At 39.8% G+C, this 57,092-nt stretch carries 60 protein-coding genes and 2 pseudogenes (1 of these 62 running past the window's edge); 21 read left to right on the forward strand and 41 right to left on the reverse strand.

Features of this window, described 5'->3' with window-relative positions; all coding sequences use genetic code 11:
* The coding region (locus B4Z90_RS12980; RefSeq protein ID WP_286802420.1) for a hypothetical protein at positions 1-234 on the forward strand (234 nt) is incomplete at its 5' end.
* Positions 235-541: 307 nt separating this feature from the next.
* Here the strand turns inward: B4Z90_RS12980 and B4Z90_RS12985 are convergent.
* The gene (locus tag B4Z90_RS12985; RefSeq protein ID WP_286802422.1) at positions 542-1,507 is read right to left on the reverse strand and encodes an Abi family protein; all 966 of its coding nucleotides are present in this window, start codon (positions 1,505-1,507) and stop codon (positions 542-544) included.
* A gap of 126 nt (positions 1,508-1,633) precedes the next feature.
* On the opposite strand from B4Z90_RS12985, the gene B4Z90_RS12990 reads away from it, so the two are divergent.
* On the forward strand, positions 1,634-2,206 hold the full coding sequence (locus B4Z90_RS12990) for a hypothetical protein (protein ID WP_286802423.1): 573 nt from the start codon (positions 1,634-1,636) through the stop codon (positions 2,204-2,206).
* A gap of 190 nt (positions 2,207-2,396) precedes the next feature.
* On the opposite strand, the gene B4Z90_RS12995 is transcribed toward B4Z90_RS12990, so the two are convergent.
* Both B4Z90_RS12995 and B4Z90_RS13000 read right to left on the reverse strand, forming a co-directional pair.
* On the reverse strand, positions 2,397-4,661 hold the full coding sequence (locus B4Z90_RS12995; protein WP_286802424.1) for a hypothetical protein: 2,265 nt from the start codon (positions 4,659-4,661) through the stop codon (positions 2,397-2,399).
* Entirely contained in the window at positions 4,661-6,262 is a 1,602-nt protein-coding gene (locus tag B4Z90_RS13000; RefSeq protein WP_037438470.1) for a hypothetical protein, read from the reverse strand. The genes B4Z90_RS12995 and B4Z90_RS13000 overlap by 1 nt, the downstream gene beginning before the upstream one ends.
* A gap of 169 nt (positions 6,263-6,431) precedes the next feature.
* On the opposite strand from B4Z90_RS13000, the gene B4Z90_RS13005 reads away from it, so the two are divergent.
* The 3 genes from B4Z90_RS13005 (at position 6,432) to B4Z90_RS13015 (ending at position 7,685) form a co-directional block, all read left to right on the forward strand.
* Positions 6,432-6,710, forward strand: a complete 279-nt coding sequence (locus B4Z90_RS13005; protein ID WP_132777330.1) for a helix-turn-helix domain-containing protein — start codon at positions 6,432-6,434, stop codon at positions 6,708-6,710.
* A gap of 13 nt (positions 6,711-6,723) precedes the next feature.
* Complete coding sequence (locus B4Z90_RS13010; RefSeq protein WP_037438468.1) at positions 6,724-7,023, forward strand: helix-turn-helix domain-containing protein; 300 nt, start codon at positions 6,724-6,726, stop codon at positions 7,021-7,023.
* 272 nt (positions 7,024-7,295) lie between these two features.
* A complete protein-coding gene (locus B4Z90_RS13015; RefSeq protein ID WP_037438467.1) occupies positions 7,296-7,685 on the forward strand; it encodes a response regulator transcription factor in 390 nt (129 codons plus the stop codon).
* Positions 7,686-7,696: 11 nt separating this feature from the next.
* Here the strand turns inward: B4Z90_RS13015 and B4Z90_RS13020 are convergent, their stop codons facing one another.
* A complete protein-coding gene (locus B4Z90_RS13020) occupies positions 7,697-8,683 on the reverse strand; it encodes a hypothetical protein (protein ID WP_037438466.1) in 987 nt (328 codons plus the stop codon).
* 96 nt (positions 8,684-8,779) lie between these two features.
* A complete protein-coding gene (locus B4Z90_RS13025; protein ID WP_037438465.1) occupies positions 8,780-9,247 on the reverse strand; it encodes a DUF1905 domain-containing protein in 468 nt (155 codons plus the stop codon).
* A gap of 233 nt (positions 9,248-9,480) precedes the next feature.
* Between B4Z90_RS13025 and B4Z90_RS13030 the strand changes: the two are divergent.
* Positions 9,481-9,729, forward strand: a pseudogene (locus B4Z90_RS13030) (transposase); the annotation flags it as partial.
* Positions 9,730-9,950: 221 nt separating this feature from the next.
* Entirely contained in the window at positions 9,951-11,138 is a 1,188-nt protein-coding gene (nhaA, locus tag B4Z90_RS13035) for a Na+/H+ antiporter NhaA (protein WP_002978293.1), read from the forward strand.
* A gap of 2 nt (positions 11,139-11,140) precedes the next feature.
* Here nhaA and arsB read toward each other — a convergent pair whose 3' ends face one another.
* The 19 genes and pseudogenes from arsB to B4Z90_RS13130 form a co-directional block, all read right to left on the reverse strand.
* Positions 11,141-12,181: an ACR3 family arsenite efflux transporter gene (arsB, locus tag B4Z90_RS13040; RefSeq protein ID WP_132777329.1), complete on the reverse strand. Its 1,041-nt coding sequence runs from the start codon at positions 12,179-12,181 to the stop codon at positions 11,141-11,143.
* 2 nt (positions 12,182-12,183) lie between these two features.
* Positions 12,184-12,561 carry a glycine cleavage system protein GcvH gene (gene gcvH / locus B4Z90_RS13045; protein ID WP_002978297.1) on the reverse strand — a complete coding sequence of 126 codons (378 nt, stop codon included), beginning with the start codon at positions 12,559-12,561 and terminating at the stop codon, positions 12,184-12,186.
* Between the two features lie 16 nt (positions 12,562-12,577).
* The gene (locus B4Z90_RS13050) at positions 12,578-13,351 is read right to left on the reverse strand and encodes a metallophosphoesterase family protein (RefSeq protein ID WP_182984181.1); all 774 of its coding nucleotides are present in this window, start codon (positions 13,349-13,351) and stop codon (positions 12,578-12,580) included.
* A gap of 43 nt (positions 13,352-13,394) precedes the next feature.
* A complete protein-coding gene (gene chrA, locus B4Z90_RS13055) occupies positions 13,395-14,522 on the reverse strand; it encodes a chromate efflux transporter (protein ID WP_002978301.1) in 1,128 nt (375 codons plus the stop codon).
* On the reverse strand, positions 14,512-14,943 hold the full coding sequence (locus tag B4Z90_RS13060) for a DoxX family protein (protein WP_002978304.1): 432 nt from the start codon (positions 14,941-14,943) through the stop codon (positions 14,512-14,514). Before B4Z90_RS13060 ends, chrA begins: the two co-directional genes overlap by 11 nt.
* 12 nt (positions 14,944-14,955) lie before the next feature.
* Positions 14,956-15,429 (reverse strand): DUF6428 family protein, encoded by a 474-nt coding sequence (locus B4Z90_RS13065; RefSeq protein ID WP_002978305.1) that lies wholly within the window; start codon positions 15,427-15,429, stop codon positions 14,956-14,958.
* A 66-nt stretch (positions 15,430-15,495) separates the two neighbouring features.
* Entirely contained in the window at positions 15,496-15,825 is a 330-nt protein-coding gene (locus B4Z90_RS13070; protein WP_002978307.1) for an ArsR/SmtB family transcription factor, read from the reverse strand.
* Positions 15,826-15,936: 111 nt separating this feature from the next.
* Entirely contained in the window at positions 15,937-17,472 is a 1,536-nt protein-coding gene (locus B4Z90_RS13075; RefSeq protein ID WP_002978310.1) for a SulP family inorganic anion transporter, read from the reverse strand.
* Between the two features lie 476 nt (positions 17,473-17,948).
* A complete protein-coding gene (locus B4Z90_RS13080; RefSeq protein ID WP_132778939.1) occupies positions 17,949-18,755 on the reverse strand; it encodes a PRTRC system ThiF family protein in 807 nt (268 codons plus the stop codon).
* Positions 18,755-19,477, reverse strand: a complete 723-nt coding sequence (locus B4Z90_RS13085; protein WP_037438463.1) for a PRTRC system protein B — start codon at positions 19,475-19,477, stop codon at positions 18,755-18,757. The genes B4Z90_RS13080 and B4Z90_RS13085 overlap by 1 nt, the downstream gene beginning before the upstream one ends.
* On the reverse strand, positions 19,474-20,640 hold the full coding sequence (locus tag B4Z90_RS13090; protein ID WP_037438462.1) for a hypothetical protein: 1,167 nt from the start codon (positions 20,638-20,640) through the stop codon (positions 19,474-19,476). Before B4Z90_RS13090 ends, B4Z90_RS13085 begins: the two co-directional genes overlap by 4 nt.
* A gap of 15 nt (positions 20,641-20,655) precedes the next feature.
* Positions 20,656-20,874 (reverse strand): PRTRC system protein C, encoded by a 219-nt coding sequence (locus tag B4Z90_RS13095; RefSeq protein WP_037438461.1) that lies wholly within the window; start codon positions 20,872-20,874, stop codon positions 20,656-20,658.
* Between the two features lie 27 nt (positions 20,875-20,901).
* A complete protein-coding gene (locus tag B4Z90_RS13100) occupies positions 20,902-21,504 on the reverse strand; it encodes a PRTRC system protein E (protein ID WP_037438460.1) in 603 nt (200 codons plus the stop codon).
* A gap of 12 nt (positions 21,505-21,516) precedes the next feature.
* Entirely contained in the window at positions 21,517-21,699 is a 183-nt protein-coding gene (locus B4Z90_RS13105; protein WP_037438459.1) for a hypothetical protein, read from the reverse strand.
* An 18-nt stretch (positions 21,700-21,717) separates the two neighbouring features.
* Positions 21,718-22,056 (reverse strand): annotated as a pseudogene (locus tag B4Z90_RS25070) (molybdenum ABC transporter ATP-binding protein).
* An 11-nt stretch (positions 22,057-22,067) separates the two neighbouring features.
* Positions 22,068-22,550 (reverse strand): hypothetical protein, encoded by a 483-nt coding sequence (locus B4Z90_RS13115; protein ID WP_037438458.1) that lies wholly within the window; start codon positions 22,548-22,550, stop codon positions 22,068-22,070.
* 52 nt (positions 22,551-22,602) lie between these two features.
* Entirely contained in the window at positions 22,603-23,676 is a 1,074-nt protein-coding gene (locus B4Z90_RS13120; protein WP_037438457.1) for a DUF932 domain-containing protein, read from the reverse strand.
* A 43-nt stretch (positions 23,677-23,719) separates the two neighbouring features.
* Complete coding sequence (locus B4Z90_RS13125) at positions 23,720-24,097, reverse strand: single-stranded DNA-binding protein (RefSeq protein WP_037438456.1); 378 nt, start codon at positions 24,095-24,097, stop codon at positions 23,720-23,722.
* Between the two features lie 647 nt (positions 24,098-24,744).
* A complete protein-coding gene (locus B4Z90_RS13130) occupies positions 24,745-25,995 on the reverse strand; it encodes a site-specific integrase (RefSeq protein WP_037438455.1) in 1,251 nt (416 codons plus the stop codon).
* Between the two features lie 269 nt (positions 25,996-26,264).
* Here B4Z90_RS13130 and B4Z90_RS13135 point away from each other — a divergent pair, with 269 nt between their 5' ends.
* The 6 genes from B4Z90_RS13135 (at position 26,265) to B4Z90_RS13160 (ending at position 30,469) form a co-directional block, all read left to right on the forward strand.
* On the forward strand, positions 26,265-26,861 hold the full coding sequence (locus B4Z90_RS13135; protein WP_286802433.1) for a TetR/AcrR family transcriptional regulator: 597 nt from the start codon (positions 26,265-26,267) through the stop codon (positions 26,859-26,861).
* Positions 26,842-27,927 carry an adenylate/guanylate cyclase domain-containing protein gene (locus tag B4Z90_RS13140; protein ID WP_286802435.1) on the forward strand — a complete coding sequence of 362 codons (1,086 nt, stop codon included), beginning with the start codon at positions 26,842-26,844 and terminating at the stop codon, positions 27,925-27,927. Before B4Z90_RS13135 ends, B4Z90_RS13140 begins: the two co-directional genes overlap by 20 nt.
* Before the next feature lie 30 nt (positions 27,928-27,957).
* Complete coding sequence (locus B4Z90_RS13145) at positions 27,958-28,218, forward strand: FAD/NAD(P)-binding protein (RefSeq protein WP_286802437.1); 261 nt, start codon at positions 27,958-27,960, stop codon at positions 28,216-28,218.
* A gap of 221 nt (positions 28,219-28,439) precedes the next feature.
* Complete coding sequence (locus B4Z90_RS13150; RefSeq protein WP_286802438.1) at positions 28,440-29,075, forward strand: HdeD family acid-resistance protein; 636 nt, start codon at positions 28,440-28,442, stop codon at positions 29,073-29,075.
* 14 nt (positions 29,076-29,089) lie between these two features.
* On the forward strand, positions 29,090-30,052 hold the full coding sequence (locus B4Z90_RS13155; RefSeq protein ID WP_286802439.1) for an NAD(P)H-dependent flavin oxidoreductase: 963 nt from the start codon (positions 29,090-29,092) through the stop codon (positions 30,050-30,052).
* A 93-nt stretch (positions 30,053-30,145) separates the two neighbouring features.
* A complete protein-coding gene (locus tag B4Z90_RS13160) occupies positions 30,146-30,469 on the forward strand; it encodes a hypothetical protein (RefSeq protein WP_286802440.1) in 324 nt (107 codons plus the stop codon).
* 347 nt (positions 30,470-30,816) lie between these two features.
* Here B4Z90_RS13160 and B4Z90_RS13165 read toward each other — a convergent pair whose 3' ends face one another.
* Complete coding sequence (locus tag B4Z90_RS13165) at positions 30,817-31,305, reverse strand: JAB domain-containing protein (RefSeq protein WP_286802441.1); 489 nt, start codon at positions 31,303-31,305, stop codon at positions 30,817-30,819.
* A 97-nt stretch (positions 31,306-31,402) separates the two neighbouring features.
* Between B4Z90_RS13165 and B4Z90_RS13170 the strand changes: the two genes are divergently transcribed.
* The 3 genes from B4Z90_RS13170 to B4Z90_RS13180 all read left to right on the forward strand — a co-directional run bounded on the left by B4Z90_RS13170 (position 31,403) and on the right by B4Z90_RS13180 (position 33,255).
* A complete protein-coding gene (locus tag B4Z90_RS13170; RefSeq protein WP_286802443.1) occupies positions 31,403-31,564 on the forward strand; it encodes a hypothetical protein in 162 nt (53 codons plus the stop codon).
* 59 nt (positions 31,565-31,623) lie between these two features.
* A complete protein-coding gene (locus B4Z90_RS13175; protein ID WP_286802445.1) occupies positions 31,624-32,547 on the forward strand; it encodes an NAD-dependent epimerase/dehydratase family protein in 924 nt (307 codons plus the stop codon).
* A gap of 477 nt (positions 32,548-33,024) precedes the next feature.
* The gene (locus B4Z90_RS13180; RefSeq protein ID WP_286802446.1) at positions 33,025-33,255 is read left to right on the forward strand and encodes a hypothetical protein; all 231 of its coding nucleotides are present in this window, start codon (positions 33,025-33,027) and stop codon (positions 33,253-33,255) included.
* Between the two features lie 209 nt (positions 33,256-33,464).
* Here the strand turns inward: B4Z90_RS13180 and B4Z90_RS13185 are convergent, their stop codons facing one another.
* From B4Z90_RS13185 to B4Z90_RS13195, 3 genes are all read right to left on the reverse strand, one after another.
* Positions 33,465-33,731, reverse strand: a complete 267-nt coding sequence (locus B4Z90_RS13185) for a hypothetical protein (protein ID WP_286802447.1) — start codon at positions 33,729-33,731, stop codon at positions 33,465-33,467.
* A gap of 3 nt (positions 33,732-33,734) precedes the next feature.
* Positions 33,735-34,427, reverse strand: a complete 693-nt coding sequence (locus B4Z90_RS13190) for a type 1 glutamine amidotransferase domain-containing protein (protein ID WP_286802448.1) — start codon at positions 34,425-34,427, stop codon at positions 33,735-33,737.
* A 315-nt stretch (positions 34,428-34,742) separates the two neighbouring features.
* Complete coding sequence (locus B4Z90_RS13195) at positions 34,743-35,087, reverse strand: winged helix-turn-helix domain-containing protein (protein WP_286802449.1); 345 nt, start codon at positions 35,085-35,087, stop codon at positions 34,743-34,745.
* 260 nt (positions 35,088-35,347) lie between these two features.
* Between B4Z90_RS13195 and B4Z90_RS13200 the strand changes: the two genes are divergently transcribed.
* Positions 35,348-35,527 carry a histone H1 gene (locus B4Z90_RS13200; protein ID WP_286802450.1) on the forward strand — a complete coding sequence of 60 codons (180 nt, stop codon included), beginning with the start codon at positions 35,348-35,350 and terminating at the stop codon, positions 35,525-35,527.
* 142 nt (positions 35,528-35,669) lie between these two features.
* Here the strand turns inward: B4Z90_RS13200 and B4Z90_RS13205 are convergent, their stop codons facing one another.
* Together B4Z90_RS13205 and B4Z90_RS13210 are read right to left on the reverse strand one after the other, a co-directional pair.
* Positions 35,670-36,071, reverse strand: a complete 402-nt coding sequence (locus tag B4Z90_RS13205) for a helix-turn-helix transcriptional regulator (protein ID WP_286802451.1) — start codon at positions 36,069-36,071, stop codon at positions 35,670-35,672.
* A gap of 34 nt (positions 36,072-36,105) precedes the next feature.
* The gene (locus tag B4Z90_RS13210) at positions 36,106-36,498 is read right to left on the reverse strand and encodes a helix-turn-helix domain-containing protein (RefSeq protein ID WP_349681262.1); all 393 of its coding nucleotides are present in this window, start codon (positions 36,496-36,498) and stop codon (positions 36,106-36,108) included.
* Between the two features lie 134 nt (positions 36,499-36,632).
* Between B4Z90_RS13210 and B4Z90_RS13215 the strand changes: the two genes are divergently transcribed.
* The 4 genes from B4Z90_RS13215 to B4Z90_RS13230 all read left to right on the forward strand — a co-directional run bounded on the left by B4Z90_RS13215 (position 36,633) and on the right by B4Z90_RS13230 (position 42,821).
* Complete coding sequence (locus B4Z90_RS13215) at positions 36,633-36,917, forward strand: hypothetical protein (RefSeq protein WP_286802453.1); 285 nt, start codon at positions 36,633-36,635, stop codon at positions 36,915-36,917.
* Positions 36,918-37,026: 109 nt separating this feature from the next.
* Positions 37,027-40,056, forward strand: coding sequence for a SusC/RagA family TonB-linked outer membrane protein (locus B4Z90_RS13220; protein ID WP_286802455.1), 3,030 nt, complete (start codon positions 37,027-37,029; stop codon positions 40,054-40,056).
* A gap of 10 nt (positions 40,057-40,066) precedes the next feature.
* Positions 40,067-41,458, forward strand: coding sequence for a RagB/SusD family nutrient uptake outer membrane protein (locus B4Z90_RS13225; RefSeq protein ID WP_286802457.1), 1,392 nt, complete (start codon positions 40,067-40,069; stop codon positions 41,456-41,458).
* A 22-nt stretch (positions 41,459-41,480) separates the two neighbouring features.
* Positions 41,481-42,821: a redoxin domain-containing protein gene (locus B4Z90_RS13230; protein WP_286802458.1), complete on the forward strand. Its 1,341-nt coding sequence runs from the start codon at positions 41,481-41,483 to the stop codon at positions 42,819-42,821.
* Positions 42,822-42,914: 93 nt separating this feature from the next.
* Here the strand turns inward: B4Z90_RS13230 and B4Z90_RS13235 are convergent, their stop codons facing one another.
* The 11 genes from B4Z90_RS13235 to B4Z90_RS13285 form a co-directional block, all read right to left on the reverse strand.
* Positions 42,915-43,175, reverse strand: coding sequence for a hypothetical protein (locus B4Z90_RS13235; protein ID WP_286802459.1), 261 nt, complete (start codon positions 43,173-43,175; stop codon positions 42,915-42,917).
* A 38-nt stretch (positions 43,176-43,213) separates the two neighbouring features.
* On the reverse strand, positions 43,214-43,735 hold the full coding sequence (locus B4Z90_RS13240) for a MauE/DoxX family redox-associated membrane protein (protein ID WP_286802461.1): 522 nt from the start codon (positions 43,733-43,735) through the stop codon (positions 43,214-43,216).
* Positions 43,732-46,221, reverse strand: a complete 2,490-nt coding sequence (locus tag B4Z90_RS13245; RefSeq protein WP_286802463.1) for a serine/threonine protein kinase — start codon at positions 46,219-46,221, stop codon at positions 43,732-43,734. Before B4Z90_RS13245 ends, B4Z90_RS13240 begins: the two co-directional genes overlap by 4 nt.
* Before the next feature lie 171 nt (positions 46,222-46,392).
* Positions 46,393-46,959, reverse strand: coding sequence for a Crp/Fnr family transcriptional regulator (locus B4Z90_RS13250; protein ID WP_286802464.1), 567 nt, complete (start codon positions 46,957-46,959; stop codon positions 46,393-46,395).
* 13 nt (positions 46,960-46,972) lie between these two features.
* On the reverse strand, positions 46,973-47,854 hold the full coding sequence (locus B4Z90_RS13255; protein WP_286802465.1) for an RteC domain-containing protein: 882 nt from the start codon (positions 47,852-47,854) through the stop codon (positions 46,973-46,975).
* Positions 47,855-48,080: 226 nt separating this feature from the next.
* Positions 48,081-48,986 (reverse strand): helix-turn-helix transcriptional regulator, encoded by a 906-nt coding sequence (locus tag B4Z90_RS13260; protein WP_286802466.1) that lies wholly within the window; start codon positions 48,984-48,986, stop codon positions 48,081-48,083.
* 340 nt (positions 48,987-49,326) lie between these two features.
* Positions 49,327-50,061 carry a hypothetical protein gene (locus B4Z90_RS13265; RefSeq protein ID WP_286802467.1) on the reverse strand — a complete coding sequence of 245 codons (735 nt, stop codon included), beginning with the start codon at positions 50,059-50,061 and terminating at the stop codon, positions 49,327-49,329.
* Positions 50,062-50,219: 158 nt separating this feature from the next.
* Positions 50,220-51,020, reverse strand: coding sequence for a hypothetical protein (locus tag B4Z90_RS13270; RefSeq protein ID WP_286802468.1), 801 nt, complete (start codon positions 51,018-51,020; stop codon positions 50,220-50,222).
* A 79-nt stretch (positions 51,021-51,099) separates the two neighbouring features.
* Complete coding sequence (locus B4Z90_RS13275) at positions 51,100-52,623, reverse strand: hypothetical protein (protein WP_286802470.1); 1,524 nt, start codon at positions 52,621-52,623, stop codon at positions 51,100-51,102.
* A 154-nt stretch (positions 52,624-52,777) separates the two neighbouring features.
* Positions 52,778-56,146, reverse strand: a complete 3,369-nt coding sequence (locus tag B4Z90_RS13280; RefSeq protein WP_286802471.1) for a TonB-dependent receptor — start codon at positions 56,144-56,146, stop codon at positions 52,778-52,780.
* 118 nt (positions 56,147-56,264) lie between these two features.
* Positions 56,265-57,092: the 3' portion of a FecR family protein gene (locus B4Z90_RS13285; protein ID WP_286802472.1), read on the reverse strand. It continues 12 nt past the right edge of the window; only the last 828 of its 840 coding nucleotides appear in the window; its start codon lies off the right edge, out of view; its stop codon occupies positions 56,265-56,267.

A 57,092-nucleotide genomic window follows, 5' to 3' on the forward strand; every position in this document is an offset into this window, starting at 1 on the left:
GTCAACATCACCGGAATATGCACCAACAAACTATCAAATGATTTTCAGGAAATTGTGAGATTGAAAAAGCTTCCTATGGATTGGTTTATTGATATGAAGAAAATTAATGAACAGTACAATTTTAAAACAGGTATCATTAACTACTTGCCAGCAGGAGGAATTGATTGGATAGATACCACAGATATTAATGGGATTTCATCATTTGAAGAATTGACAGAATTATTGAAAATATAATGAATAGACTACTGCACACATATTTTTAAGCTTAATACTTGAAAATATGTGTGCAGTAGTCAACGTTTAATCAAATGAAAACTTAAGTAGTTGAGATGTAGAATTTAACTGTTAAAAATCAACTATCGTAATGACATCATTTTATATTTCAATTTCCCGCTATCAAAAGATTGATTGAGGGTGTAAAGTAAACTGTGTCTAATATAAAAATTCTTTTATTGACACAGTTTACTTTACACCCTCCTTATCCCCTTTTTTTGAAATATTTTTTCGACTAAATAATTCTACTATGGTGTTATATTGTGTTCTATTTCCATGCAGGATTTTCCATCCAATCATCTGGAAACCCCATGTGTCTTGTATTTATTTTAGGGTATTCTTTAATCAAATCTCTAAATTTTTTTTCTAGACTATTTGTGGAATTTATCTTACTCAATAATTTTATCATTATCGATAATGTTCCATAATATGTATAAACAAAATTGTCTGGTACACTACCCTTAAATTTTTGAAATTCTCTATTAGGTATTATAAATTTATCAGCAGTTGTTTTTCGATTCCAGAGTCTGCCGTGATGAGCACATATATTCCGAATGTTGGTGAGAAATACTAACCAAGATTGCAATACATTATATGATATCTCAAATGATTTTGCTATATCTTGTTTTTCTGTACAATTTGCAAGAGAATCATACATCTTTGAAATACATCCCATAGACACAACTTCAAGTGCCATATTACACGGAGGATAACTTTCATTTGTATATTTGTCTTTGAACTTAAGCGCAAACGTATCTTTAGATTCATCAAACCGTTCTTTTATCGTTTTGCAAATGTAATGATGCATATTGATGTATTTTCGCGGTAATTCCATTTTTCCGTTATTTACATCTTCTTCTATATTTTCAGGGGGTTTTACCGGTTTGACAAAATTATTGGAGTCTGTGTACCATAAAAATCCTTTTGATAAAGAATAGTTTTGTGTTATAAGCGCACGCATTGCTACTTCGATCCGCTCTAAATAATTTAGGGTGAGCATACGTAACTTTTTATCAAAATTGTATGTGTCAATGATATCATCAAATGAGATATCTGGTTTAAACTTATGTGTACCATCCCTTTCTTGTAGATGATACATATAACCTGTTAATCGGTAATATCCAACTGTTTTTAAATACTTCTCTGCTCTTTCATCTGAAGGAATCTTTAAATTTCTCTCTTTGAGTAAAGTAATTTGGTCTTGGATTGTATTAGGCTGTTTATCGTACCTCATTTTTTTGCAAAAAAAAGCCCCACAAGTGTGCATATTATAGAGGCCTGTGGGGAATTGTTAATGCAAATTTATACTTTTTATAAATTAAATTCAAATTTATTTTATTTTTATATATAATATATTGATATGAGCTTATCGGAATCCGAGGAATACTTAAATATAATTACGATCAAATATCGAAAAGATATAGAGCAACTTAATAAGATGCTTTTAAATATGTACGCACTGTCTTCTATTCGTTATTGGTATTCACGTTTGGACAGTTTCAACGATAAATCAAATTATCAAGAAAGCCTTTTAATGTTGGAAGGTCTTACAACAAGCATTGTCATTTCCTATGGTCGGATTTTTCAATCAGGTAATGGTGCAACAACTTTAAGTAGATCAATTATTCCTGCTGAACTACGCAAAGTGCATGATTATATACTCTTACTTCGGAACAAGAAGTACGCACATCACGAAAAGCACAACTCCATTGAAGCGAAAATTGAACTAAAGTATGTAGATAGTACAATCTCTGTTGATGCAAATATTCAGATGGTTTTTTGTTGGGGCGCACCTCGTGAGTGGAAACCTCTATTTAAATGGCTAGACGAATATTTTTATACAAATATTCATAAGCAACTAGATCGATTGACCAATATGACAGGTGTTCGATGGGATATACCTAATATAGAAAAGCCTTATTGGATAGATTAAACTTCGATAGGTAATATTTGTTTTTATCATATTTTACTAAACATAATCTTTCTTGATACATTTAATGATACCACCTAAACCGAAGAACACAAATAATCCAGAGACGATGTGACCCCAAAAAACATTACTGTATTGGAATACTAAAAATGTAAATACCATAGATGCGATTAAAAACACTATAACTGAATATCTAAAGTTTTTTTTGTTTTGCCATAGTAAAAAAGTAATGTAATTCATCATCTTTCCATCGATTGTTAATTAAGCAAACAATTGTATTTATGAGTGCCTCTTTTTTTAGTTCCTCGATTTTCTTTTTTGTATAGTCAAATTCATACGCTTTAAATCCGCTTCTTGCCAGCATCAAAAAGTCGCCAATTAAATTTAAACAACAATCCTTTACATTGTTATTGTCATAATCGTCTACAAATGGTAAATAACTGAAAAAATGGTGCGTGTCTTGTTCGTCATACTTTGCAGATTTCCCTCCGTATTCACTTATCAACTCAAGAGCGATTAAATATTTAGTCAAATCTGTAAGTGTAGGCCTATATGTTTTTGGTCGACTATTCCCATAGAGAATTTCTTGTTGGTAATTGTAAAGGTTATCAAAGTAGTTCATCAACTTTCTTTTTTCAGATTTAAGAATGACAAAAGAGAGGTTACGAACCGTTGCCACTTCTCCTTCCTCATTTCCATTTATGTTGCCTAAATCGTCTTCTTGCTCATCAATACTTATATCAGCTTGTTTATTTGTTGAATTTCCATTTAAATTGATGAACTTCAAAACATCTAAAACACGTAGGGAAAGAGAAGAGAGTAGAAGGTTTTTTTCAAATCCAGAATTTTCTATTGCTTTATAGGAAGAGAGATCGTAAAGTTTTTCAGGTTCTTTGTCATCATTCAGCTTTGTAAACGTGCTTCTCCTACTATCTAAAAAGCTGGCTCCTGTTTCATTTTCTGTTTCATCAAAGATTGCATAATGCAACAAGTCGAGAACTTTGCTCAGCTCTCCATTTTGGATTTCGCTATAAATTTTTTCAATTTCCTCTGTCTTTGGATTAGGATGCGTTTTTGCCAAGAGGAAATAATCTGAAATCAAAAGTTTATTAGAGATAATCTCTTCACTAATATTTGTCAATTGCACATATTGGAAAGTGCCTAATTCTAAATTGAGTTTTGTTTTTAGTTCTTTCTCATAATTTGAGAATGTTTTGGAATACAAAAATCGGTTTTGTTTATCGAAGAAAACAACCTTAAATTCATCGGTATAGGTGCCATTGGAATGAAGTATAAATTCATCATAAATCAACTCTGCCGATAGCAGTTGTAGTTTAAATTGATTATTCTCGATTATAGTTTCATAAATTGATTTACTTGTAGTCGTTGTAAATTCATCAAGGGTTTTACTATTGCTTGTTTTCAGTTTTATGCCTAATTGATTTAACAGTCCACCTTTTTCTGACTGAATAAGAAGTGAAACTTCTGCATTTGAATTTTTGCCCAATAATCCCAATCCTGCAGGTGTAATATTGGCACTACCGAACAAGCAAAACTCTTTTCCATTTTTTGTCTTGAAATGAATAATCTTCCCGTGAAGTTTTGATTTTGAGTTTCCAGATTTTGCATATTGGATTTTGCTTACGCCTGCATCACACCAATCGTAAAATGTAAACGCTTTGCTCACTTGCATTGCAGAAGGGATTAAACCACTTTCATCCAATATGACTTTTACTATGGCTGAAGGAAAAAGAGAATTAAGTTCTTGCAATACTTTCCCATTTTTGTCATAATATGGAGAAATGGTAGTTATTTCTACTACTTTCTCATTGCTAAGATGTTTTAAAAGTTCGTTCCAAATAGAAGTTGTTTCAGTATTAAACAGGAAAGCAACCTTCTCTTTTTGCGACGTTTCGAAAAATTGAAATGGTTTTGTCTTTGGCAATTCATTCAGCCATTTAGAATGTTCAAGTATCCATTTTGTAGTTTTTTCATTCATCTGTCCTTTAACTGACGATGAAAGAATTGATAGATAATCCCAAGCTGACGAAAAGACTGATGAATTTTCGGTTGAACGAATATCAAAATGAAATGCTCCCCAAATCTCATCATTGTTGCCATTTCCAGAATTTGTAAGGTTTCCAGAACCAACAATAAGCAATCCTTCTTTTTCACCAAACAACATCCAAATTTTTGGATGGAATACTGACTTTTGAAAAACAGGATAAAGTGAATAACCGGCAGAAAGTTGCATTTCTTCTCCTGTCGCTTGTTGCATTAACTCTGAATAATAATGTCCATCAATAAAAACGTTGATGTTTCTCACGCCACAAGAACGCAACCATTTCATTGCTTTCATTTCAAAAAAATAAAAGTCAAAGCTGAAGGTAGTAAGAATTGCAGAATGATATCTTCTGCTTCCTATCAATGTTAGTATGTTTTCTCTTTCTAGTATCATCAGTCAATCAAAAGTTTCTTATGTAATGGCGATAAAACCCTTTGGTCGTTGATTACCTGTAAATCAAACATTATGTTTTGCAAGGCGTTCATTCTTGGCGATGTGTTTCTTGGAGGAAATGTATCTATGAAACGGATGTATTGTTCCTCAATAAAAAATTTGTGAGTAGCCTGTGAGCCGTTGCCCATTTTTCTGAGTGCAACCATTGAGTGCCTGTAAATAATTTTGCGTAAAATAAATTGTTCAACAAAATCTTGAAGTGTATCGTTTTCTGCTGTGTGAACTGTCAAGATACCATCAACCATATTCCCATCCCTTTCTATCTTTTTTCTGCTCATAAATTCTTTCAATGGATGAAGTTGCTCTCTATTATTTTTGAATATTTGAAGCAAAAGAATAAAGCCATATTTTGCTACTATAACAGGGTCGTTTGTTCCATCAATTTCCTTTTTGATGTTTTCCTCATCTTCTGTGTCAGGGATTAACTCCAAAATTTCTGCAAGTGAACTTGTTGGCTCTGTAGCTTGCTTTAGCTCTTTGCATATTTCATTTGTAATACTGCTTGAAAATTTCTTTACAAACAATGGTAGATATTGGTCTTGTTGGAAATCGTAAAGATGTTGTAATACAGCCCAAAACATCGTGCCGCAACTGTACTGCCAATACTCATTTAATTGATAGCAGTACCAACCAATATTAGTTTCCGTTTCAGGATAACCATTTGTTCCCAATTTCTTTCGGTAACTTTCCAATAGAAATCTATACCAGTCGTAATTATTTTCATTTTTAACAGCTGTATTTAAGAGCGACAAAATTGTTTCCCTTCTGTGAAAAGTAAAACGTTCTTCCATTTCTTGACTTGGTTCGTCTTTGTCCAAAAGCATTTCCACATATAGTTGCCATTCGGCATTTTCTGTTTGTATCGTGTCAATCGCAAAATATTTTATCAGTTCTGAAATATCAGAGTGGTAAAGTTTTCCTTTTTTAATATTACTATAAAATAACTCTTTTATTTGTGGTGACAATGAAACTTCAAAAGCCTCGGCTAATTGTTCCCCAGAAACTTTTTGTCTTGGGTGTGGTTTACTAATGTTGTAAATAACATCTCCATCATCATTTATTGCTGTAATAATTAAGGAAAGTGCCTGCATTGCTCCGTAATAATATTGTCCGAATGCACCGGACGGATATTTCCAATAAACATTTTTATCGGTATTGTCCTTGTCTGCTCCTTCGGCTAAGTCAAAATAAGTTTCCTCAGCTGTATTTATTAGGTTTGAAGCAAAGTTACTTCCTGTTATCTGTTGAACTCCTTTACGCTCGCTTTGCATAATTATGGCAATCATCAATTCAGCTCTGCGGATAAAACGATATTGTTCTTTTGAGTTGCCTTTCTTCTCGGTCTTGAAATAGAAGTCTAAAAGCCAACAATAAAACCCATAATAACGGAGACGATTAGTCAAATTGGAAATTCCAGGCAACATAGTGGCGTAAGTCGCTTCTGAGGTTGTTTGAAGGCCTAACGGGTCAAGTCCAGTGATTAGATTTATTGATGCTCCCCAAAACGGATAATTTGAATTGCCTTTTTGTAATACTGCCATTTAAAATTAATTTATCAGTAACCTATATTCTTCAAATTTACAAAATAAACTATCTTGAAATTTATATCGTGGCGACAAATACTACCTTTCAACGACAATCAATACAACATTTTCCAAGCCTTTACAAATCCTTGATAAATTCGACTTCCACAGCAAAATTGAGCAAAAAATGGAAGTTATCGCAATACAAAAATCCGTATTGGACGGAATGAAAAATGAACTGAAAGCACTTTTGGAATTGACCGAAAATGCCACACTGAAATACACTTCAATTTTTAAAGAAGAAAAATGGCTCGATAACCAGGAAGTGTGCCTGATGATGGATATTACCAAACGGACTTTGCAGACCTACAAGGACAAAGGCTTATTGCCTTATTCCAAACTAAACTGGAAGAATTATTATAAACGCTCGGATGTACAGGCTTTGCTCGAAGCCCACCAACCTTAAAATACCAATGACAATGGATTTATTGACGAATGAGAATGAAGAAATCATTTCCCATCAAGAAATGATTTTGATGTTGAGAAACCGTATTGAAAGCATATTAAAAAACTATCGTCCTGTAATGAATGGAGAAATTTATTTGTCGGGCGAAGATGTATGCAAACTGTTACACATTAGCAAACGCACTTTACAGCAATATCGTGATGATAATATCCTGCCTTATATTCAGATTGGTGGCAAAATTATTTATAAGGAAACAGATTTGATGACAATATTGGAGCAGAATTATATCAATCACAAAACTAATTCAGACTAAGCTTTTTTGTTGCATTAATACATCTAATAGCAAGAGTTTAGTATCTTTGCTATGTAAAATATAGAAATACTTAAAGTGTTTTTGCTTTAAGTCCCACATTGAAAACTGGTAATTTTTAGACAACGGGACAATAAGGAAGAACGCTCATGCCATAGGCGTGGGCGCTCGCTTATTCGTTGTCGGGTATACCAGTGCCTCAATGTGCGGTAAGTGTAGTTGCCTGCGCTTTCTTTTTGTGCAGGGCTACATCAACTTTAAAAAAGTATGATGATATGAAAACTGGTACATCCCAACAAAAAATTACACTCGCCTTTATCAATGATAAAAGCCCAATTTTAGATTTCATTTGTAAAGACCTCATTGCTTCAGGAACTGAAGTCTTATTTCGTTCGGAAAGCATTGAAGATGGACTATCACAATTATCTTCATTAAATGAACTCCCAAAAATTTGTATTATCGACCTTGATTTTTACAACAAGAATGTTTTTGTTGAACTTCAAGAATTAAGAACAAAATATCCAACTATAAAACTTATTGCACATAGTGATATTGATGATGAGAAAGTGGGTAAATATCTTTTAGATATTGGTTTTTCAAGTTACTTGCTGATTGGTAATGATGCGGAATATTTTAGAAAAGTAATAGAAGCCGTTATCAATTAGGATAAAATTCACTAATTCTCATACAAAATACTAGCGATTTTTTTATCATTTAGTACAAACCTTATCTGCTCATATTTTTGAATAGGGAGCATATCCTGTTCTGTAGCTGGCGGAAAATATTTTATTCCAATAGTCACGTTGGGTAAACTAAAACTCCAAGATGACCTGATTTTAAAATTCTTACCACACAATTGTTGATCGGATGAGTTCAGATACTCTTTGAATTTTGAAAGCCCTTCGATTTCAAATAATGTTTTCCAGTTTTTACGAACTTCAAAAATGATATTTTCGTCAAGATTTTTCAGGATACTACTTTCATCGGAACTGTTAAAGGCGTTTATAAAATCTCTGATGATTTTTCGTGGTTGTTTTTGAATTTCTCTGATTTCTTTCTTTTTGTTTTCAAGATAAGTGCTAAAATCCTTGTCAACCAATTCAGATAACTTATAGTATCCTGAATGAAAAGCTTCTAATGGAGATTTGTATAATCTATCAAAAAATGTTGCTTCATCCGTTTCATTGGTTTTAAAATGATCCAGAAGCAAAAAACCTTTTTCTTCAGTAGCACTGTTAACACCATCTGCAATATTTACAAAGTAGTACTGCTCTTTATCTTCAAACAAGACTTTGATTTTAGGGTTGAACTTTTCAGGATTATTTACCGATGCTTTTACAAGATATTTCGTTTCATCCAAAGGATTTTCAATCCGTCTTCCCCAGCCATCAGTCGATAATTCTGATTGGTATCGGGATATTTGAACCCGTATTTCCTTCCGTCCTTTTTCAAGGTCGGTGGTAAATTCATATCCAGGAAAAGAATTGAGAATAGCCGTGTCTAATTCCCATTCCTCATAATCACTTGTAAAATTTATTTGATAGCTAAATTCATATTCCCGAATGTAAACCGGAAATTGGAACTTGTTACCGACGATTGTTTGCTCTAATAAGGTAATATCGGATTTCCTGTTTACGGTTATTGAGATTTCAGTTTCAATCATTTTGAAATTTATTTTTACTGACAGTTTTAAAGTAATGCCATTTTTTTGTTCAAACCATTGTGCTTGAGAGTAGAAAGGAAATCAAGTGAAGACTGCTTAATCATTGTCGTCACCCAATTGGTCAATGTATTTCAAAATTAGATTTACTTGTTTGTCCTCGGATTTTGTAGAGGATATTTTTTCAATAATTTTGATCCTATCTTCTTTTGGTAATTTATTGAACGATTTTAAAACACCCGAATTTCTAAAAGTATCTAATATTTCTTTTTCTGTAATCGGCTCCTTTGAAGTCAATAAGTAAAGTGTCACAGTTACAGTGTCGCCACCACTTTTGCTGATTGCTTTCCTGATTTTGTCATTAATTGAAATTAGCTTGTCTTGTCCTCCAATCGTAAACAAATTAATACTGTCAATTGTGTAGTTGTCAATTGTACCAGATACTTTCAATGAGCCCCATTTTCCTACGATATGTTTAGTGTTAGGTACTTGGATGTGATATGTCCAAGCACCTTTACCTGCTTCATATTTCAATTCGAGCTCCTTGTTCTTTACTAAGTATTTCATCTTTTATGACCTGTATTATAGCTTTACCGCTAACCCCTTAATTTAGAAAATTTGGGTATTTTGTTTAGGAATTAGTCTATTTGTTTTAAGGACAAATTTAATGAATTAGATGCTAGGGTTATGGCAAATATTCTATTATAAACCATCATTAATCAGGCGACGTTCTTTTGCTTCTCCTATGTTTGTATAATATAATCTAAGTGAAGAAGGGCGAGAGCAGATTTTGCTTTAAATCCAAGCGGGGTAATCGGAATTTAAGGAAAGTAATGCACTTTCCGGCACTGGCTGCAATCAGGACTGATGAAAGATTCAGAGATATTTTCTTAAGAATAGTTTCAAGGCATGGGATTAAAATGAAGGCTATAGTTGCCATCCAAAGGAAATTATTGGAATTGACATACATATTATGGAAAAGTAATGCCTATTATGATTCAGAATATGAACGCAAAATAATCTCATCAGAAGTTATAACATTACCATAATTAAGGAAATAGCCCCAACACAGTTCCTTACAATTTTAAAGTGTATTAGCTTACTAGCTATTATGTCAGGATTTTACATGCATAATTTTAATAGATCTTCACTACAAAGTGACACGGATTTATTACCCAAATTAAGCTTATTTCATAGATTTAGAACCCATCTATGAGGCAGAGTAAGTTAATATTGGTAAATTGCGATATTTAACTTTTACATTTAAAACATGAAGGATAAGATCAATTTAAATATTTTCAAAGACTTTGTTCAATCAAGTAATTTTGGAGGTTTCCTCCTTTTTTTATGCGTAGTGATTTCAATGATAGTGGCAAATACATCAATGGCCGTTCCGCTACAAAATTTATTGGACACAAAGCTGGGGTATGAAAATGAAGCCATACACCTCAATTATTCCGTAAGTATGTGGATCAACGACGGATTGATGGCAATCTTTTTTCTGTTGGTAGGTCTGGAAATTAAGAGAGAAATTGTTGAAGGAGAACTCTCTTCTCCTAAAAAAGCAATCTTGCCTATCCTTGCTGCTATCGGTGGAGCAGTTGTCCCCGCATTGATTTATTTATATTTTAATTCAGGAACCCCGACAGCTTCCGGCTGGGGTATTCCCATGGCTACCGATATTGCTTTTGCATTGGCCGTAATTTCGCTGTTAGACAAAAGAGTACCAACCAGTTTAAAAATATTTTTAGCGGCTTTGGCGATAGTGGATGACCTCATAGCTATTTTAGTAATTGCCATTTTCTATTCATCCGGAATTGAGTTAGGCTATCTAGGCTATGCCGGAATTGGAATACTAGTACTGATTTTGATGAACCGATTCAATATTAAGAATCCCTATCTATATCTAATACCAGGAGTGTTTATATGGTATTTTGTGCATCATTCTGGCATTCATGCCACTATAGCAGGTGTACTGGTAGCGATGACCTTGCCAACCAATGATACAGAAGTTGAATCTCCGTTAGAGAAACTAGAACATGCACTTGTAAAACCTGTTAACTTTCTAATTATTCCCATTTTTGCATTCGCCAATACAAATATTACAATTCATCAGGAAATGATAGAAGGACTGACTTCCCCTTTAGGTTTAGGTATTTCACTGGGATTGATTTTTGGTAAGCCCATTGGCATTGTTGTAACCTCTTTGATATGCTCTAAATTAGGGATAGGTCAACTTCCTGCAAACAGTAACTTTATTCACATTATTGGCTTAGGATTATTAGCTGGAATAGGTTTTACAATGTCCATATTTATATCTATGCTTTCATTTGACAATCAGGTTTTCATTGAAGAGGCCAAGCTATCTGTTTTAATAACATCACTCATTGCGGGTATAATAGGATATGTGATTTTGAATTTATCAAGTAGAAGAAAGAGTAAGAAGACTGAAATTTAAATTCAGTCTTTTTTACTATAATATTTCTCCTTTAGCCATAAACTTGCCTTTACCAATAATATCAGTACCGGAACTTCTACCAGTGGGCCGATAACACCCACAAATGCCTGTGGCGAATGAATGCCGAAAATCGATATTGCTCCGGCTATTGCTAATTCAAAATTGTTTCCTGTGGCTGTAAATGCGATGGATGCGTTTTTGTCGTAAGGAACTTTAAGAGATTTATTGATAAAGAAGCTCACGAAAAACATCAACACAAAATAGATGATTAGCGGTATGGCTACTTTTACTACATCCATTGGTAATTCCAATATTTTATCGCCTTTCAAGCTGAACATTAATACTATCGTAAACAGTAAAGCGTACAAGGTAATTGGCGATATTGCGGGGACGAATTTTCGGTTATACCATTCTATACCTTTTGATTTTATAAGGAAGTAACGGCTTAAAAAACCTGCTAGGAATGGAATACCTAAATATATCAATACGCTTTCGGTAACATCTTTCATGGATACGCTTACATTGAAATTGGCTAATCCTAATTTTGCAGGTAATACGTTGATGAATAACCAAACTAAAAAGCTGTAAGTAAATATCTGGAAGATGCTGTTTAATGCAACTAACATAGCTGTATATTCTCTGTTTGCTTTAGCTAAGTCACTCCAGACGATGACCATGGCAATACATCTTGCCAAACCGATAAGAATTAAGCCTGTCATATAATCGGGTTCGTTACGTAAAAACAAAACCGCTAATCCAAACATCAATAGCGTGCCGATTACCCAATTGAGCAATAAGGATATGCCAATTACTTTTTTATCTCTAAATGCTTTGGGCAATAAGGAATAATCAACCTTTGCCAAGGGGGGGTACATCATTAATATCAATCCTATTGCCAATGGAATATTGGTAGTGCCAACAGATAAGCTGTTGGTAACATTAGAAATATTGGGAAAGAAATGACCCAAACCCACGCCAATTGCCATTGCAAGGAATATCCATAAAGTAAGGTATCTGTCTAAGAATTTTAATTTTGGTTGCATTGCTAATTTGTAAGTTCTTTATATTGGTTTGATGTCAATAAGTCTTCTAATTCTGTAATGTCTTTTATTTCAATTTTAATCAACCAACCGTCTTTATAAGGATGGTCGTTTATGAGTGTTGGTGCTTTCAAAAGTAGTTCGTTCGTTTCAGTGATTTTACCCGATACAGGCATAAATAAATCACTGACCGTTTTAACTGCTTCAACAGAGCCGAATACTTCGTCCTGCTGAAAACTATATCCAACGTTTGGTAAATCCGCATATACGATTTCGCCCAATTCACTTTGCGCAAATTCTGTAATGCCTATTGTACCTGTGTTGTCCTGTATGCTTATCCAGGTATGTTCTTTTGAATACTTTCTTTCGGTTGGAAATTCCATTTTTATAAATTTTAGATTAGTAACCTCTTCTTAAATTTTCTGCGTATTCGTTTGGTAAAATGCTTTCTTCAACTGCTTTTGCAGCCCTTTCAATATCATAATCAAAGCGTATAAATTCTACACTGATACTATCTTTGTCCAACACAGAACTGTTTTCATTAATCGTAAACATTACATAACCGCCTCTTACATCGCTGTCCTTCGGTTTACCAACCGAACCGATATTAATGGCGTGTCTGAAATGATTTTGACCGTCAATACCCGAATTTAAAACTCTGTGATAAGGTTTGTGTGTGTGTCCGAAGCACATAATGTCTGCATCGGCTTGCTCCATAATGCGAAGCATACTTTTTTCCTCACGGTCTTCAAAAAGATATTCGTTTATTTTTCTCGGACTTCCGTGTACCAAAAGCAAATTCAATTTATCTTCATTCAGTTGAAATTCTACTTTGATATGGGCTGGAAGTGTACGCAAATACGCTCTTTCTTCATCTTTCATCAAAGAATTTGTGAATGAAATAGAAATATTTCCGTTATCTTTTTCACTGTCTGTTTTGTAGGCACAACCGCATTCGTTGCTCATTCTGCCAATGCCAAAATCGTAATTTCCGGCAATGGTTGGTATTCTCCTTTTACGGATTTCGTTTACCACTTCGTTTGGCCAAATATTATAGCCCACCAAATCGCCCAAACAATAAATACTGTCTGGTTTTCTTTTTTCAACATCTTCAAAAAATGCTTCTAATGCAGGTAAATTGGAGTGAATATCACTGAATAATGCTATTTTCATTTTGTCTAATTTTTATTGTTTAAATATTTTGTTTAAGATAACTTTAGATAAGATTAAATAAATACCCTAATAATGCTCCTCCAATAACCACAAAGGCACTATTTATTTTTTTGAATTTGAAAACTACGATCGCACTTATCATTGCAATTAATATCGTCCGCCAATCAGTAATAGTTTCTTTGCCCATTGTAAGACAAATAGCGGCTATGATTGCAACAGATGCCACATTGACCGCATCGAGAAAAATGGACAGTCCTTTAGATTGGCGCATTTTTTTCATCAAGGGATTTAGCAATGCTACTAAAATAAACGACGGCAGAAAAATAGCAATCGTAGAAATAACTGCTCCGGATAGTCCGTTGATTTGATAGCCAATAAACGTAACTGAAGAAAAAACAGGACCTGGGGTAAACTGTCCAACAGCAATAGCATCCATTAATTGCTGCCGGGTGAGTAAGCCCGTTGCAACTAATTCCGTATCTAAAAAGGCGAAAAGAACATAACCGCTTCCGTAGAGGATAGCACCAATTTTCAGGAATATCCAAAATAATTTGGTATTTGTTTCAGACAGTAAGGGGCTTTGTGCGATTTGTAAGAATGCGAGCGGGATAAAACTTTGGAGCGTATTTTTTGTATCCTGAAGGTAATACAAGGCCATTGCCAGCAATCCCGCTCCAAACATCAAATAGATTTCACTAATGCCGAATAATGACAGTACCAAAACAAGAATACCTACAACCGCCAAGAATGTGGACTTTACTGATTTCTTTGCTAATGGAAAAACAGCTCCTATGATAATAGCGATGATTGCAGGTTTGATACCGTAAATAAAGGGCTGTACTTCGGGCAATTGTCCGTATTGCTGATACAACCATGCAAATATCCCGGTAATGAAAACCGCAGGTAAAATAAAGCATAACCCTGCAAAGATTAATCCTTTCCAACCGCCTTTGTCATAGCCGATGTGTATCGCCATTTCTGTACTGTTGGGGCCAGGAATGAGATTAGTAGCTCCCAACAAATCCAAAAAATGCTGTTCGCTCATCCATTTTCTTTTCACTACTACCTCCTGCTGCATCATAGCAATATGAGCCGCGGGACCTCCAAAACCAATAAAACCGAGCTTTAGAAAGAGTTTGGCAATTTCCTTTATTTGAATATCACGCTCCATTTCTCATTACGATTTTATCAATAGACCAATTACCTCCGCCTTTGATTAACAAAAACATACTTCCCAAAAGCATCGCCCAATCCGTACGGCTGCCGTGCAGCAATTCCCAAATACCCTCGCTAGCCAAAATAGATGTTTTGGTCGTGGCAATGGCAACCAGCATAATGATGATGAGCGGAATACTTGCTAACCTTGTAAGCAACCCCAGCAAAATAAACGCTCCGCAAAGGATTTCAAATATGCCTACAAAACTTCCAAAAAATTCAGGCGATGGCAAGCCAATTTTTTCAAACCGTCCCGCTCCACGAATGGCAGGAAACAGCAATTTTTGAATGCCCTCCGATAAAAAAACACCTCCAACAATCAGTCGGATTATGATTGTTGTCTTTGAATTATCTGTATGAATGATTTTTGAAAACATAAAAATTCAATTTTAACAACATCCGCCACCTGGAGTACAAGCATTAGCATTATTTACAGGCAGTTCTGCCAAATTTTTCTTTACTTTTTCGGAAGGAATACCGCAGGCATCTTGAGCCAAACAAGCTGTTGTTTTATTTTTCAGTACAAATGTATCTCCGTTGAAATCCAAATCATACTTACCAATCGTTTCGCTTTGGTATTCCACTTCAATTTCCGCATCTTCTATGCCCAATTTTTCTTCGGATAGCTTGATGATGTTTAATAGCTTAGCTGGCTTTAATTTGTGCTCGAAATCGTCTGCATTCCATAATTGGAAGTTTACAACTTTTTCCGAACGGATTACGCCACCACAGTCTATAAAGTTTTTAGTAATTTGTCCCACTTCGGTAACGTGGAAATGTTCTGGAACTAAGGTTCCGTTTTCTAATTGAAATCCAACATTTACTAATGTTGGCAGGATTTCTTTAATTTTTGATAGCTTCATATTTCTGATATTAACTCAATAAATGTTATATTGCAATGTTACGATGATTTGGTGTTAAAAAAAAGCTTAACAGCATTCTTTACTATTTACATTCTCGACAAAAAAGCTATTGAGTTCCTTCTTAATCTCATTCCAGACTGTTTCATTAATACAGTAACATACACTAGTTCCTTCTATATTTCCTTTAATGATACCAATATTTTTCAGCTCTTTCAAGTGTTGTGAAATTGTCGCTTGTGCCAATCCCAATTCTTCTACAAGATCATTACAGATGCAGGCATTTTGTTTAATGATATGTTGCAGTATAGCTATACGAGCAGGATGAGCCAGTGCCTTTAAAATACTAGCTAAATGGTTCTGCTGTTCTGTAAAAATTTCGGTTTTTGTGACACCCATCAGTTTTATAAAAATAAATATATCGCAATATTACGATAATAAATTTAAACAGCAATAATTTTTTTTAAAATTATTGCTGTAGTTGTAATATTAAACTTGGGTATTCCGATGCTATTTATTAGTCATTACTTTGTAGGTAGGATCTTCAATAATATTCACATCAATAACTGTTTCTGCATTTTTAAGTAATTGCCTGCAATCTTGGCTTAAATGACGTAAATGTAGTTTTTTACCTTCCTTGTGATACTTCTCCGTAATTTTATTTAAAGCTTCAATAGCAGACATATCAACTACTTTACTTTCCTTAAAATCAATTACAACTTCATTCGGGTCATTTAGTACGTCAAATTTTTCAATAAATGCGGCAGTAGAACCAAAGAAGAGCGGCCCAAAAATTTCGTAATGCTTTACACCATCTTCATCTACATATTTTCTTGCACGTATTCTTTTAGCACTCTCCCAGGCAAATACTAGAGCCGAAATGACTACACCAATCAAAACCGCTAAAGCTAAGTTGTGCAATACTATGGTTATAACTGCTACCAACATGCCAATAAAAATATCGTGTCGAGGCATTTTATTAATAATTCGAAAGCTGACCCACTCAAATGTACCTATAGCTACCATCATCATCACCCCGACTAATGCCGCCATTGGAATTTGCTCGATTACAGGACCAGCAACAAGAATGATCAATAAGATTGCTATGGCTGCAACTATTGAAGAAAGTCTGGCTCTTCCTCCAGCTCCTACATTAACTAAAGTCTGGGCAACCATTGCACATCCACCCATTCCTCCGAAGAAACCGTTGGTGATATTGGCTATACCTTGTGCGGCAGCCTCACGGTTAGATTGTCCTTTTGTGCCGGTTATTTCATCAACCATATTAAGCGTTAACAGACTTTCAATCAATCCAACCCCTGCCATTACCAAGGCATAAGGGAAAATAATTTTCAATGTTTCCAGAGTAAAAGGAATAGCAGGGATGTGAAATGAAGGTAAAGAGCCTCCTACAGAGGCGATATCAATAACTTTTTTAGTATCGATGCCGAAAAAATATACAATACCAAAGACAACTATTATTGCTACTAAAGATGCAGGAACCGCTTTTGTAAATTTTGGCAATATAAATACGATGGCTATAGTTAATAATGTCAATCCAGCCATTAGATAAAGCGCCGGCCCCTGCATCCAACCTTCTATCCCGTTTTCTACAACTTTAAATTGAGCTACCTGTGCCATGAAAATGATTACTGCAAGGCCGTTTAAAAAACCATACATTACTGGTTGTGGGATCAGGCGGACAAATTTACCCAGTTTAAAAATTCCTACTGAAAATTGCAGTACACCTGCTAATATAACCGCAGCAAAAAGATATTCCACACCGTGTGATGCTGCCAATGCGATAAGTACTACTACCGTTGCTCCGGCTCCCCCAGAAACCATTCCGGGTCTGCCTCCCAAAATTGCAGTAACAATACCCATTAAAAAAGCTGCATAAAGCCCTGTCAAAGGCGAAAGCCCTGCCAGAATAGCAAAGGATAAAGACTCAGGTATCATGGTCATAGCCACCGCAAGACCCGCAAGAATTTCGTTTTTGTAATTAATTTTCTGTTTGAAATCAAACAGATTAATAACTTTCTGCATAAAAAAGTATGTTTAAATATTAAAAATGTAAATAAAAAAGAGATGCACCAAAAGAAAAAACCTTTGGGTACGATAAAAAAGCCAATAAATTAAAATTGGGAAATATAACAGTTAGCCTAAGATCAAGGCGGAGTAACTTGGGATGATATTTGTACTGTTCTTTTCATTGAGTGGTGCAAAAGTACAATTTATAGTTATTGTACACAATTTAACACCAAAAAAACTAAAAAAAATTGTTTTACAACACAGAATCTTTTCTTTGGTCGCTGTGTGAAAAGAAAAGAAGTCATTACCAAAAACAAAAAATGGGATACTGAATATCCCACGCAAAAAACTCGCAACCTGTTTGGTAAAATGTAAGGAAATGGAATTGTGAGCCGGTGCATTTTTGCAAAGTGATTGCATCCGCTTTAAACCGCAAAAATGCGTTTCCGACCGTAGGGAGGAATTGCATTTTTGCCCGCCGATTTCGGCTTTTAGGCAACTTTTATCGGGTGGGTGCGGAAATCTTTCAGATTGTGAAAAAATCCTTTGTATTCAGTCATTCCCCTGCGAAACAAGTTCCATAACAAAGAACAACCCATTTGTGTAAGCGATGAATTGATAAACAAATCTTGGTGTTCCAACGCTTCAGCAAGTGAGCAACTTGGCGTGCTGTCCTCTTGTTCAGATTGCTTCAATAGTTCGCCAAATTCATCGGTAACAAATGGCAGGCTTGCCACCGTTTCGTACTTTTCAGAATTTGGTTGTTTTATCTCTCCGATGGTGGATAATATAACTTGCCCTGTGTGTTGGCTATTTCCAAAGTCAACCCAATATTTTGGCTCATCTTGATAGTGTCTGCGGTAGCTTATTTCTTTTAAAATTTCAGCAACGCCAAACCTTGCCTGTACGCCATCCACACAAGTAATGGTAATAACTGCCCTTGCTTCTTCGGGCAATCTGCCAAAATTATCTTTTTCAAATTTTACCGTTTCGGCTTTCCAATTTGTACCTGCCCAACGGTTGCATCGGTTGATTAAAGCAACGGATTTGTATAATCCTGTTTCACTTTCTGCAAAACGCTGTCTGCCCAAATTGGCACTTGTGATAACATCATCATCCCAAAGGCGGACTTGTAACCCTGCGTGTTCCAATGCTATCAAACTTTCGTTTATTTCCATTAAGGCGGTCAATACTTTTGAACCTGTGCCACCTGCTCCGATAAGGTTTACCGAAATCGGATTGGTTGGATTGAGCAGGTAATTATCTGTAAAATGTACTGCTGTTTTTGCTGTATTCATCACAATAGATTTTTAAGGGTTTTATTGTTCTTTTTCAATACCTCTTTACGAAAGGGTTTATCTGTGTTGATAAGGTCTTTCCAAAGGGTTACAATGTTTTTTCTTGTCACGTTTTCGCATAATGAATGACTGAAATAGGAATTGAAAAAATAATGTTCCCACGCCTGTATAAATTCCTCAACCGAAGCCGAATTTTTGACGTCAATACCCACAGTACCCATACATACATTGCCTTTTTCGTAGATATTGAAGAAAGGTGCATAATGCAAAGGCGTTTTCTCGGTGGGTCTTCTGTCGTTTGCCAAAGCAAATACAGAAAGGCTGTTTTTGCTTGCCAACCAAAGCATTGGCGGTACTTGTGCTTTTCCGTTGGGTATGCCCAAACTGTCCACAAAATAAAGTTGTCTTTGCTTTGCTTTCGTGTACCATAATACCGTGGCTTTTTCAGCACTCGGATTGATATGCAGAATATTAGTGGGCAATATCCCTTTTGGTTTTAAAAAAGCTTGGTTCTTTTCATCATCGGTCTGTAAGGACTTAGCCAATACATTGGCTTCTTTTACAGTTAATGGATGCGCATTGATAGGTATTCCATTGTTGTCCATATCAAAATGCTCCACGAACATATCGGTATCTTTTCCATTGGCTTCGTAGAAAACTAAAGCAGATTTTGGATGGTACAATGTGCCGAAGTCTTTGGTTATGTCGTTTAAGGTGTTCATTTTTCTATCGTTTTGTATTCATATAATAATCCACTCAAATCATTCAATAAACCAAATAAACGGTTCTCAAAATCAAGGTTTGCTGTTGGTATTTCACTTCCGTCAAATCGCTTGGAAATAGTAGGTTCTGCCATTGCTCCGTACTCGTTAAATTCATTGTTGATGGTATCTGAAAGACTTTCGTACAACCAGCCTTTAGTATCTGCAATAAATGAAATGTATTTTTCCATTCCGATTATTTCATTCTCGTCATCATCATTATAAGGGTCTTCTTCGGATATTGGTGCGTTTCGGAAAATGCTTGCATTCGGATATTCAGTAAAAAGGTCAAACGCATTACAAGCCACTTGCCAGCATCCGTTATCGAACGCATCAGCAATTTTAAATCGGTTCAAACGCTGTTCAAATACCTTTAGATTGATACGGTTAAATAGCTTTTTTTCTATTTTATCGCCAATGTATTCGGCATTTCTCAATTCACGTTTGTTGGTTTCGGTTTCTGCCGTTTCCTCGTCTTGTTCCACCCAATCTGTCATCATTTCGTACAACCAATATAGATAACTTTCTTCCTGCCTGTAATACGGAATTTGAGCGATATGATACAGATAACTACATACCGATAGTAAAAGCTGTGCGGTCTTTTTACGCTTTGGGTCTTTGAGCATTTTAAAGAGTGGCACAACGGGAATGTAATACAAGGTTGTTCCTGTGTTGTATCGTTCCTCGCCTATAAAATAGGTTTTCCTGCTATCCTTTACCAATCTGAAACCATCCCAATTGCTGTTGGTACGCTTTACTTTGTTTTCCATATCCCACATAGCCAATGTTATATTGTAGGGAAACTTAAAACTGTTGGTCTGCATTGGTTCAATCCTGTAATGCTTGGCAAGTTTGGAAAGGGACTTGTAAAAATCCCTCTCCGTTTTCTGACAAGCCTGTACGGATGATGCCGTTTTTAGTTTGGGCAGAAACGTACACTTTAGAATACCATTGGTAGCATTGCTATTGGTACGGATTTCTGCTTGTCTTTCTGCACTTGGTTTGCGTCCTTTGGTCTTTGCATCAAATTGGCGAACTCGCCCAACTGTCGGTGCAATTGCCGTTGTCGTTTCTGTTCGGGTATGCTGATAGTTCCCGATATGATGTTGCGTTGCATAATTCATCGCTTTAATATTTGGTTAACCTTTCGTACCCATTACACTCTCAAACTTGTACTCGACTGCATCGTCTTTTATTTGTGGTGCAGATACTTTTGCTGTTGTCAAAATCGGGTACATATTGGCGTAAAAATTCATTACGGCTTCCACGCTCCAACGTGGTTCGGGGTCGGTCAGTCTGATGTCCTGTCCTTTATCTTTGAGTATAAACACTCGCTCTAATTGGGTTGCTAATAACATAACTTTCTAATTTTGGGGTTAACACTTTTATTCTTCTTCGTCCGCTTCATCAATAGGATAATCGTCCGCAACTGCTTCCGCTTGTAGAAGTTTGGGTTTTGTTTCGTCAATTGCTCCGAAAAGGCTCGGCGTGGCAAACTTGTCTGATAATGAGGTTTTGCGTTTGCGTATCTCGTCTGCTTTTTCGGGAAACTCCGTTATATCGGGAACTTTTATCCACGCTTCACGGAATTTGCCCTCTTTCTCCAACTCGTCCGCCTTTGCCATTGCATCTTTAAACTTCTTGTCTTTGACTTCTTTTTCTTTTTTCTCTTTTTCGGTTTTTGCTTTCTCGATTGCCGATTGTGCTTTGGCTTCATCAAGTTGCTTTTGAAATTTCTCCATATCCACCATTAAGCTCGATACCTTTTGTATAGGTGTGGTTATCTGCTCAAAAAATCCCTCGTCAAACTCCTGGGGTGTGGCGTTAAAGGTCAATGGTGGAATTAGGTTTTTTGCACTATCTCCGCATTGTTCGTTATTGAGCAATACTGTTACAATTAGGTTGCTTTCTATTCCTTTTGAAATGTTCAGTTGTAATACTCCTGTAAAGTCTAACTGCTGTATCTGATTGAAAAAATTGGTGTTCATCGTTCTAAAATTTTAATTGTTAATACTTTTTTCTTTTTTAAGTTTCTCGTGCATATCTGCCCAATATTCCTGTCTTTCCTTGTCTGTTTCTGTTGGTGGGTCGTGCTGATATTCTTTATACCAACCTGTTTGTTGAATAGCTTTTATGAGGTCGGTAACTTCAATCCAATTCCCTTTTTTATCTATGATTTTCATCGTACTTGGCTTTAAGTGTTATTTGCTGATTTCCGCTATTTGGTCAATCCTACCATAAATGATACTTCTAAGACTTGTTTTGTCGGGAGCGTTGTATTCTGCCCAACTGCCGTACTGCTTTACGATATAGGATTTTAAAACATCCTAGAAACCAAAACGATAACCCATAAGCGGGACGGCTCTTTTGAAATAGGCGTTTCGGTTTACTGCTTCGGCAAGCCAATTTTTTTCGGCTCGGTTCAACTTGTCGCCTTTGTTCAGTTTTTCCCTTAATAGGTAAACCTTTGCATTTTGCAGGGTTGCCAATTCGGGTACATCTTGGCGTACAAACTTTGTAGCTATTGTTCTTGTTTCCATTGCCTTTGGTTTTAAGTTTCTTGAATTTTAATTTTCCGCTCCAACAAGTTTTCTAATATCTCGTAATCGCTTTCGTAATCATTACCCTCAAAATGGTAGGTTTCGTTTTCTTCATCAAATTCGTATTGCTCAAAATCCACGTCTTCCAAATAAACATCTGTGAGTAGCTTGTCATAAAATGTTGCCCTGCCATATACAAGATTGCCCATTTCTTCATAGTCGTGTGTGAAATTCACTTCGTAATGCTCCGCTATCTTTTGAATGATTTCCATATTTGGTGACCACTTTGTTTCATATTGAAATTGTCCTTCATCGCCTTCATTCCAATAGATATTGAAGAAATAACCACCATTATCTTTAGAAATAAATTCGGGTAATTGTCCTTCTTCGATTTTTTCTTCCTTTTCCTTCATTGATTGAAAAAGTTCCTGTATTGCTGTGATTGTTTCGGGTTTCCCCTCGAATACAACTGTATTACTGCACCAATTTGCCATAACTTTTGTTTTTAGTAGGCTACCACCGATTAAAGCGGTAGCCTGTTGTTATTTAATTAAGGTTTAGGGTTTCTGCACCATCTAAAGCAAAACCATTACACAATTCAAATGCTTTCTGTGATTTGAGTTGAGCAGTGCCACCCAATACAATGCTCTGCAACTTGGCTTCATCATTCTTGTAATTTCTTACGTTCTGATAGTAACCTGTAACCGCATTATAAGCTCCGAACAATGTTCCTTTTGTCGTATCCATTTGTTGGGTGTCGCTTATCATTGCGTATGCAAAAGCATCTTCAACGGTGTTTTTGAACACGGTTGAAATTTCATCTTCCGCACCTTTTTTGATTAAATCAAAGGTTTCCTTATTCGGGCAAAGTGCCAATTGAATTAGCTTTTTAACCTCTCGGTCTGTTACCTTTACTTTTGCCCATTCATTGAAAATTCCCTCTAATTGGTTGCTCAATGTGTTGGCAAGTCCCATAATCTTGTGAGCGTTCTCGATACGTCCTTTTGCTCCCGAAGTGTGTTTGATACGGACAACATTGGTCATATTGCGTAATGAAGCGTTTAAGGTATTTTGGCAAACGATACGGATTGGTGTAAATGCGGCTGTGATACTTCCGCTACCATCATGCGAAGTGGTTAGGAAAATGTATTTTTCCGTAACATCATCGCCATTGCCTACACGGATATAGTCAGGCAGTTTGGCTGTGATAAAAATACGTTCTCCGTTGCCTAATGCTCCTGCGGTTTCGTACAGAATGCCCTCGCCACCACCTACAATAGCATCAAAGAAATTAAAGGCTTCACGGTTTTGTACGATATGGTAATCCTTGCCGACTACTCCCAATACCTTATTGTTATCGGTGCGAATGTTGGCGAAATAGTTAGGAACTTCTAATTCTCTACTGCCTATCTCTATACCGTTAGCCGTTTCGATAATGCCCGAACCTTTGGTAAAAAGTGGGGATTTTACGACTTCGTAATCTAACCCTGCGTGTTTGATAGCTTCCTCGCTTGTCGGGTATTGCTTCACGATTTGCCCCAAGTTGTGCCATGCTTTTTGTTGTACGCTAAAAAATGAATAACGTCCTGTTCTCTCGTTAAAATTGATATTATGTGCCATAATGTTAGAAATTTTGATGTTAAAAATGATTGAATGTTCTTGATTAAAATGGGAGGTCGTCTTCTGCCTTGCTATTGTTTGTGCTTGTGGTAGCTTGTGCCGTTTCCGATTTTTTGCCACCTCCGTGCAATTTGATTTGAGAGGTATGGAAATTCAGTCCTGCTCTTGGTTCTCCATCATTACCTGTCCACGCTCTTGTGCTTACTCGTCCCGATAGTTCTACCAAAGTACCTTTTGTGAGTAGCTTGGCTACATTCGGGGTTATCCAATAGGAGCAATCGAAATAGGTTGTTTGCTCTATGCGTTCGCCCTGTTTGTTACGGTAGCTGTCGTTGGTCGCTACTGAAAAGTTTACTACTTGTTTGTCCTGTGACGTTATGCGTACTTCCGCATCCCTTGTCAATCTTCCTGTGATGTTCATATTCTTTAATTTTTAGTTATTGATTTTGATTTTTTTTTGATTTATTCGGCAATGAGAGGAGGTGCTGTTTCGTTTCATTACCATTTCCAATGTTTTTAATCTTCATATCTGACATTTTTTTTTATTCGTTTAAAGAGCCGGAGTATGCTATGTTTCGTTTCACGAGCATAAAAGGTTCGTGTTTAGCATCACCAAGGTTTTGGAAAAAAATACTACCCAACGGGTGGAGATTATTTTCCAAACTTGCTTGACCTTTGTGATGCGTTAAGAACACGGAAATACCTTTGCTCTTGAAATGGGACAAAAAAGCATACGGGTCTTTGGATAAAATGAATGTGGAAGCCAAGAAGATGGCATTGAGAAATGGTTTTCAGTGAATTGAAATAACACTTCCAATTCGCTGAATTTTTAAAACACTTTTTTAAAGCGGTGGGTTATCAAAGCCACACTAGCAGAGGATTAGAAAATGTATTTGTGTGGGAGGCGTAGATGGCAACATTTTTTAATCTTCTGTTCCAGAAGTAGCCGAAAAGCTCTTTTACAGAAAGGGAATAGCAGAGCGAAGTAAATGTGCTTTGGCTATAAAATATGGGCATAAAAAAAGCAGAACCGTTAAGTTCTGCTAGTAATTATCAAATTGTGATTAACTATATAACCTGTAAAAACGCTTCTTCAATCTCCTTAAATTTAGGAGCTACTAAATCCATATCCTTACTAATCTTTTGGCTGGTAATTTTAGCATAAATCTGTGTAGTTGAAATGTTTTTATGTCCCATCATTTTGCTAAGGCTTTCAAGAGGTACGCCTTCGGTCAAAAACATCGTTCCAAATGTGTGTCTTGCGGTGTGAAAAGTTACTTTTTGTTCTGTAATAATTTCAGCTTTTTCAATTAATTTGCCAATGTGAGTATTGCAGGTTACATTAGTTGGAACTGGAAAGATAAACTCATTACGAGTGCTACCGAGGTATTTTTCTATAATACGTTTTGGGATTTCCATTAATCGAACATTAGAAGCAATATCTGATTTTTTTCTTCTGCTGATGATCCATTGATGGCCATCGAAGAAAGACTGAATATTGTTCCTTGTTAGTTTTTTAATATCCGCATAAGCAAGTCCGGTAAAACAACTGAAAATAAAAAGATCTTTCACAAGCTCATACCGTGGGTGGGGCGGTGCACACATCATCAGTTTTTCTACATCTTCTTTAAGAATATAACCCCTGTCGGTTTCTTCCATATTAATTTCATAATCTTGAAACGGATTATCACGTATCAAACCTTTTTTTATAGCCAATTCTACCAGACTTAGTACGGGCATCGTGTAAACCCAAACCGTATTATGTGTAGATTGTAAATCGTACCGAAGATAAAAATCGAATTCCCTAATAAAATCTCCAGTCAATTCCCGAAAGGCCATATCATCACGATGATAGCGTTCTTTGATAAAAGTGGTAAGATGATTATAAACCGTGATGTACTTGTTGTAGGTGCTTTGTGAACGTTCTTCCTTGTCAACTAATTTTTTAAAATCCTCATTTTTATCGTTAAAGACTTTTAGAATTGCATCATCCATTACACCAACACCCAAGAATGAGAGCTTTACTTTTTGGGAAGTAGCAAAGCCCTCGTGTTTCAGCATATCTTCATAAATTTTGTCGATACGCCCACGTATGTTATCCAACTTTTTATTAATATTTAAAGCTGTTGCGCTTTTGCCCTCAACTCTTCCATATTTTAGATCCCAATTGCTAGGGTCAATTTCTAACTTTGTCCCAAAAGTTTTAGGTGTTCCGTCAATGGTAATACGTGCCATAATTGGAGCATTACCATTTTTTTTCAGTTCGTTCTTTTTCAAGTAGAAAAGCAGTTTGAACGTTGATTTTTTTGTCTGCGTCATAACTCAAATGTTTAATGTTTAAAATTAATTTACATTGAGTTACAAGGAAATATAAAAATAAGTGCAAAACACTGAAATATAACCGTTTAAGCTATTAAGGAACCTCTATTAATCGGTAACGAATTAGTAACTTAACTTTGTCATTTCAAGCCCAAAACCTATCTGACACCGAGTTCCAAATAAAGACTACTTCTTTATAAAACATTGTATAGCAACGGATTTAATCGTTTTGCTTAACTTTGCTTTTTACTAATCTTTTTAAATAAAAAATGAAAGAAGAGCAGATAAAACAAGCGGTTTTGGAATTATTGGTAAAAGAAGGAAAATTCGATTTGACATTAGAGAATATTGCCCAAAAAGCCAAGATCTGTCATACAGCAATTCATTATTATTTCAGGACAAAAGACAATCTGATCGATCAGGGTTTCCGGGAAATTACAGACGGCCTTATTGTTCCGAGATTTCGAAATTTAACCGAAGAAAACCTGTCTTTGAAAGAAAAAGTAGAAAGATATATCGATGAATCTTCAGAAATTCTTCAGAAATATCCTTATCTGGATGTTTATGCTGTTACCCGGTTTAATGAAAATAATGCTTCCAAGACGTATTTTGATGCGAAACAAATCCATATCGGAAGTTTATTGGCGGAAATTTCATCGGCAATAGAAAAAGGAGCGGTCATCCGGTACCGTCCTTTCGAATTTCTTATTGTTCTTTTTTCGCTTACGGCTTATTTTCATATTGTTTTCAATTCTTTTCAGAAAATTGAACCAAATAGAGTCGGAGAAAACCAAATGATCGCGACAGAAACGCTTTTGAATCTGCTTTTTAACGGAAAAACAAAAAATGGCACAAATGGACCGTAACCTTATTATTCACAAATTAAAAGAGGTTGCTTATATAGCCATCGGTTGGATATTGATTACAAGTTTTTTTCTGTATATAAAATTCAACGATGTTCCGGACAACTGTTTATCCGAAATCTATATTCCTAGGGAATACCTGTCAAAAAAATGGCTGTACAAAGTATCGTTTTTTGTTACTGTACCATTGGGAATACTTTTGGGAATGTTACATACATTCGTTTATCCCCGGTTACGGAGAAAGAAAATTGCTCTTACCGCCATAATCAGGTTGTTGATTTTCCTGCTATTATCTACACTGATCTATCTTGTCTTTTTGTTTTTAGACAGGGACAGTTCACTTGAAGTAAATCAGACGGATTTGATCACCACTTATCGCAAAAACGTAGCCGATACCGTTTTCATTTATACGTTGTCTACAGAATATCTGCTGGGGCTGCTGATTCTTTTGAGACGTAATCTGGGCGAAAACTATTTTTTCAATGTTATAAAAAACACCTATAGCATTCCCAAAGAAGAAACACGTGTATTTATGTTTTTGGATATGGAAAATTCCACTCCGTGTGCAGAAAAAATGGGACATCTGAATTTCAGTAAATATGTACAGGACTGCTTTTGGGATTTGTCGGAAATCGTTTTGAAATATAACGGAGAAATCTATCAGTTTGTGGGTGATGAAGCCGTTATTACCTGGAGAGTTTCCGCAAATTTCGACTATCAAAAGTGCATTGATCTGTACTACGCCTATACTGTTTTTTTATATAACAGAAAACAATATTACGAAGTCAAATACGGCATATCTCCGGCATTCAGGGCAGCTTTACATTCGGGGAAAGTTTCAGTGGCAATGGTAGGAAACTACAAAAGGGAAATTGCCTATCACGGAAATGTCGTAAACCTCTGCTCGCGTTTACAGGCTGCGTGTAAAGAAAACCAGGCAGATGTATTGGTATCCGATAATTTCCATCAACATTTAGATAACACAGAAATATATACATTCCATCCTGTATTTCTAACGCTGAAAGGAATAGAAAATAAGCAAAAAGCCTATATAGTCAGTCGTAATTAATACGTATCAATTCAAACAAAAAATGAAATTATGTCAAATAATAAATTACATGATCCGATAAAAATCATTGTCATTGGCGGCGGTTTTGCAGGAATCAATATCATTAAATCTTTGGCTGAATCTGAAGAATTCAACATCACACTCGTGGACAAAAACAACTACAATTTTTTTCCACCGTTGATTTATTACGGCAGGACAAGATACCGTCTTTTAAGAATCAGAGTAGGCTTCAACAACAAGCTAATCATAAGTCGTAAAAACCGGAGAAAGATTAATAAAGAAATTTCATAAGTTTTTATATGTAAAAAACTTGCCAAAGATTTATCATTAAACGTCTTTTTGAACATTAATAAGCTCAAAATGAAAACTATATATAAGGTCTTTTTTTTGAATTTTGTATAGTTAGATGGAAAGGTGGAGACTAAGTAAAAGATAAATTGATTCACATTATTAAAAATAGCGGAAAAGCCGAACACCGGATCACAAAGTAGGCAGTGTAAAACAATTGAATTATGGCAAATTATTTAAAATCATTCACCAATTCGGTGAAGTACTGGTATCTCCCGTTGATTTTGGGAATTCTTCTAATTGTGTGTGGAATTTATGTCTTCACAGCACCTTTGGAAACTTACGTCACGCTTTCGGTACTGTTCAGCATTTCCTTTGTAGTATCCGGATTATTTGACATTATTTTCAGCCTTAGCAACAGAAAGTCAATCAGCGGTTCGGGTTGGTATTTGGTGAGCGGATTGTTATCCTTTCTGATGGGAATTTATCTGATTATCTATCCGGGAATTTCAATAACTATTCTTCCGTTTGTGGCGGGATTCGTCCTGATGTTCCGTTCTTTTCAGCTTTTGGGATTCTCCTTTGATTTGAGGGATATAGGCATTTTACGTTGGGGCAATCTGGCGGTTTGGAGCGTACTGGGAATTCTTCTTTCTTTTATGCTGATTGCCAATCCTTTTTTCTCCGGGATTTCGTTGGTTGTGCTTACCGGTTCAGCTTTTATTTTGGCAGGAATCTCTTCTGTCTTTTTAGCTTTTGACTTGAAAAAAATCAAGGATTTTCCGAAGAAACTTGGTCACGATTTGAAAAGCAGAATCCAAAAACTACAGGAAGAAATTGAAGAAGCCGTAAAAAAATAATCTGCATATAAATTATGACTGTAGAAGAATTAAAATCAAGACTGAGTCTTCCTGTTATCGCCTCGCCTATGTTTTTGGTTTCCGGGACAAAACTCGTCATCGAATGCTGTAAAAACGGAGTTGCGGGTACTTTTCCAGCATTTAATGGCAAAACAAGCGAACGGTTTGAAGCAATGCTCGAAGAAATCACTTCCGAGCTGGAGAAATTCGAGCAGCAGACAGGTATTAAACCCGCCCCATTCGGTGTAAACATTATCGTCAATAAGACCAATCCTCGTATCCTTCCCGATCTGGAATTATGTAAAAAATACAAAGTTCCGATTATGATTACTTCATTAGGTGCGGTAAAGGAACTGGTAGATTCCGTTCACAGTTATGGCGGACTTGTATTCCACGACATCATCAAAAAACGCCACGCCGAAAAAGCTGCCGAAGCCGGTGTGGACGGACTTATCTGTGTATCTGCCGGAGCAGGCGGACACGCCGGAACTGCCAGTCCGTTTGCATTGGTTGCCGAAATCAGAAGTTTTTACAACGGTGCGATATTGCTGGCAGGAAGCCTGAATACGGGCAACGATATACTCGCCGGACAGACCATAGGAGCCGATTTTGCCTATATGGGAACTTGTTTTATCGCTACCAAAGAATCCCTTGCCCGGCAGGAATACAAGCAGATGGTCATTGATTCAGGGATCGATGATATTGTCTATACCGACAGTATTTCGGGTGTAAATGCCAATTTTCTGAAAAAGAGTATTGAAGCACATCAGGTCAATACTGACGCAAAAGTACAGGAAGATTTTTCGCAACTGAGCAACGAAAATGCAAAAGCCTGGAAAGACATCTGGTCTGCAGGACAGGGAAGTGCCGGTATTCATTCTGTACCGACCGTTTCGGATTTGATAACGCAATTGAAAGCAGAATACCGTTCGGCATTGGATAGAAACCTGAAAATTGCAGAACGGTTTAAGCATTAATAGATTAAGGATAAGAAGGTTTAACGAATCTTAATGCCTTAATGTTAAAAACAAATTAAATCGTCAAATTCAAAAATCAAATAGATATTTTTTATGAACCGGGAAACCTTTAAACAATTGTTGACCTCCCAAATCCCTATTGCCTGGATTGCAGGCGTAAGACTTGAAAGCTTCAGCGATAATGAGATGCAAACTTCAGTGGAACTCGATTTCCTGAACCAGAACCCTTTTAAAAGTATGTTTTGGGCCGTAGAAGGTATGGCTGCCGAATTTGCGGGCGGAATGATGATGCTTTCCAAAATAGAACAGTCCGGGCAAAATATCGCAACATTGGTAATAAAAAACGAAGCAACTTTTACCAAAAAAGCAATGCAAACTGTCCCATATCCAATCTTTATCAAAGGGTCATGCACCTAAAAAAAGGCGGTTTAAACTTTGAGATCGATGTATTCAAGATAACTGGATGGATAAATTCTACGATGAAATATTGCTAAAGTAGTATATTGGGTATTCATGTTTTCATTACTTAAGTAGCTATTAGTCGGGATGCTATGTGTAAAAATTAAAAACCCTGTCCCATTCCGTAAACCTGGTCATCATTAGGGTATATTTAATTTGAAATTTAAAACAATGAAAGAATTTACATTAATTTTCAGACTAAGGGATATTTCGGATTTCAAACCAACACCCGAACAAATGCAGAAAAGAATGAATTGATTAGCAGGTATTGCCTCACAAAACAAATTGGTAGACAAAGGCTGATCCTATAGCAAAGAAGGGGGCCAAAGCAACCCCTCATCCTGAAACGAAAAATATCCCTCGGTCGTGACAATAATGTGGTCAAGTATCCGGATCTCCAAAATCTGCCCAGCCATTACGATCTTCTTGGTGATTTCCTTATCGGCATTGCTGGGCTGCAAGTTGCCGGACGGATGGTTGTGGGCAAGTATCACACCCGTTGCATTCGCTTTGAGTGCTGCTGTCATGATGAGCTTGATGTCTACGTATGTAGCGGCTACTCCACCTGTGCAGATTTCGCAGACACCGAGTATCCTATTGGCGGTGTTGACCAGCAAGACCTTGAACTGCTCGACAAATTCGATGCGATCTTCATCCCAGCTTTCCAACAATACCTGATAGGCTAATCTTGACGAGTTGACCTTTGGCCTCATGGATGGCTTTACGTTGGTTTTGTAAACAAGCTGTACCTCGGCTACGGTGTGCATTGCTTGTGCTGTGCTGTTCGCTTCCATAATCTAATTTTTTGAAGTTTTTGAAAAGAATTAATTATGGTGCTTCGCGCGGGCATTGGTGAGCAAGTCCAAAAAGCAACGGAATAAATGAAGGGTGATGGGGATGGATCGTGTTTATGCCGGAATTTTTTGGTACGTCTCGGAGCCAATGCCCGAAATTGGTGCCGGAATTAAAGTTTTCGTGCAAAAAGAGAAAGTCCTGATCCGTTCAGACCGCCTTCGATCTGATGGTAATCCTGTAGGATTCACTAAAAATTAACACACATTCTGCCATAGGATACGTTGATTATCTTTATCATTGTGTAAAGACTTATGGCCATGCAAACTATATTAGGCGCGGGGGGTGATATCGGGAACCTACTTGCAAAAGAACTTAAACAGTTCACTGAAAAAATCCGTTTGGTAGCGCGACATCCCCGGCAAGTGAACGGAAATGATGAGTTGGTTGCTGCGGACCTTTTGGATTCCCGTGCGGTATCCGATGCTGTAGAAGGTTCGGAGATCGTGTACCTTACGGTGGGGCTAAAATATGATCTTCGGGTCTGGAAAGCACAGTGGCCGGTCATTATACGTCATGTAGTCGATGCCTGTATTCATCACAACAGCAAACTGGTCTTTTTCGACAATGTGTATATGTATGATAAGGAGGCTATACCAAATATGACCGAAGACAGCCGGATGGTTCCTACCTCGGAGAAAGGTGCCGTCCGCTTGGCGGTTGTCCGGCATATCTTTGAAGCGATACATACCAGAAATCTCAAAGCCGTGATCGCGCGGAGTGCCGATTTTTACGGGCCCGGATCTAAGAATGGAATTTTGAATATCCTGGTTTTGAATGCGGTTTCCAACGGCAAGAAGGCAAACTGGCAAGCCAATCCCCATAAGATTCATTCTTTTACCTATATCCCTGATGCCGCCAGGGCTACGGCAATCCTCGGCAATACCAAGAGTGCCTATAATCAGGTCTGGCATCTGCCTACTTCGTCCGAACGGCTTAGCGGTCATCAATTCGTTGAACTGGCAAATAGCATCAAGAACCAGAAAGGTTCCTACCGGGTGCTGTCTCCGTTTATATTATCTATAGGAGGTTTGTTTGACCGGACGATTAAGGAGTTGAAGGAGATGCAATACCAAAATGACCGGGACTATTTTTTCAATAGCGATAAGTTCTGTAAAGCTTTTGGTTTCACCCCCACAAAATACAGGGATGGCATCGCTGAAACGTTGGCAAGTACAGAGTAGGGTTATCTTGAAAGAAGTTTGGCGTGTTGCCTTATTAAGAAATCATGAAATCGTATGCTCCCCATTGTAGGTTTGGTAGATCCGATATATCTTTACGGTATCATAATTTAGGTTTATAATTGGTTAGTATGCATTCCCGACATCCCCGGTCGGGAATTGCTGTTTAGTCACTGTTCGGTTTAATCCAAAAAATGAACGTCGGTCCCCGGTTTATCGTTTCCACGGAAAACCGTTTAAAAATGAGGAAGTGATGTCGGGATTCCTCAGTGTGTATCGTCCGTTATTCAGCGGTGTTTCGCGAAGTTTCTGTAGGTTAAGTAATTGTTAAGTGCTTTTTTTAATGTTTTATGTTGTTTAATAGTTCAATAATGCCCCCTTTAAGCACAGTTTATCATCCATTATCAAAAGTAAAACTTAATATTGTCAGTCCTTTATTAGTGTTAACTTTGTATTAATTTCATATTAACATTTCAAGCTATGGCAAAAGAGAAAAAAGACACAAAAAAAGTACAAGAGGTTTCATTGAAAACCTGGGCAGCGGAACTGTTAGACGGTACATTTTCTGACATCAAAGCAAGTGTCGGTAAGAAGAAATTCAAAAGGAAAGTTAAAAAAGCAAGCAAAATCCTGACTTCCGGTGTGAAGAAAAGCGCCATCAAGCCGAAGGCTGAAAAAGTAGCCAAAAAAGAAAAAGTGAAAGCCGACTAATCATCGTTTTCCATGCACATCTGATAAGTCATATGGAACACTTTCGATCTAGGTCATATCTATTGACCAACTGAACCACTGCACAGTAATCTGATTACGTATTGTAGTGGTTTTTTAGTTGAAAATAACCAATCTCATTTACTCCGGAATGACACAACATACAGTGGTTATCATTATCCTCATCGTCAGGCTTTGATATTGTTACCGATTCAGAGCCTGTATCTCAGGCTCAGTACCCGCCAGATAACCTGTGCCAGCTCTTCTTCCAGCGCTGTCGCGGGGTCTGCAAATCGCCAGCATTGCCCATGCCGCTGCATGGTCAGGGGCTGGCCGTTCAAAAGTAACGACAGGCGTGTGGAATCACCGGTGATCTGTTTGGGTTCAATCACCCTAAAAAAGTAATCGGTGCCCTTATGGTTAACCCGCAATGACAGGCCGGGCAGGCTGTGATGCGAAAGTGGTGCAGGATTGTCCATAGGCTAAACGAGCTGTCCTTCCAATTCATTGACAACTGCCTGTGCCACATTCTGTGATGAAGCGGGGTTCTGACCGGTAATCAATATCCCATCCATCACTACAAATGATGTGAACGGGACGATGCCCTTTTCATACAAAGCCCCCATTGCTTTCAGGTGATCCTTCAATTCGAACGGAATGTGGTGATGCCGTTTCAGCAATGCCTCCTCGGTATTGCTGAAACAGGTCAACCGCCGTCCTTTCAGCAACTCCGGGTGCAGTTCAGCCGCCCAGATCAGTGACGCGGCACCATGGCCCACCATGGCAACAGGTTTTTCCGCCTCAAAGAAAGCAAGTACCAGCGCAGCGTTAGCAGCATCATGAGCCAGGTCGAACATCGCCCCATGACCATCCGCATAGAAGACCGCGTCATAGTCCGATACCGGTTTTTCTTCCAGTTTCCAGGTATTCTTCAGCTCTAGTTTAACAACACCATCGCCAAGGAAACGGGATGTGGAGGCAGTGGAATATTCAAGCTTTTCGCTGGTAGGGTCAATGGGTATATGCCCACCCTTTGGACTAGCCAGGGTGACTTCGTATCCCGTATCAAAAAATTCATAATAGGCGTCGGTGAATGAACTCAGCCAAACGCCTGTCGGCTCATTGGTCTCCAGCAGGGTGGATTGCGAACTCAGGACCATTAAGATTTTCTTCATACCTAGTCTATGGCAAAAAGGATGCAAAGATTCCGTCGCTTGCGTAACATAACAGAAATTTAACAAAAGTGTTAGCAACGTTATATAACCGGCAGTATTTTTATCCATATGTACGGTCAAAATGTCATATGATTTTTAGCAATCTGACCCCGGTGAACGATCAATTTGTCCACTTGTCCAATTTCTGCAGAACAGGGATTTAGTTGCGCATATTATCGGCTGGCCGTTTTTTGGTTTCAAAGAAAGTGGTTCCGGTTACATGGGGATGCCGATTTTTCCAAAATTTATAAATGGAATAGGTGGATTTGCAGGACATTACCTCATATCCTTCAGAATCCTCCATTGCCCTCCTTTATTAGGGCCTTCATGAACGATAAAATTGTTCGTTCTTAATATACGGATGTATCTTAGTACGGTCGATTCAGATATGTTAAGATCCTTTGCCATCTGCCGATAACTGGTCGTAGGATTATTTTTCAAGTATCTAAATACTTTCTCTTGTTTAGAGGTAAGGTCTGCATTCATTTCTGCATTCATTTCTATTTTGTCGTTATTATCTTTCTTTTCTAAGAAAAGCTCATGTATTGGCAGTGTCACCCGCATAGCAGTCCGGTGCTCATCGGTGTAGAATACAGGAGATGGGGATCCGTTTCGATTCATTTCTTTCAGGACTTGGCGGAATTCCCATCATGTTGAAACCATGTTCAATCAACAGTTGTCGAAATGATTCTTAATGTGATCTGCGGGGTGTCCAAGATAATGCAGAATCGAAAGGCCACATCTAGACCATTAGTTTTAAGAAAGGAACGGAATATAGGACGGATTTTATGAGCCAGTTTGGATTCTAGGCGTCTATTGGCATTATTTTGGTTGCATTCTAAAATAAGGTAATTTTATCGAAATTAAGCTAAAACGAAAACATGGAAAATTTTAACAAATTGAAAGAACTGGTAACCTCATTGGAGAGTGACGCTACTAAATTTTTTGAAAATGGGAACAGTGCTGCAGGAACACGGGTAAGAAAAGGTCTTCAGGAAATCAAAACCCTTGCGCAGGAAATCAGAGCTGAGGTGACTGCCATCAAGAACAAAGAAAAATAGGTTTTGGAATTTTATTCAGCAGTATTTTTTATTCTAAATCTGCTATTCGCACAGGGGTGAATAGCAGATTTGAACGTATCCTCGAGGAAGGCTTCTTAGCCACAGAATGGCTCTCCAATATTTTTTAATAGTTGTGGAATAACTATTTATTTTTTTTTACAAGTTCTTCTTTGAACTCCTTTCTTGCTCTGGCAAGTTCTTTTTCGAAAAATTTTATTGTTTCTTCAAGTGGATAAATATTCTGCGTCCCATTTGGCGAATTGATAACCGAGTTTTTCGCACTTTCATCATAAAAATTCACTGTATAATATAGAGCAGCTTCTTCATCGAGACTTTTAAGCCCTTCAACAGATACATCTAGTATTTCACATGCTTGTTTTAAGAGTTCATCTTCAATTTCATAGCTGTTTTCTAGCCTTGAAACTGCAGATTTGCTCATTTCTAACTTCTCGCCAAACTCTTCTTGACTAATGCCTCTAAGTTGTCTTGCTTTAGCAAGTTTACGGCCCATTGGCGTTTTATGTTTAAATGGTGTCTCTTCCATAAGTCCTATTAATTGTTACTACAAAAGTAACAACCTATTTTGCGTTTTCGATTTTTTTTAACAATTCAATTTTCTCTTTTTCACTTGCAAGCAGACGTTCGTAAACTTCTATCAATTTATCGGTCGGATTTATATGGTTATGGTAATCACCATTTACTACGCCGACAGAATTAGCCGTCACTGTGTTTATGTAGTAAAAAATCTTTTCCTCATCGAAGTGTTTAATTATTTCAGGCGTTACCCCCAAAGCATTCGCTACTTCTAACAGTTTCTCATCAGAGATATTGACCTCTTTCTCAAATTGGGACACAGCCTGTTGGCTTACTCCGAGCGAATGCGCAAGTGCTTCCTGTTTGATCCCCTTGAAATTCCTGATCTTAGCAATATTTCTGCCTATGCTTTTATTCTTCGTCTTGTAATCTTCCATATTAAACGTTATTAAGTCTGCGCTACCCCCAGGTTGTAAAAGTTTCAGTTCTGATTGTATTACTTCCCATATGGAACTTATTTAAACAGAACATTTTAAATAATTTTGTATTGCAAATTAAGAAAAAAAAGAAGATGTTCAAAATAGTAAAATACCCATCGCAGCCGGTAAAATACCAAGAAATGTTGGTACCATACCCTGGTATCGGCATCGGGTATTTTGTTGTTGTTGTAAAAGTGTCGTCTTCTTACGCAGTAAGAGCGTTTTACTGGAATATTACAGTACGTATAAGAGAAGTTATATCTCGTTTTAATGTGGATATTTTATTCAAAAAAAATTATTCTATGCAGACCTCATATCGCCTTATCTCTGATCTAGCATCAGAAAGATACAGACAGATCATCAAATATCCCGTGTAAGATCGTTGTCTCAAGATTCTGTGTGCTGTTCGCAAACAACCTGAACATTGCTCGCAACTGCCATACGTTACTATCTCAAAAGTTTAATTAACTAGATACTTCTATTATTATGAAAAAAAACAACGGCAAAAGCCGTGGGGGAATACTATTGTCCTATCAAAACCTAAGACCGCCTATTTTTACCGCGATTTTAATATGGATTGCCGTGTCATACGCTAATGCGCAGCTTCCTAGCGCGCATCGTGTCAGCGGCAAGGTCACTTCGTCTAAAGATGGCTCTCCGATAGCAGGTACTTCTATTCGCATCAAGAAGGGAGTCACGCAAGCTCTAGCTGACGGGAACGGTGAATTTAATCTGAATACTAATTCCAAAACGGGTATCCTTCAGATCAGTTGTGTAGGATTTAGGCCGCTAGAAGTCACCTTTGATCTAAATAAAGAAACCACTGTTTCCATACAACTGCAGGAGGATGTCAACTCCATGAACGAAGTGCAAGTGATCGGCTATGGTAAGGTATCCAAACGCTTCAACACGGGCAGTGTTGTAACGGTCAATGCTGAAGATATTGAGCGCCAAGCTGTGAGCAATCCGCTGGCTGCGCTGGCCGGACGGGTGCCAGGAATGACGGTGGAGCAGTCAAGTGGCAATCCGGGAGGTAAGTTTAATATCCAGATCCGCGGTCAAAGCAGCATTTCCCAAGGGAGTCAACCGTTGTTTTTGATAGACGGTATTCCATACCCAAATGATCAGATAACCTCTGGGATGACGGGACTGGCTAATCAAGGACAAAGCCCTATGAGCAATATAAATCCCTTAGACATAGAAAGCATAGAAATATTAAAAGATGCGGACGCAACAGCGGTATATGGGAGCAGAGGAGCAAATGGGGTAATATTAATCACAACCAAAAAAGGAAAAACGGGAGCAACAAGGATGGATGCGTCCGTTTATCATGGCGCAGGTCAGGTTACCCGAAGACTGGAATTACTTAACACGCAGCAGTATCTGACAATGCGAAAAGAGGCCTTTGCCAATGACGGCGTCGAACCGACCGCGACAAATGCACCGGACATCGTATTGTGGGATACGACCCGCTATACCGATTGGCAGGATCTCCTCATCGGTGGCACAGCACATTTTACTAACGCAAACGCAAGTCTGTCAGGGGGAAGTCCCAATACGCAATTCCTAGTAAGTGCAAATTATCATAGACAGGGCTCTGTATATCCGGGAAATTATGAAAATCAACAAGGGAAAACACATTTCAATTTGTCGCACACTTCGCAAGATAACCGTTTTACGGCGATTGTCGCTGGTAACTACAGTCTCGACAAAAACGAATTACCCGGATACGACCTAACCAATAGCATTACAATATCACCGAATAATCCACCATTATTTGATGAAGATGGAAACTTGAATTGGGAAGAAAACGGAGGGGCTTTTTCAAACCCGCTCACCTATCTTAAGAAGAAAGCAAGTGCAACAACCGATGTTTTCCGCGGCAATGTTAACTTGCAATATAAGTTCCTCGAAGAACTGTCCCTTAAGCTGGCCGGCGGATATAACGTGATCCAGTTCAACCAGATGGATACAAGCCCCAAGGCGTCCCTTGATCCCAATTCCAACACGACACCATCCTCTAGGTTTGCCAAAACAACGAACAAAAGCTGGATATTCGAGCCTCAGCTTGAATATACAAGACACAAGAACAACGGCAAATTGAGTATCCTTCTAGGGGCCTCACTGCAAAATGACGTGCTGGACGCAAATCTCATAGTAGCGGATGGCTTTTCGAATGATGCTGTAATTGAAGCCGTAGCTTTTGCAAATTCCATTACCGGAGAGACTTCCCACACCACATACAGCTACCAAGCTCTTTTCGGTAGAATCAATTATATCTACAATAACAAATATCTGCTCAACATTACCGGCCGCCGGGATGGCAGCAGCAGGTTCGGGCCTGAAAAACGAGTGGCCAACTTCGGCGCGATCGGCACGGGCTGGATATTTAGCGAAGAAAACTTCATTAAAAGACAGGCCAAATGGCTCAGCTTCGGAAAACTGCGTGCGAGTTATGGAATAACCGGCAATGATCAGATTGGAGACTATCAGTTCCTTGATAATTACAGGGCCAATCCATCACAGTATGAAGGACAGGTTGGGTACATTCCGTCGAGATTGTTTAACGCCGACTATACTTGGGAAAGAAACCGGAAGCTTGAAACAGGCCTTGAAATCGGTCTATTGGAGAATGCCATTTTTTTCAACGCTAACTGGTTCCGGCACCGTAGTGATAGCCAGCTGATCAATTATAGGCTTCCTAATCAGGTCGGGTTTTCATCCATTTTGCGTAATTATGGTGCATTGGTTCAAAACATGGGATGGGAATTCACGCTTTCTGCCACCGCGGTAAAGCAGGCGGAGTTCAGCTGGTCGTCATCGGTCAACCTGACGGTTAACAAAAACAAACTTCTTGATTTCCCGGGCTTGGAGACATCAAGCTATGCTAACAGCTTGGTTATTGGGAAACCTTTAAATATCGTCAGGTTAATCCAGTACACCGGTGTAGATATGGAAACTGGTATACATGTTTTCAATGGAACCTCTTTGCCGGATGATCAGATTGTCGTAGCGGATTTCACGCCGAAATTCCATGGAGGATTAAGCAACGACATCGTTTTCGGGAATTGGAATTTCAGTTTCCTATTACAGTTTGTAAAACAGGACGGGTACAATTACCTGCGGAGCTTAGCGAGGGGTTCTGCGCCTGGCACAAGGAGAAACCAGCCCATTGAGGTTTTGGACAGATGGCAGTATCCGGGACAGGCGACAAATGTTCAGCGGTTTACAACGACAGGTACAGCATCAACCGCCTTCAATAATTATATCGCTTATTCGGATGCCCCGGTATCGGATGCTTCCTTTATCAGGCTTAAAAACCTTTACATTTCTTATTCTCTGCCGAAAAATATCATACGGCATATAAGGTTGAAGGAGACAAGACTCTATTTCCAAGGCCAAAACCTATTTACGCTCACCTCTTATAGGGGCTTGGATCCCGAAACAGGGAGGCATGGCAGTATGACCCTGCCTACTCTTGCAGTGTACACCTTTGGTATCCATTTAAGCCTTTAACATTTTGATTATGAAAAAGAAACTAAAAACATACCCTTTGATGCTCCTTTGTTTTACATCAATCTTTGCTACGATATCCTGCGAAAGCTATTTGGCTATTGATCCGCCAAATGATAGACTTGAGACCGGATCGGTTTTCTCGGACAGCACATCCGCATCGTTGGCAATAATCGGTATTTACAGCGATATGATGTATAGCAATCTTGGATTTGTGGCTTCTCAAGGACGGCTAACAGGCTTATGTGCTGATGAATTGGATTACAGCGGAAGTTCGGATCCTATAATCCAATTCAGAGACAACAATATTCAAGTTGACAATTCGGAACTAAACTCGTTATGGGGTAATCTTTATAAACACATTTACCAGTCAAACAGTGCTATTGAAGGCATAGCAGCTTCTTCAGGAATCAGCGTATCAGCAAAAGAAACACTGACCGGTGAAGCAAAATTTATTCGCGCGTTCCTTCTCTTCCACGCGGTAAATTACTGGGGAGATATTCCTTTAACCATCAATACGGATTATCGTGTGAATGAATCAATGCCGAGGACTGAAACATCTCAGGTTTATGCACTGATTGTTTCGGACTTGGAATTTGCCATGGGAGCTCTGAAAGCCGATGACCACGCGGGCGCAAGAACAAGACCCCACAAGTGGACAGCCGCCTCTTTGCTGGCGAGGGTATACCTCTATCAGCAGCAATGGGAGAAGGCGGCCGAACTAGCTACGGAGATTATAGAATCAGGGAAATTCCTGCCGTTGCCCACTCTGGATGAGGTTTTTAAAAAGGAAAGTAGAGAAACGATATGGCAGCTTTTCCCCGCAACATCACTTACAGCAAACACCCCGGGCTATTATTACATTCCCTCATCACTAACCAATGCCACTATCCCCACCTATCCACTCCCACAAAACTTATACGGTAGTTTTGGATCTACAGACGAACGAAAAAACAGGTGGATAGGAGTAAAGGATGCAGGCCCTTACCTCTTTTCGCATAAATATAAGGAACGGTCAGCGCCGGTCGCTGAAAGAACTGAATACACCGTGATATTCCGCGTAAGCGAGCAGTTTCTGATAAGAGCCGAAGCTCGGCTACACCTTTCCGATCTGTTGGGCGCCGTGAGTGATTTGAATACGATCAGGGCACGAGCCACCGCAAATCCACTATCATCCAACCTCTCCTACGAAGAGGTGTTTCTCGCCATTGAAAACGAAAGGAGACTTGAATTATTTAACGACTGGGGTGGACATCGGTGGTTTGACTTAAAAAGGACCGGCCGCGCCGATAGCATCCTTGGTCCATTAAAGGGCAATAGCTGGCAATCCACTGATAAGTTCTGGCCAATACCGCTGAATCAGCTTTTGACAAACCAGAATTTAACCCAAAATCCAGGCTATTGAAAACATTGAAATGTTTGATCTTATGAAATATACCACAACATATAAAACTGTTCTCCTGTATCTTCTACTTCTGATGCAGTGTCCCAATATTAAAGGGCAGGAAATAAAGGATGTTAAACCATTGGCTGTCGGTGACACGCTTCCAGAACTGTTGCTTAGCGATATCCTCAATTTCGAAGGGGATACAATTCGGCTATCCGATTATAAAGGCAAGGCTATTTTGCTTGATTTTTGGGCTACATGGTGCACACCCTGTGTCGCTGCCTTTCCCAAGCTAATGGATATCCAACAAAGATTTAAGAATGATCTGCAGATTATTCTGTTAAGTTCGGATAAAGAGGAAAAAATCCGGATGTTCTATAAAGATAGGACTGACTTCCCTTTTCCTACGGTTCTTTGCAAACCGTCCAGCACGGTACGAAAGTTATTTCCCCACCGCGAAATCCCCCATTACATTTTGATAGACTCGGACCATAAAATAAATGCGATTACCGATGGAACGTCAATAAATATGGAAAGTGTCGAGCGTTTGATAAGGAAACTACCTTTTACACTTTACCAAAAAGACGATTCGCTGAAAATGCTTGACCTCAGGGGCATGGTAGTCGATAGCATCGACGTTGGTTCAATGAATGTAAGAACGATTTCTATTGATAGCACAGTACAATACGGATCGCAGATATCGGGATATGACTGGCGGATCACCGGAGGGGCCGATTTCTCTAGGAAGGGATATGAAAACCGTTTTTTAGAATTCAGAAATTACTCGGTTATCGCACTTTACCGAATGGCCTACTTTGGTCTAAACAGTGCTTATAAAGATATGGTTCTGATTGAAAACCCCAATGAGAATCTTGACTACCCGATTGGGGCAACCAAGCAAGACTACGAAGATTGGCGGGTAAAACATACTTATAGTTACAGAGTAATTTTACCGCCTCATAGAGCCGATATTGCCCTCCGCTACCAATACATGCAACGGGACCTGAAGAACTTCTTCGGGTTGAATGCGCGTTTTGAGGAAAGGATGGTCGATTGTCTTGTCTTAACGTCTAAATCTCCGGAACGATTACTCAGTAAAGGGGCAGAGCCCTCAAGGGATGTTAAGGTCAATGACCGAATTGTACTTACAAATTTGCCTCTATCGGCATTAATTAGTTCCTTAGGAAAGTTTGGCGTTAACTATACCGGCGACTTTTCGCAGCAAAGGCTACCCATTATAAATGAAACAGGGATCACAGAAAATATTGATGTAAGTCTGATGGACATCTATTCCAGACAGTCTCTGATGAAGGCGTTGGAGAGGTATGGCTTAAAACTTGAGAAACAAAAGAGAAACTGTAAGGTTTTGGTTATCAAATAGAATTATCCCTCCCTAGACACTTCGTCTATGGGAGGGATAATCCAATCCGACAACCTTGATGGACACATGTTACTTACAGTGTTTCAATAGTGTTTAACTACTGAATTGTCCACTGATCTTTCTGTCGGGAGTCGATGCCCCTTCATCAAAGTGGTACAAACAAGTTTCATCCGTTACGTCCGGACACATGTTTTCAGCGGCACTTGTCGATGTAGCTTCAGGACTTCCGCTGCCACTTTGATTGGTATACCAACCTTGTTCAACCAACAAATTTTTAGCACCTGCGGTCCCAGCAAGTGCAGTGCCTACAGCCACTATGGCGGTAAACATAGTTACTACGCGTTTTAGTTTCATAGCGTGAGTATTTTGGGTTATTTAAAAATCCGTCTTTATTAATTTACCCCCGGATGACCGGACGGTTTCAGCCATCCGGGGGTTATTATTGTTAATTTCTTAAAAACGTCTTTGTCCTGAATCGAGATCCTGTCGATCCGTTTGATGGATTTCCCGCTGTCCAATAAAATAGCCACCAACACCAATAGGGTGATTATGATATTGACAATCAGATGCGCTTCCCACCCGAGGTCGTCAATTATTCCCATGCATGCACATGGTAGGTAGTAAGCCTTTTCCATCATCAGGTATACGTAACACGTGAAAGCAACCATCATGTAGAAGTACGTGTACAGGGCAAACCGCTGGGTGCGCTGGAAAATGAGCGAAATGCCGATCACCAATTCCGAGCCGGGCACCAGCCACGCCATAAACCCGGCCATCGGATGAAGAAACGGACTCTTGGCCAGTTCACTCTTAAATTCACCGAATTCCAGAAACTTCACCGCTGCCGAATAGAGGAAGAGCAGCATAAAGATGCGGGTCAATGCATAAACGGTATGTGCTGTTGTTGTTTTCATGATTCGCTGGATGTGGGTTTAGTTGTAGTTACGGGTATATGGTATAATCTTAGTTTTCTGGGAGTAAGTACGGTAAGGGTATTATCATATATCCGGAAATTCCGTACGCGGTCTTTCTTTTCCGTGGGCAACCGGAGACTGCCAAGGTAACGTTGCGGCTCTAACGGGTTCATGCGGTAAATATCAATTACATTGCTGTCCCTGAACTGTTCGGCGGTTTCATTGTCGGCCTTTACATAACTGTTCACATAAAGGTGTCCGTCATGGATCGCCACGGCTTTGTTGACGTAATAGGCCGGTCCGGCGTTGGTAATCTTGGCTCCGCCAGCACGAGTTACAGTTTGGCTTTTTAAGGTATAGTTAGAAAATGTGCCTACGGTATTGCCAGTGGCCAAAATGCGCATGCTGGTATCCAGTAGGGTAATCCGGTTTGCGTAGCGCGTAACATATACGCCATGTCCGTTATCGGTATCAAAATCCAGCATGCCTCCGGTGATCAACCCCCCATCATTTACCCGATCGGTCACCCGGCTTTCATCTAGGGCGGTATCCTGTATCAGGTCAAACCGGTAGAGGTACTGGTCGCGTTCTCCCGGTTTGAATTTCCTTAACGCTACTGCGTTTTGGGAAATACGTACTGCCCTGGTGAACAGTTCCGGTACATGGTGTTCATGGAGCGTGCCATCGTCCTTTTCTTCAACAATCATGCGGTTGTTGCCGTCATACAGTGTCAAGCCGAACCGGTTTGCCTCGACCATATTGGAGCCGTGTAAACGGCTGCGGAGCGCTGCATCGGCAATCAGGAAACGCCTTTTTGTCCGGCCTGTAGGCTGATGGACAATGAAGATCTCCCCAGCCGTAAGGGTGGAAAAATACAGGCTGTCCCCGCGTCGCCCGGCAAGATATCGCACGTTTTCCGGGATCGTCAATTCAAGGAAAGGCGCCAGATTTCCATGGATGTAAACCCGTTTAAAGCCATTATTGCGGCTGTTCGGTTCATCGCTGGCCAGCCATAGGGCAATTACGGTGATCGCTGCCAGCAAAGCAAGGATGCCGGAATATGCCAGTTTCCGTTTGATTTGTTGCCATGACTTTCGTCTTTGCGTCTTTTTTTGCTCTTTCGGTGAGGGGAGCAACGGATCAACAGCGCCGATCAGCTGCTCCAGCGTCCAACGGTCTTCCGGCATCCGTGCCATGCACTTGCCTACGGCAGTTTTCAGCGGTTCCGGAGCGTCGATCCTAAGCAATCGTTCTTCCAGTTGCAACCCGTCATATGGAACCAAGGCTTTCGGATTTTCGCCGCTTATGATGTAATAAAGCAGGGCGCCGAGGGTATAAATATCTTCCTGAACGGTGGGTTGCATGCTACGCTGTTGTTCAGGAGACATATACCCAATAGTTCCACTGACATAAGGAGCCGTAGTGGTATCGTCCAAACGGTGCGCTAACTCAAAATCCGTCAGGTATACGTGGTCGTCGTGGATAAGGATGTTTTTGGCGGTCAGGTCCCGGTGGACGTAACCGAGTTTATGCAGGTTATCGACAAAAACAAGCGTCTCTTGATAATACGTAAGCAACTGCTGTAGCCGCTTGTCGGAACTATCCCAGGAAAGGATGAGCGATTCGAGCGTTGTGCCCTCCATGTACTCGGTGATCAGGTAAGAAAGACCGTCCTGATCCATGAAATCCATGACCTTTGGCGTGCGAACCCATTCGCTTATGGCGTTGGCTACTTCCTGTTGCCACAACAGCCGGTCCCGCATCTCCCGGCCTTGGAAATCTTCGCTTGCCCAGGCATTAGCCTGCTTGATGAACACCCATTTCAATTGATAGAGGTCGAGTCCTTTCAGGATATTACCTTTAGGACTTGACCGGATCAGCTTAATGGGTAAATAGCGCTTTTTCAGGAAACGTCTGGGTTGCTTTTCCTTCCAGATCATTGTCGGAGGAAATGGGGATGGTTGATGATTTGTAGCAAACCGGAAAGGCAAGCTATTCGGATCTCCGGCATTAAATTCCGGATTCCTGACACTAAACGTGGCATAAACGATACTTCCCAGTCTGACGGCACCGGGGATCACAATTCCACTAAACTGTTCTGTTGCCTTAGCAAGCTCTGTCGCGAGTCCGAGGGCTATATCCGGCGAATCCGTAAAAATTTGTAACGTTTTTCCAAACAGAGGTGTTGGAAAGGCATGGTTGTTTATCCGGTTATGCTGTAGCTGGTCAGCTATCATGCTGAAAGCCGCCTTGCGCTCTTTTAATATTGGGAGTACGCTTTTGAAGATAGCCTCTGCATCTTTGATGCAGACGGAAAGGCAGATGTTCCATCGGTCATAATATTCAGCTTTACCTACCAACAGCCAAGGTTTCCGGAGGGTAAATGGAATGCCGAATTTTTCCAGCAATGGAGCATAGCTCCTAAAGCGTCCCGCTCCAAGGGGAGCTTGGGCGGTGTTCGTCGAGTGCTGCTGTTTCGTTTCCATTCGTACCTTTATTTTATGCCGTTGATGCCATGACATTATTGCGCATCCACGGGATTGATTTACAGAGGTAAAGTTAGCGCCGGTGGGAGTAGAAAAATGGCTTGGTTTAGACTATTTATCGTCCAATTTTAGACTATTATCTGTCTATTTTTGTACGTATTCCATTTGATTTTATAGCAGGTTGTAAAAAGACTGTTTGGAAATCCCCAGATAGGAAGCCTTTTGTACAGCGGTGAGCAGGTTAAAGGGCTTTGCGTATTTTTCGATCGTGTGTTCCAGCCGCAGTTTCGGCGGCTGGAACTTCATGAGGTAATACAGGGCTTCCATCCGTAGCAGATTCTTTACCATCATCTGGTTCACCAGATACCTCGCATCCGCAAATTCTGCCTGTAATTTTTCGATGTCCCGTACAGCCAATACGAGCACCTCACTGTCTTCCAGGAATATCACCCTGTCGTCCTGATGCCTTGTGGGCAACAATGTACTGCCTTCGATAATCACTTCGTTCGTATTCCAGAGATTGGTTACGTTCTGTGTATTTTCTTCAAACCGGAAAGACATGGCCGAGCCTTCCATTATAAAAGCGATCTCGGGATTCCTTCTTCCCCTGCCGAGCCAATATTCGCCCTTTCGGTATCTCACACAATCGGTACACGGATAAAGTTCAGTCATAAATCCCGGGGTCAATGGCCTACCATCCGATATAATGCGCAGGAATGCATGTAATGAATTTTCCATAGGTGAGCAGTTTCTATATGGAGAGCCCCTGCTTTTTACTTTTTTTATAGCTATTGGCTTCGTCGATCTGCTTATGGATTGCCTCACGCATCTCATCGAGGAACTTGGTGTAGCTGACGGTCTTTCGCCTGCGGATATCCAGGAACATGCGGTAGGCCTGCCCAAGGTCGACATTCAAGCTTTCTTCCAGCCATTCGACAATATCCCCGACTTCGGCCCTTCCTCCGTTGATCCGGTGGGTATAGTAAATACCATAGGCGATTTCTATGAGTTCGACCTTGTCGCCCGACCACCATCGCCTCTTGGTTACCATCATTTCCGACATAAAGGCGCTATCAGTTTGTTGGTACAACAGCCGTACTCGACGTATGATGGCATCACGAAGCATTTCATAGGCGCGGAATTTGGCGAAAAGGAAGTCGAGGTTAGTGGAGAAACTGTTTTCATAGTGTTGGTCTTCCTGTCCGGGAGGGAAAGCTTCCTTATTCCGGCAAAGGAAAAAATCTTCGTCCATCGCGTTTTCGTCAGCCAGGTAGTATTGGTATTGGAATGGGTACCTGCGGAAAAACCTGTTGATAATACCCAATTCATCGGTATAGTAATCCCGGATTTCCTTATCGGTGCCGACCGGAACACCTACCAGAATATGGTGTATTTCGATTACATAGATGTGCCAGCAATGTACATGTGGTTTCTGGTACTTGAAAAAATCAATCTCCGCATCATCGTTGGGAAATTTGTGCGTACGTACCAGTTCCCGTAATCGGTTGAGTGCAGATACCGTACAGTAAAGCGATTCGGTCAGGTTCTGAATATGACCCTTGACCGATCCGTTAATGGTTTCCAGCTGTTCGAGCATACCAGCATACAGCGTTTCCGTGTCCTTTCTCGTCATTGTTCGATGGTTTTCGTTAATAATCTGTTCTTCAAAAGGCAATGACACCGTTGTGCTCTTCACAAAGCATGACGGTGTCATCACATCCCTTTTCGACCTTCGGAAAGGGAAATTTCAAATGTAGGATATGCTGCCAGACCTACGAATCGCAGGTTGTCCGTATTCGAATACGTAGCTTTTACGAAATGTGAATATTAATTTAATGTTAATAATTTACATCTTATTATCACGAAGATGGGGTGTTGAGCTTGATGAGCAGCTCCTGCCTGGAGTTGACGCCGACTTTGAGGAAGATATGTTCGGTATGCTTCTCGACGGTGCGGTCGGAAATGAAGAGCTTGTCGGCGATCTCGCGCCGGGTGAGGCGGTGGCACAGCAGGATGGCGATCTCGGTCTCCCTGGGGGAGAGCATATTGCGCAAACAGTTGGCCGTGATGACCTCGGTATCCATGGCGAGCAGGCGAAGGTTGACCAGCTGGCGCTGGTCGGCACGGCCCAGGGTCACGGAGCGGTAGAGGAGCAGGGCACTGAGGGCGAGGAAACCCAGGTTGGTGAACAGCGTCTCGGTCAGCTGTCCCCAACCATAATAGACCACCGGGGCGAGGAATGCCCATGGCATGATGGCCAAGTAGGCCAAAAGCTCTTCAAGGTAAAGGCTCAGGTTGCGCTGCTTCCGATAACCAACGCGGATCGAGCGCCCTATGGCCATGAGCAGTGTCAGTGAATAGGCTGTCGATGCGAGGTAGCCATACCGGTGGGTGAAGGCTATGTCCTGGTGCCATGTCAGCCCCACCAAAAAAAAGGAAACATAGGGCAATATGAGAAAGAGCGGTACACCGTATATGGCCAGGAAGCGGAGTTTCTCCAGCCCAAATACCCTGTAGAAATAAAAGGGGAAATAGGATACAATGATAAATCCGGCGGTATTGACGATGATGTGCTGGAGGTAGAGGGGCATATCATAGCTGGGATCGGGCAACAGCCCGTTAGCGACATTGAACCCGATCAGCATGACCAGCAGGATGATATATCCCAGCCTTGTCCTGTCATGGGTTCGCTGGAGATAGAGCGCAAACTGTGCGCCAAGGATCATAAGTTCGATGATGATTGCCGCCAATGTGACGGGATGCATCTGTGTACAGCCTATAGTCATAGTATTAAGTATTGCGTATTGAGGTTACCATGTCCAGCACCCAACGTTGTTTGCTATTCCGACCTACATAGGCGCGGGGATTGCCCATTGTTTAAGAGGAACTGGAATGCCATAGAACGGGACAGGCAAGCCCACGCATATGCAGGCCTGCACTACTTATCCCGTTCTATTTACAAAAATTTCCAGTTTTCTTATATGGAAAGTGTGTGCACGCTAAATTCTTCTTATCGCAATTGTTATTCTGTTAGTTCATCTAATCTTATTAGGTATCATTTTCTCATAGGCAGGGAAAAACTAAAAGTAAAAAAGTAAAATTCATTCATTCTTCGCATTCATTATCTATCGATGGGGTATTCCAAACTCCCTGCGGATACGAATTTTCCTGCTGTATCTCATACTTCCTCATCCCTTGTTGTCTCAGGATTTCGCTTCGGGTAAATTCGGGTACCTGTCCATCGTACATCATGTCATAACTGATATAGGTACGGAAGAGCACAGCTGTATCGGATTTTATCTCGCCCAGCGCAATGCCCTGCTCGCTTGTAGCATATACTTTGCGACCTATCATAGGGACATCGTCCGTGTAGGGCAATTGAAAATCCCTATAGAGACTGTTGTTCCGAACGAAATATCTCCCGATCAGGTCAATTCCAGTTTCATCGAGCTCATATCGCAGCTTGTACCGGGCAAAGAAATGAGGTCTGAATATGGATAGACCTACATTTTTATGTCCCTCGTCGGGTCTAAACAGTGCACTATAGACAAAGGCGTAAATCCCTTCCTGAAATGGGGCCATACATACAAATGTCGAGTGATCCAGGGTAGGTCTTTTCTTTTCCTTTCTGCTTCTTGCCCTAAGGATTACAATCCACCTGTTCCTGCGGGAAGTGGTTACCACAAAGGGTGAGGCACTTACCGGGAACGTTGTGGCTTTGATGATCTGACGCCGAAACCCGACGAAGATAAGCTTCTCGGTAGCTTTTTTCCTCACCTCGGGCATATCCAAATCCATCTGCTGGACTATATCTCTATCGGTCATAGTTTCGATGATCATGGCATTTAATTTCTTTTCAAAGCCGTTAAATTAGATGTATTAGGCAAACCGACGGAATAGAGCCATAATTAAATCCGTCGGATACGCCTAATAGATATTTTGACCTTTCCCTTTCAATCAAAGGTTCAGCAAAACTTGCCTGCTACTTTATACATAATTCAATCAGCATATAGTATCTCTGGATTGATGTCATAATATTTATCTCCTGACTTGATAAAAGCTGGGAATTCACCCCATTGTTCAATTGCTCTAAGATAAATAGTGTAAACTCTTTTTTCTGGAATAGGGGACATTGATTCGGGATAAATAAATAGATTTTGGTTCCAATAATCGTCACCTCCATGGTTTTTTACAAATAATTGTGTTTTCCTATTCCGGAATTTAAACGTATATGCCAGTATATCACTTCCTCCAGTTGGAACCTGTCTATATTGTTCCTCTCCTATATTATTTGTCACAGATTCAAGAGTAACCAACTCAACGGTTTCCATACTCATATTTAGTCCAAGTACAACTATATCTAGTTCGTCTGGGATCAGATCACCTGCATAGTTAGCAATTTTTAGTTTAATAAATCCATCATTGGCAGCCTCTTCATTTGTTTGTCCGTTGGGATTGAGAAACGCTACAGGATCATTTTCAGTAGGCTGAAAAAGGTTATATGTTTCAGGGCTACCAGCTACAACATTTACTGTTTTCTCCCCCACATCCTTACCACTGGATTTATCATAAAAGATAAAAGTGTACTTTCCTTCGGGTACTCTAATCCTTCCCGTTGCGGCTTGCCAGTCAATCGTAGTGTTATTAACTTTCACACTCAGATCGCTTACTATATTTTGACTCAAGAAGAAAACTTCCCCAAAGGTCGTAATGCCATTATCATAGTCATACTTCCTACAGGAATTGAAACCCATTAAAATCAATAAACTTAAAATTCCTCTGTAAATATAAATCTTCATTTTTTGTTTATTAATTAATCAAGGCGGTATGAAAACACCACCTTGATCAAATATTCTATGTTATTTAAAAATTAAACAATTAGTTACAGCAGAAACCCGGAGCAAAATTAGTCCAGGTTGCAGTCCATGGAGTTACACCAGGTTGTAACGCACCTTTATAAGTCGATGCTGTTCCAAATGCAGGTGAGCTACTCCTTGGAATTAAGTGTGCAGGATTATAGCTTGAAGCAGTTGCACAAGTAAAGAATGGAGCTCCGCCTAATGCAGGACCTAATTGCAAGTACGTGTTTGTTGTAGCGTTTGAACCAGAAACATTACCTGCAGGTGATGCCCCTACAAAAATTGTAGAAGGGGTAAAACCATGTACAACATTATTTGTAAATCCAGCTGCAGCAGCAATTGTAGCCGCACTTTCAAACAATGCGCCACTTGTAGGGAATCCTCCGATAATAGAATACTGAATATCTACTCCAGTCGCTCTTCTCCAACGGCTACCGTTTCTCAACTTTGTCGACGTATTGTTATAACCTAACAGCGTAAGATGGCGTAGTACAGGTTTTGTTGCAGGTGATGCGTTTGATCCAGTTGCATCATTATCCGATTCGATTCCATTGGAGTCTGAATTAGCTCCGCTAGTGCTGTTTGTCGTTCCCGGATCTTTCAATCCAATTGCATAGTTAATAGTACCGGTATAACCGTGGTCGAAATCAAAGTCATCATCATCAGTACCAATAGCTACTAGGTGATCAGCATTAACCGTACCTCCGAAGAATTCGAAAGCGTCATCTGCCGAATAAGATACTTGGATATGTGACAACAAAGTACCAGTACCAACTCCACCTAATGTCAATCCATTGATTTCATTGTCGTCATCTAATCGGTAACCAGGAAACTCGATACGCACATATTTCAAACTTCCTGAATTGTCACCATTTAAGGTGTTTCCAGGACCACCATAAGTGATGTCTGTACCTGTGGGTTGAGGGATACCTTCTATACGAGTTGCCGTTGTACGGTTAGTAGTCGCTTTACCTAAGATAACGATACCTCCAAATTTTCCTGCTGTACTACATCCTGAACCACATCCACCTGCGCTTGGTGAAGTGAATACGATAGGTTCTGAAGCGGTACCGTTTGCAATCAGTTTTCCACCTTTCGCAACCACCAATACCCCAGCGATTGTCTGTGGACCAAATGCGGGATCATTGTAGGTTTTCGTCCTACCGGTAATGATTGTTGTACCCGGATCGATAGTCAAGGTTTGACCATCTTTCACATACGAAACACCGTTCAGCTTCCATAGCTTGTCTTTTGTTAATTTTGGAATCGTGATTATACCATTAGCATCAACTGGAATAGACGTCGTATCTGCACAAGTCAAGTTTGCCAATGCACCAGCTGAAGTTGAGTGATCAAAATTCCCTGCATCAGGTGATTTTTCACAACCGACTGTCAATGCTGCTAAAGCTATAACTGCACCTGTGGATACTAGCTTTACTCTTTTTTGAAAGCCTTTTCCAATTTTTTGGAAGGTTTCCTTACATGCGCCCGTAAATTCGTTTAGTTTTTGGGTCGCATTATTAAAATTAAATATTTTATTCATAATATTGTGTTTTCAAATTTACAATGAACAATTGCTAAGGGGCGTTGAACAACTATTGTTCTCGCCCTTTTTCTTTTCTCCGAGGTTTGTCTGTTATCTTTTTCTGTTTTTCACCCTCCTTTCGTTCTATTTAAATGTTAACTAAAGCTTCTTATTAAAAATTATATGTAAATGATAATGACATGTTCCTTCCTGTTTTGGCACGATATGTCGCCCGATCTCCTTTTTCCGGCTCGAATGCTGTTGTGTTATTTTTTTTAAGGTTCCAACCTTCTGTTTGCCCACTTTCATTGTTTATGTTTTCGTAGGCATCGATGTTCCTATAAAATGTGATATACTCATCCAGCAAATTACTAGCATTGAACTTAATTTCCGCTTTTCGTTTCCACACCTTTGCACTCAATTGGATGTCCACCATGTTGCGACCTTTTTCATACTCTATAGCTGCTGGATTAATGTTAATCGTGTTACTGCGGTGACCAGATCTATTATAACTAGCTGTAAAACCATAAGTATCATCTTGATAGGCAATACCTCCATTAACAATCCATGGTGTTTGTCCATATAGTGGTCGATTCAGGCTGGGAAGACGCTTTGTCTCAATGTTTTCTCCCGGCATAGGTTGTTCTTGGGCTTCAACTTTTGATCTCAGCCAAGTACCATTCCCAAAGATTGTAGTGTTATTTAACCAATATTTATCGGCTATAAAGCCCAGAGACTTACGAAACTCCAATTCTATTCCATGATTGACTGCACTATATTGGTTTTGGAAACGATATTGACCCTCCTGTGCAAAAACGAGTTCAATGGGATCTTTCATCTTTTTATAGAAACCGGATATGGACACAATTTCACCTGCTGTCGGGTAAAATTCGTAGCGTATATCAAAGTTGTCAACGATAGTAGATACCAATTGGCGACCGCTGATTGTAGCGTCCAGTTCATAATCATAGAAACCGAAGTAAGCTGTTTCCCTAAAGTCGGGGCGAATAGCGGTTTTACTATAGGCAGCTCTTAAGTTCATCTTTGAAGTCAGACTATACGTCAGGTTGGCCGAAGGTAACAGGCGCCAATCTTTCTCTCCTGTCGTAGAGAATTCCGCCCAATTATCGTCAATCTCTCCGAATCGTCGGGTGATATATTCCTCTTGCCTGTTGCTTAGGTTATAATGCTCGGCACGGACACCGTATACCAAACGCAGTTTTTCAAAGAAGCGCTGGTCGAGCATAATATAAGGTGAATGGGTGCCCATAGTTCCATCGAAAGTCGGACCATTAAGATTTTCCGCCCAGTAATAGGCTTGTCCTTGTCCTGCACCGACACGATCGGCCGAAAGTACATCCCAATAACCACCTTCAATAGGATTGTCTATATTCCTAAAACTTGTATATGGTATAACCTTGGTCATACCTAATGTGCGGTGCTTGTCCCATCCACTATAGCCAATTTTGATTGTGTTCTTGATATTTGTTCCCAGTATGAAATCTTTTATAAAAGATAGGCTCCAATTGTAATCGGTTTCCTTCACATCGGTCCACATACGGTAATCGTAATTGCCTCCTAATTGACTGGGATCATATAGATTTGGCGTCTGGAAATACTCAACTCCTCCAATAACAGCAGAACGTCTGTACTTTAACCGGCGTTGATCCTGTACTTGTTGTCCGATACGGGTTAATCCTAGGGTATAAACCAGTTTTACACCGGTATTGCCAAGCAGATTTTCACCTTCCATTTTGTGCTGCCAGACCCAAGTAGACTGCGGATCCTGAAACTGTTCTCGAAACTTGAATTCATTGCTCGCACCATAATTAATTCGATAAGCTTCATTGAAATTATCGTCAAAGATTCGGGAATACAAGTTCTTAAAAGCTATCTTGAACGTTTCTCCCTTTAACCCGATATTCAGGGCGGCGCCTATGGTACTGTTAAACCGATAGGACATGCCGGAACCGTTTTCCGTACTATCCATGTAGTTCACTGTAGGGTCAGCATAGTTTCCCCTTACATTATTGAATTTGACAAGGGTTTGCTGATTACGGTAGGTTGCACCCCCCGAAAAACCAAAGCGGAGTTCATTGCTTAGATCGTATACACGTCCCAAGGCGAAGCGACCATTTTGGAAAGGCACAGCTCTGTAACGGTTAACCGACAGTCCGGAAGCATCTAAACGTTTGCTCTGCGCTATGGCATCTAGGCTTCTATAAGAAGTTCCTGATCCCGGAATCAATTCCAAATCTGAAGGCATATCTGCCGGATAATCCCCGCCAGGTCCCAACGGTGGTGTGCTGACCCCAGTGTGCCAGTACCAAGACTGTATACCAGTTGGTTCTTTACGTTGGTTGCTATTCAGTCCAAGGTAATCGCCGCCTTTGCGTTCGCCCAGCATCAGGAAATCCTTACCGGTACTTTGGGTATTCATACCCGTACCTATACTAATGGTGGTAAAATTTTGTGTGGGAATGTCCATTGTATTTACCGAAATCTGACCGCCGGAAAATTCGGCCGACATATCGGGCGTAGCCGTTTTATTCACCACTACATTGCTCACCAGTTCCTGCGGCAATACGTCAAAGGAGAAATTCCTGCGGTTCATGTTGGTGCTCGGAAGTGTTACCCCATCGATCATCGCCTGATTGTAGCGTTCGCTCAATCCACGTACCACTACATATTTGTTGTCCACGGTAGTTACACCGCTCACTCTTTTTAGCACCTGTCCCATATTGTTGTCCGGGGTACGGGCAATCTGTTCGGCAGAGATACCATCTGTTACCGAAGCTGCATTTTTTTGTTGGGCGTATAAGCCAGCAACGCTTTCTTTTTTTAAACTGCTGGTTACAGTCACCTGATCCAATGTACTGGTAGATGGGTTCAGGACAATAGTAAGGCTGGTCAGTTCACCGGCTTTCACGTTGACCCCAGTTATACGTTTGGTCTGAAAGGAAATATAGCTGACCTCGATCGTATAACTGCCGGGAGCTACGCTGAATGTATAGCTACCATCCACAGAACTCTGCATAGCCTGATTGTTCTGTAACACTTTGATGGAAGCACCGATCAGTACCTCGCCCCGGTCATCGACGATCTTGCCCCCTATACGTCCGGGCTGTTGACGTTCTACGACCGGGGTACGTAAGGATGCCTGCTCATATTGGCTTGGTTTGGCGTATTTTACGGCAACATCTTTTCCAGTGACCATAAAATCGAAGCCTAGACGGTTCAATGCCGTGAGTACATCGCCTAATGTTTTCTTTTCGTACCTGATACCGTCCAACGGAACCTGTCCCACGGTTGATCTGTCATAATAGAACTGATAGCCTGTCTGTTTGTTCAGTTCCTTGAATAGGGCATCGGCTTTGACCTGCCCCTTATACTGTATGCTTACCGGAGTTCCGATACGGCTGTACGCCTGTGCAAAGAGCGGCGTGGCCATCAGCAGAAGCACATAGAGCATGCTTAGTTTTAGTAGGTTTTTGACTGTATTTTTTAAAGCATCCGTTAGGATAAGTACATAGAATTGCATATTTTCGTAAGGTTTTTACAAATTTTTGTTTTAAAAATCAACATTTATCAGCGGGGCGCAATCCGCTTTTTAGAGTGCCGTTTTACCCGAACGGCACTTTTTTATTTGTGATGTATATCTATTTTGTGGTTTTCATAATCTTATACGTTAAACTGTCTGTTTTGGTAAAACGGAGCTCGTAACTAAAGGACAGTATGGACAATATGTCCTCAATGCCCTTGTTGTTGAAATCTCCGCTGATCCTGTTTGTTTGAGTAGCCGTCGTATCGAGTGTGAGCGAGATACCATACCATGCTCCGATCCTGTACATCGCTTCTTCAAAAGGAACTTCATCAAAGAGAAGTCCTTTCGCCACCGGATTGCCATTATCGGCTTTAAAATTGCTCATTATCACTTTACCGGACCGGTATTCATAAGCATTGCCCGGCGTCAGTATTACAGATGATATATTAGTGTTCTCTTTTACAGCTTCTACCGATACCTTGCCCGTGTAGAGGTTCACTTTTTCACGCTTCGTCAAAGGGTCATACTGCACTGTAAAGGAGGTTCCCAGTGCGGTTGTCGCGAGTTCACCAGCCTCTACCCTAAACGGTTTATCCGGATTCTTTGTGACCTCAAAGAAAGCTTCCCCTCTATCTAGGTACACTCTACGCTCGTCCTTGGCAAAGTCCTTCGGATAACGCAATACGGAACCCGGAGAGACCGTCGCCATTGAGCCATCGGGAAGCACGAACTGTTTTACGGTGCCCTTTTTCACTTCGACTGTTACAAAGGTTGGGGCTTGCGTAAAGAAAATCCTGTCGCTGAATTGTGTAAAGCCAAAGTATAGCAGAAACATCGCGGCCATCCCGGCAGTTATGCGATAGATTGTGTGGCGTTGTCTTTCCCGGCGTACTTTAGCCGCATGGGATATTTTGAACCGAGCCAGCGATTCCTCCATTTCCGG

The sequence above is a fragment of the Sphingobacterium sp. UBA5639 genome (assembly GCF_002421245.1).
In the GTDB taxonomy this organism is placed as follows: domain Bacteria; phylum Bacteroidota; class Bacteroidia; order Sphingobacteriales; family Sphingobacteriaceae; genus Sphingobacterium; species Sphingobacterium multivorum.

Excerpts from the sequence above, each read along its gene's own strand:
- B4Z90_RS12985 (WP_286802422.1), bottom strand. The coding sequence starts at position 1,507 with ATGAGGTACGATAAACAGCCTAATACAATCCAAGACCAAATTACTTTA.
- B4Z90_RS12990 (WP_286802423.1), top strand. The coding sequence starts at position 1,634 with ATGAGCTTATCGGAATCCGAGGAATACTTAAATATAATTACGATCAAA.
- B4Z90_RS12995 (WP_286802424.1), bottom strand. The coding sequence starts at position 4,661 with ATGATACTAGAAAGAGAAAACATACTAACATTGATAGGAAGCAGAAGA.
- B4Z90_RS13000 (WP_037438470.1), bottom strand. The coding sequence starts at position 6,262 with ATGGCAGTATTACAAAAAGGCAATTCAAATTATCCGTTTTGGGGAGCA.
- B4Z90_RS13005 (WP_132777330.1), top strand. The coding sequence starts at position 6,432 with ATGGAAGTTATCGCAATACAAAAATCCGTATTGGACGGAATGAAAAAT.
- B4Z90_RS13010 (WP_037438468.1), top strand. The coding sequence starts at position 6,724 with ATGGATTTATTGACGAATGAGAATGAAGAAATCATTTCCCATCAAGAA.
- B4Z90_RS13015 (WP_037438467.1), top strand. The coding sequence starts at position 7,296 with ATGAAAACTGGTACATCCCAACAAAAAATTACACTCGCCTTTATCAAT.
- B4Z90_RS13020 (WP_037438466.1), bottom strand. The coding sequence starts at position 8,683 with ATGATTGAAACTGAAATCTCAATAACCGTAAACAGGAAATCCGATATT.
- B4Z90_RS13025 (WP_037438465.1), bottom strand. The coding sequence starts at position 9,247 with ATGAAATACTTAGTAAAGAACAAGGAGCTCGAATTGAAATATGAAGCA.
- nhaA (WP_002978293.1), top strand. The coding sequence starts at position 9,951 with ATGAAGGATAAGATCAATTTAAATATTTTCAAAGACTTTGTTCAATCA.
- arsB (WP_132777329.1), bottom strand. The coding sequence starts at position 12,181 with ATGCAACCAAAATTAAAATTCTTAGACAGATACCTTACTTTATGGATA.
- gcvH (WP_002978297.1), bottom strand. The coding sequence starts at position 12,561 with ATGGAATTTCCAACCGAAAGAAAGTATTCAAAAGAACATACCTGGATA.
- B4Z90_RS13050 (WP_182984181.1), bottom strand. The coding sequence starts at position 13,351 with ATGAAAATAGCATTATTCAGTGATATTCACTCCAATTTACCTGCATTA.
- chrA (WP_002978301.1), bottom strand. The coding sequence starts at position 14,522 with ATGGAGCGTGATATTCAAATAAAGGAAATTGCCAAACTCTTTCTAAAG.
- B4Z90_RS13060 (WP_002978304.1), bottom strand. The coding sequence starts at position 14,943 with ATGTTTTCAAAAATCATTCATACAGATAATTCAAAGACAACAATCATA.
- B4Z90_RS13065 (WP_002978305.1), bottom strand. The coding sequence starts at position 15,429 with ATGAAGCTATCAAAAATTAAAGAAATCCTGCCAACATTAGTAAATGTT.
- B4Z90_RS13070 (WP_002978307.1), bottom strand. The coding sequence starts at position 15,825 with ATGGGTGTCACAAAAACCGAAATTTTTACAGAACAGCAGAACCATTTA.
- B4Z90_RS13075 (WP_002978310.1), bottom strand. The coding sequence starts at position 17,472 with ATGCAGAAAGTTATTAATCTGTTTGATTTCAAACAGAAAATTAATTAC.
- B4Z90_RS13080 (WP_132778939.1), bottom strand. The coding sequence starts at position 18,755 with ATGAATACAGCAAAAACAGCAGTACATTTTACAGATAATTACCTGCTC.
- B4Z90_RS13085 (WP_037438463.1), bottom strand. The coding sequence starts at position 19,477 with ATGAACACCTTAAACGACATAACCAAAGACTTCGGCACATTGTACCAT.
- B4Z90_RS13090 (WP_037438462.1), bottom strand. The coding sequence starts at position 20,640 with ATGAATTATGCAACGCAACATCATATCGGGAACTATCAGCATACCCGA.
- B4Z90_RS13095 (WP_037438461.1), bottom strand. The coding sequence starts at position 20,874 with ATGTTATTAGCAACCCAATTAGAGCGAGTGTTTATACTCAAAGATAAA.
- B4Z90_RS13100 (WP_037438460.1), bottom strand. The coding sequence starts at position 21,504 with ATGAACACCAATTTTTTCAATCAGATACAGCAGTTAGACTTTACAGGA.
- B4Z90_RS13105 (WP_037438459.1), bottom strand. The coding sequence starts at position 21,699 with ATGAAAATCATAGATAAAAAAGGGAATTGGATTGAAGTTACCGACCTC.
- B4Z90_RS13115 (WP_037438458.1), bottom strand. The coding sequence starts at position 22,550 with ATGGCAAATTGGTGCAGTAATACAGTTGTATTCGAGGGGAAACCCGAA.
- B4Z90_RS13120 (WP_037438457.1), bottom strand. The coding sequence starts at position 23,676 with ATGGCACATAATATCAATTTTAACGAGAGAACAGGACGTTATTCATTT.
- B4Z90_RS13125 (WP_037438456.1), bottom strand. The coding sequence starts at position 24,097 with ATGAACATCACAGGAAGATTGACAAGGGATGCGGAAGTACGCATAACG.
- B4Z90_RS13130 (WP_037438455.1), bottom strand. The coding sequence starts at position 25,995 with ATGACGCAGACAAAAAAATCAACGTTCAAACTGCTTTTCTACTTGAAA.
- B4Z90_RS13135 (WP_286802433.1), top strand. The coding sequence starts at position 26,265 with ATGAAAGAAGAGCAGATAAAACAAGCGGTTTTGGAATTATTGGTAAAA.
- B4Z90_RS13140 (WP_286802435.1), top strand. The coding sequence starts at position 26,842 with ATGGCACAAATGGACCGTAACCTTATTATTCACAAATTAAAAGAGGTT.
- B4Z90_RS13145 (WP_286802437.1), top strand. The coding sequence starts at position 27,958 with ATGTCAAATAATAAATTACATGATCCGATAAAAATCATTGTCATTGGC.
- B4Z90_RS13150 (WP_286802438.1), top strand. The coding sequence starts at position 28,440 with ATGGCAAATTATTTAAAATCATTCACCAATTCGGTGAAGTACTGGTAT.
- B4Z90_RS13155 (WP_286802439.1), top strand. The coding sequence starts at position 29,090 with ATGACTGTAGAAGAATTAAAATCAAGACTGAGTCTTCCTGTTATCGCC.
- B4Z90_RS13160 (WP_286802440.1), top strand. The coding sequence starts at position 30,146 with ATGAACCGGGAAACCTTTAAACAATTGTTGACCTCCCAAATCCCTATT.
- B4Z90_RS13165 (WP_286802441.1), bottom strand. The coding sequence starts at position 31,305 with ATGGAAGCGAACAGCACAGCACAAGCAATGCACACCGTAGCCGAGGTA.
- B4Z90_RS13170 (WP_286802443.1), top strand. The coding sequence starts at position 31,403 with ATGGGGATGGATCGTGTTTATGCCGGAATTTTTTGGTACGTCTCGGAG.
- B4Z90_RS13175 (WP_286802445.1), top strand. The coding sequence starts at position 31,624 with ATGCAAACTATATTAGGCGCGGGGGGTGATATCGGGAACCTACTTGCA.
- B4Z90_RS13180 (WP_286802446.1), top strand. The coding sequence starts at position 33,025 with ATGGCAAAAGAGAAAAAAGACACAAAAAAAGTACAAGAGGTTTCATTG.
- B4Z90_RS13185 (WP_286802447.1), bottom strand. The coding sequence starts at position 33,731 with ATGGACAATCCTGCACCACTTTCGCATCACAGCCTGCCCGGCCTGTCA.
- B4Z90_RS13190 (WP_286802448.1), bottom strand. The coding sequence starts at position 34,427 with ATGAAGAAAATCTTAATGGTCCTGAGTTCGCAATCCACCCTGCTGGAG.
- B4Z90_RS13195 (WP_286802449.1), bottom strand. The coding sequence starts at position 35,087 with ATGAATCGAAACGGATCCCCATCTCCTGTATTCTACACCGATGAGCAC.
- B4Z90_RS13200 (WP_286802450.1), top strand. The coding sequence starts at position 35,348 with ATGGAAAATTTTAACAAATTGAAAGAACTGGTAACCTCATTGGAGAGT.
- B4Z90_RS13205 (WP_286802451.1), bottom strand. The coding sequence starts at position 36,071 with ATGGAAGAGACACCATTTAAACATAAAACGCCAATGGGCCGTAAACTT.
- B4Z90_RS13210 (WP_349681262.1), bottom strand. The coding sequence starts at position 36,498 with ATGGAAGATTACAAGACGAAGAATAAAAGCATAGGCAGAAATATTGCT.
- B4Z90_RS13215 (WP_286802453.1), top strand. The coding sequence starts at position 36,633 with ATGTTCAAAATAGTAAAATACCCATCGCAGCCGGTAAAATACCAAGAA.
- B4Z90_RS13220 (WP_286802455.1), top strand. The coding sequence starts at position 37,027 with ATGAAAAAAAACAACGGCAAAAGCCGTGGGGGAATACTATTGTCCTAT.
- B4Z90_RS13225 (WP_286802457.1), top strand. The coding sequence starts at position 40,067 with ATGAAAAAGAAACTAAAAACATACCCTTTGATGCTCCTTTGTTTTACA.
- B4Z90_RS13230 (WP_286802458.1), top strand. The coding sequence starts at position 41,481 with ATGAAATATACCACAACATATAAAACTGTTCTCCTGTATCTTCTACTT.
- B4Z90_RS13235 (WP_286802459.1), bottom strand. The coding sequence starts at position 43,175 with ATGAAACTAAAACGCGTAGTAACTATGTTTACCGCCATAGTGGCTGTA.
- B4Z90_RS13240 (WP_286802461.1), bottom strand. The coding sequence starts at position 43,735 with ATGAAAACAACAACAGCACATACCGTTTATGCATTGACCCGCATCTTT.
- B4Z90_RS13245 (WP_286802463.1), bottom strand. The coding sequence starts at position 46,221 with ATGGAAACGAAACAGCAGCACTCGACGAACACCGCCCAAGCTCCCCTT.
- B4Z90_RS13250 (WP_286802464.1), bottom strand. The coding sequence starts at position 46,959 with ATGGAAAATTCATTACATGCATTCCTGCGCATTATATCGGATGGTAGG.
- B4Z90_RS13255 (WP_286802465.1), bottom strand. The coding sequence starts at position 47,854 with ATGACGAGAAAGGACACGGAAACGCTGTATGCTGGTATGCTCGAACAG.
- B4Z90_RS13260 (WP_286802466.1), bottom strand. The coding sequence starts at position 48,986 with ATGCATCCCGTCACATTGGCGGCAATCATCATCGAACTTATGATCCTT.
- B4Z90_RS13265 (WP_286802467.1), bottom strand. The coding sequence starts at position 50,061 with ATGATCATCGAAACTATGACCGATAGAGATATAGTCCAGCAGATGGAT.
- B4Z90_RS13270 (WP_286802468.1), bottom strand. The coding sequence starts at position 51,020 with ATGAAGATTTATATTTACAGAGGAATTTTAAGTTTATTGATTTTAATG.
- B4Z90_RS13275 (WP_286802470.1), bottom strand. The coding sequence starts at position 52,623 with ATGAATAAAATATTTAATTTTAATAATGCGACCCAAAAACTAAACGAA.
- B4Z90_RS13280 (WP_286802471.1), bottom strand. The coding sequence starts at position 56,146 with ATGCAATTCTATGTACTTATCCTAACGGATGCTTTAAAAAATACAGTC.